This is a genomic window from Streptomyces longispororuber (genome assembly GCF_014656095.1).
Taxonomy (GTDB): Bacteria; Actinomycetota; Actinomycetes; order Streptomycetales; family Streptomycetaceae; genus Streptomyces; species Streptomyces longispororuber.
Window position 1 is genome coordinate 1 of sequence record NZ_BNBT01000032.1, and the last position, 55037, is coordinate 55037.

Sequence of the window (55037 nt, forward strand, 5' to 3'; positions counted from 1 at the left end):
CGCCTCCCTCCGCTGCGCTCCAGGAGGCAGTGGAGCCGGCCGCTGCGCGCCCGGCGAGCCGCGCGATGCGCGGCCGTGGCTGGCGGGGTGTCAGGTGCGGCTAGTGGGGTCTCCAATAAGGGAGTTGAGGAGTGCTCCGCACTCCTGGGGCGGGTCCGCTGCGCTCCCCCGCCTGACGGTCCTTCCGGCTGCGCCTCCAGAACCGTCGGGGCCCGCTGGCGCGGGCCTGGCTGGCTATGGGGGGTGGGGGTCGCTCGTTCGTGTGGGTTCCAGTGTAGCGGGTGCATCAGATTGATGCAGCATGTACCTTTGGCGGAAACACGAGACACCCCCCAACCACCCGGGAACCTCCCCGGAATTCCGATAGGAACGACCGCAGATGAACGGTCACCACGAATCTACGGGATCCGATCCCGCGCTGAGCAGCGATTCTGTGCGCCGGGTGGCGCAGTACCAGACGGCGGGCGTGAACGCCCGGCTGAGGCTGTTCGCGCTCCTGGAGGCGCAGGGCATGCCCGCGAGCGAGGCGGACGACCTGGTGGCCGCGCTGGAGGCTGGGGCGGTCGCCGGGGCGCAGTGCCAGGTGGTGGGGCTGGACGGGATGGCGCCGGCCTCTCGGGGCTCGCTGTTCGCGGACGGCTGGGATGACGGCGTGACGGCTGCGAGCGAGGCCCTGGTGGGCATCGCGGACCGGGAGTGGTCCCGGCGCGGCAGCCGGTCGGCCGGGACCGCTGAACTGGCCGTACGCATCGCGGACGTGAGGCAGCGTGAGCGGGCTGACCTGGTGTGCCTGGAGGCGTACGTCCAGGAGACCGTGCTGCCGAGCACCCATCCGTACACCACGGCGCGGCGTCGGGTGCTGGAGGCGCTCGGTGAGGCCGGCGGTCTGTGCACCGCGCGCACGAGGAACAGCGACGGGGATGTCATCGTCTGCACGCGTGAGGCCGGGCACTACGTCCCGGACGACAAGCCGTCTTTCAAGGACGGGAAGCCGGGTGGCTGGCACAAGGCGGATGCGTCGATCTGGAACGACCTTGGTGCGGCCTGCATTCTGCACGAGGCGATCTGAAAGACCACGGGAATTCAGGCTCAGGAGAGGTAAGGAAATGTCGGCGATTCAGCTCAAGGAACACCAGGTAGATCAGCGCTCCGCGTTTCGTAGGTGGGTGGGATTTCCTGCAAGGTCATCTGTGCCCCCGCAGGGGGCACGGGGCACGATCGTGTCAGCGACCGGCTCGGGTAAGACGATCATGGCCGCCGCGTGCGCGCTGGAGAGCTTCGCGGACGGCCGGATCCTCGTCACCGTGCCGACCCTGGACCTGCTCGTGCAGACCGCCCAGGCATGGCGCCTGGTCGGTCACCGGGCCCCGATGGTCGGGGTGTGCTCCCTGGAGAACGACCCGGTCCTCAAGGAGCTGGGGGTGCGCACCACCACGAACCCGATCCAGCTCGCTCTGTGGGCCGGGACCGGACCGGTGGTCGTGTTCGCCACCTACGCCTCCCTGGTGCAGCGGCCCGATCCTGACCAGCATGGCGCGTCAGCCATCCCCCAGCAGCACGCGTCGGAAGAATTCCTGCGTCGGCTTGAGGCACTGTCGCCCGCACAACTTGAGGAGTACGAGCGTCAAGCCGCCCAATGGCTACCCCAGGACGTCACGCTCAACGACGTCAAGGAGCTGGCCGCGGCGCCCCGCAGGGTGCCCGGCCCGCTGGAAGCTGCCCTGGCGGGCGGAGAGCGGCTGTACGGGCAACAACTGACGGGCTTCGACCTGGCGATCGTGGATGAGGCCCACGGAACCGCCGGTGACCTCGGCCGTCCGTGGGCCGCGATCCACGACAACCAGCGGATCCCCGCCGACTTCCGGTTGTATCTGACCGCCACCCCGCGCATCCTCGCCGCTCCCCGGCCGCAGAAGGGCTCCGGCGGCCAGGAGGCGGAGATCGCGACCATGGCCGACGACCCGAACGGCACCTACGGCGCGTGGATCGCCGAGCTCGGCCTCTCGGAGGCGATCGAGCGCCAGATCCTCGCCGGGTTCGAGATCGACGTCCTGGAGATCCGCGACCCCTCGCCGGTCCTCGGGCAGTCGGAGGAGGCCCGGCGGGGGCGGCGCCTGGCGCTGCTGCAGACCGCCCTGCTGGAGCACGCCGCCGCGTGGAACCTGCGCACCGTCATGACGTTCCACCAGAAGGTCGAGGAAGCCGCCGCCTTCGCCGAGAAGCTCCCCGAGACCGCGGCCGAGCTCTACAGGAACGACTCCTCGGACGAGGACCTGTCCAAGGCGGAGCAGCTGCCCGCGTCATCGATCGACGCGGAGTTCTACGAGCTGGAGGCCGGCCGCCACGTCCCGCCGGACCGGGTGTGGTCGGCGTGGCTGTGCGGCGACCACCTCGTCAGCGAGCGGCGCGAGGTCCTGCGGCAGTTCGCCAACGGCATCGACGCGGCCGGGCGTCGAGTGCACCGCGCGTTCCTCGCCTCGGTTCGCGTGCTCGGGGAGGGCGTGGACATCACCGGCGAGCGGGGTGTCGACTCGATCTGCTTCGCCGACACCCGCGGCTCGCAGGTGGAGATCGTGCAGAACATCGGCCGGGCGCTCCGACTCAACAAGGACGGCTCCACCAAGGTGGCCAGGATCATCGTGCCGGTGTTCCTGGAGCCCGGCGAGGACCCGCAGGACATGGTCGCCTCCGCCAGCTTCAAGCCGCTCGTGGCCGTGCTCCAAGGCCTGCGCGCGCACGACGAGCGCCTGGTCGAGCAGCTCGCCTCCCGGGCGCTCACGAGCGGCAAGCGCAAGGTACACCTGCGGCGCGACGAAGACGGGCGGATCGTCGGGGCCGACGGCGCGGGCGGCGGCGAGGACCAGGAGAACGACGACACCCAGGCCGCCGCCGAAGCGGCCCTGCTCCACTTCTCCTCGCCCCGGGACGCGGCCACGATCGCGGCCTTCCTGCGCACCCGGGTCTACCGGCCGGAGTCCTTGGTGTGGCTGGAGGGCTACCAAGCCCTGCTGCGATGGCGTAGGGAGAACGGGGTCACCGGCCTGTACGCCGTCCCGTACGACGTCGAGGTCGAGGTCGGCGTCACCAAGGACTTCCCGCTGGGGCGGTGGGTGCACCAGCAGAGGAAGGCGCTGCGGGCCGGGGAGCTGGAGGAGCGGCGCAAGGTCCTCCTGGACGCTCCGGAGGCCGGGATGGTCTGGGAGCCCGGCGAGGAAGCGTGGGAGAACAAGCTCGCCGCGCTCCGGTCGTACCGGCGGGCGACCGGGCACCTCGCGCCGCGTCAGGACGCGGTGTGGGGCGAGGGTGACGCGATGATGCCCGTCGGGCAGCACATGGCCAATCTCCGGCGCAAGGGCGCGAAGAATGGCCTGGGCAAGGACCCGGAGCGGGCCGCCGTACGCGCGGCGCAGCTCACCGCGATCGACCCGGACTGGGACTGCCCGTGGCCGCTGAACTGGCAGCGCCACTACCGCGTCCTGGCGGACCTGGTCGACGCCGACGGCCAGCTGCCCGACATCGCACCCGGCGTCCTCATGGACGGCGACGACATCGGACGGTGGCTCCAGCAGCAGAAGCAACCGAGCACCTGGGCGCGGCTCCTGCCCGAGCAGCGGGAGCGGCTGACCGCGCTGGGCGTCAAGCCGCTTGAGGAGCCGTCTCCCGCCCCGGCGGCCGAGCGCGCGGCGAAGGGCCCGAGCAAGGCACAGCAGGCGTTCCAGCGGGGCCTGGCGGCCCTCGCGCAGTGGGTCCAGCGGGAAGGCCACCGGCCTGTACCGCGCGGCCACGCTGAGGAGATCGCAGTCGACGGCGAGACGGACCCGGTGGTCGTGAAACTGGGCGTGTGGACATCGAACGTTCGGGCGAGACGGGACAAGCTCACTCAGGAGCAGCTGGAGGCGTTGCGGGAGCTGGGCGTGGAGTGGGCGTAGACAGCGGAGGTCCTCTGCTGGCACCTCTGACGAGGGTCCCGATGTCAGAGGTGCCAGGGACACTGGTCGCAAGCCTCAGTGCCGCCTGAGGCGTCGGCTTCCTGGACTCGGAGGATTGGCACATGCTCACTGAAGCTCTCATGGCCGTGGCCGGGGCCGGCGGTACCGCCGTCGTCCAAGCCGCTGGCACCGACGCATGGACCGGTCTGCGGCAACGCGTAGCCCGTCTCCTGGGGCGTGGCGACGCTCAGCGCGAGAGCGCGGAGCTGGAGCGCCTGGACCGCACTGCGCAGGCTCTGGAGGAGGCCGACGCCACCGGCGAGACGGAGCGGACGCGCCTGCGCCAGGAGGCATCGTGGCAGACCCGCTTCGAGTCGCTTCTGGAGAACCTGGAGGACTCCGAGCAGCAGCAGGTCGCGACCGAGCTTCAGGCACTGGTGGCCGAGCAGCAGGAATTCGCGGCCCGCCAAGGCGTGGTCGGCAACACCCTCAATGGCCCCGCCGCTCTGCAGATCGGAAACCACAACCAGCAGGAGAACCGCTTCAACATCGCGAGCTACCTGCCCGCTCCCGTAGGCCCCCGGGTCGTCCTCCAGGTCTCCAATTCCATCCCTGTGTACGACCTGCCCGACGGGAGCCAGGACCTGGGCGATCATTTCGTCAGCGTGGAGGCGGTCAACACCGGTGACCAGCCGATCGCCATCACCAGCTGGGGTATCGAGCTCCCCGGTGATCGGCGCATGTTCGTCACGCGAGGCGAGAACTGGGCAACTCCGCTCCCCCACGTGCTCGCTCCCGGCGCCCCTCCCGCACGGTTCCTGATCCGAGCCGATGAGCTGCGGCGGGTAGAGCGAGAGCAGCGCATTCCGTACACGCAGATGCTGCCCTACGTGGGGCTGGCCGACGGGACGGTCGTGCGCGCCGATCGCAGTGTGCCGTTGGCCTGACAGGCGGAAGTCGATGAGGGGCGGGCTGCCGGTGCTGGCAGCCCGCCCCTTCGTCCTGACCGGCAGGTGGTCGGCGGCTACCGCTGGCGCGGGATGGTGACCCGGGCCTCCGCCAGGACGATGCCGGTCGCCGGGTCGCGGTGCACGGGAACGTACAGGCCCCATTCGGCGTCACCGGCCGTGAGCCAGCCTCCGGCCCATGGGGCGTCGGTGGTCGTGAGCACGCGACCGGCGAGCGGGCCACCCAGGAGTCGGACGATCACAGCGGTACCTCCATCCGGCGGGACTCTCCCGCCTCACCCCTTGGCGGGGCTCGGCACCGGAAGAACAGCGCCGGGGTGCCGGCGACTTCCGTCCCGGCTCTGCCGCCGGGCTGACGGCGGCGAGGCGCGGCGGCCCCGGCCGACTCGCAACCGGCTGAGCGCGCCCCGATCCCCGGCCGCGGCCGCGCCGCCCGTCCCGCCCGCCCCTTCCTCCTTCACTCCAGCCAAGGGACATGGGCAGAGCAGCCGCAACGGGGATGTCAGCGATCCGACCACGGCAAAACGGCGCGGTGACCTGCGCGGACACGGAGACGGTCCTGCGGGCCGCGCAACACCTAGCGCAACCCTTGGCGCAACATCCAGCGCAACAGATAGGCGCAACCCCCAGCGCAACCTCGTGCTCCTGGTCGACCGGGGCGGCCGGTCACGCGGCCCGGATAGCTCCGTGGGCGCGGGCGAGGTGACGCAGCTCGGACCGTGCCGCCGGCACCGAGGGGACGGTCTCCCAGTAGGGGTGCCACCACAGCCGTACGGACAGGAGCAGCAGGCGGCGGCGCAGGGCGGTGGTGTCGCGGGGGCGAGGTGCGGCCAGTGCTTGGTAGGTGGCGTTCCAGGCGGCTTGCGTCTGCACCAGGTCGTCGGGGAAGTCGGTCACGTCCATAGCGGCATTAGATCGCTTGTTCGAATTGCGTGTCACTTCGGACACGCCCTGTCCGGTGCCGTGGTCGGGTCCGCGCCGGGCGCGGTCGGCCTCATGGTCGGGGTCGCAACCAGCGTGGTCGGCCTCGTGATCGGGTCTGTGGTCGGCCCCACCACGGCGGTCCGGCCCGGTCTGGAGCGGCACCCGGCCGGGTGATCTTTCTTCGCGTACGCGGGCGCAGTCCTAGCTGCATGCGTCCAACTTGCTCATTTCCAGGGTGCATTGACAGCTTTTCGCATATTCTGTCATGTTCTGTCCGCCGCTTCCGGCGAACGAGCGAGAGGTGATCTCATGCGACGAACCGAGTACGACGCGAGCCAGGCCGCCAAGCGCCTGAAGGTGCCCGCAGCCGCCTTCCGATGGGCCCGCCACACCGGCCTCATCCCCGACCCGGACGCGTCGTCCTGCCAGTGGTCCCGGGCCGCTGTGGAGGCACTGGACGCCGACGCCATCCGGGCCGCGATGCCCTCCCCGCCGATCGGCGGCGGCGCGGCGGCGGACCGGATCGCCGACGCGCTCGGCACCCCGAACGTGATCGGCGAGAAGGCGAACGTCACGGCCTTCGTGGTGCGGCGATTCGTCGACCGCGGCCTGCTGGTCGACCTGAGCGCGAACCCAGACGGAACGCTGCACCACCCCGACCAGGTCGACCAGGTCTGCCGCCGCGAGGACCTGGCGGACCTGGTCGCCGCCGATACCCCGCTCGGACCCGAGCAAGCCGCCGCCCGGCTCCGGGTACGGCGTGCCGACTTCGACCACATGGTCCGGCTCGGCTGGGTCCGCTCACCGCAGTCGATCGAGGTCCGCTTCGGCACGAGCCGGGCCGGAGCCGTCGACGTCGCGCTCTACACCACGGCGTCCGTCGACGCGGTCGTCCCCGCCCACCCCGAGGTCGACTGGGAGCAGCTGCGCGCGGTGGAGAAAGGCCAGCGCTCGCCTCTCGCCTCCCTGCGCCCGGCACCGGCGCCCGCGTAGGCCTGCTGCGACCGTCCCGCACGGGGTGAGAGCCGGTCAAGGGGACCGTGAACCTCGGAGGGCCGACCCGTGCGGGTCGCGGAGCGGGCCGACCCTCCCTGGTCAGTTCCTGTTGGCGGGGCGGGCGTCCAGTGCCACGTGCAGGCGCTCTGCGACGGGTCGGTACTGCTGGACGAAGCTGGGGTCCTTCATCTGGTCGGGCGCGGGCAGCTGCTTGTACGAGTAAGACCGGCGTCGGGCGAGCGACCAGCCCAAGGGCCGCAACCCGACGCGGTTCATGTCCCGGTCCACGCCCGCCAGGTAGGCCGCGTCGACGGGCAGGTCCCAGTTTGACTGCCAGATCACCCCGTCCAAGGTGATGGGGAGGCGAAGGGGTCCGAAGAGGAAGCCCAGGCAGCGCTCGCGCAGAACTGCCGCGCTCTGTTCGGGGCTCAGCGGAGAGCCCTCCTCTTCACCTCCAGGGCCGGGGAGCACGGTCCTGCAGTCGCTGTCCGGGAAGACGTCGATCTCGCCGAGAACGACGTGCGCCGTGGCGATCTCACGGTCCGGGTAGGACCAGCGCCTCGGCAGAAGGACGATCACGTCGTGGCTGTCGACGGCATCGGCCACCGCCGCCGCGAGCGGGCTGCGGTCGGCGCGCGGAAGGCCGCGGTTGTTCTCCCGCACCGGCTGGCGGGCCTCCCACATGCAGGTGTGGCGCGTCAGGAGGCCAGGGCCGTCCGGCGCGGCCCACAGCGTGCTGGTGGTCGGCTCCGGCGGGGCAGCCGGCTCGGTCTCCTTCTTGCTGCGGCTCCGGCTGCGCCTGGCGCCGCTCATAGTCCAGCGCCAGAAGTCCTCAGCTTCCTCGAGGAGCAGGACCCGCTGACCACCGTGCGCCCAGACCGCCGCGATCCCGCCGACCAGGTGATAGAGGTTCCCCGAGCGCTCCGCCAGGAACCGCAAGACATGCGGTGTGCGCGGCGCTTCGCTGGCCTTCTCGCGGCGCAGGGCCTCGGTGTACTTGCCCCCGCTCCGGCTCGCCCGGCGGGCGTTCTGCGCGGCGGTGGACTGGTTCTTCGGCATGACGTACTCCTCTGCCCGGACCGGGCCACGCCCCCGGCACCGGCTCGTACGACTGCCGTGGATACGACGGAACGCAGAACGGTTGGAGCGGGCCCCGCAGGACCTTGACCCCCCGCGTCCGGTGGCGTGGGTCCGGAAGCAGGCGGTGATCGGCAGTACGCCACTAGCCGGTCAGGATGCTAACCGGCACGGCCACACCGGCCGAAGCCACGTGCCGCCGACTCCCTCAATCGGGCGAGGTACCCGGCGGCGGTGCGTGCCCGGGTCGTTGTGGAGCGAGAGCAGCGCATCCCGTACACACAGATGCGGCCATACGCGGGACTGGCCGACTGACCTGGGGCGGCGTGGTGCGCGCACCGGTGCAGTCCTTGCTGCAGTTTCTGCGCGGCGCCTGCCGTAACCAGTAGCGCAACACGCTGGTGCTCGCCGGTCCACGCCGGGGATACTCGCCGCCATGGGTCAGGTCAGGGGGCGCCCAACGCCGTGGTGGTACAAGGTCCCGCCGGTCGCGGTCAGCCTGATCACGCTGTCCGCGGTCGCCATCGCGCTCCACCTCACCGTCGGGGTGCTGGTCGTGTCGCTCGGGGTTGGCTTGGCCGCCGGCCTGCTCGCCGCCCTCGCCCACGGAGTGGCGCAGCAGGCGCACGACGCGCGGCACCGCCCGCGCCGTTAGAGCCAGGGCTCGCCGTCGCTGATCGCGAACAGCAGGGTGCCGAATGCTCCGAGGTACCGCACCGCCTCCTGCTGCTCGGTCTCGGCGAGGGCCTGCGGCAGCAGGGCGAGCAGCTTGGCGAGGCGGGCGTCGATCGCGGGTACCGCTCGCGCGGCCGCGCACGCGTCGGGGGCCGCCTCCAGGCGCTGCCGCACCCGCCGCGGGTCGGGGCGCTCCGCCTGGAGGAGGTCCTCGTACGGCGTCCACAGCCGCTCCAGGACGACGTCGGCCGCCTCCATGTCCGCGCGGCCGATGGGCCAGGCGCCGGACTGCACCGCGCGGGCGGCGTCCCGCGCGGCGTCCTTGAACCTCTCGGGCGTGGTCGGCGTGCTCATGCCGTGACCCTAGCCGGGCGCCGAACGTCTGGGCAGGCGTGCCCGGCATCGATCGCGGCAGCGGGCTGCTTCAGTCGCTCGTGCACGGCGGATAGGACGTCTGGCTACGTAGGGGTTCTCGGGAGGCGTTTGTCGACGGTCACGGGAGGCACATTGAGGGTGCTTCCGGTGATCAACATCGACGAAATCGGGAGTCACTGCGGCCTTCCTCGCGGGCCGAGTGTGGCCGTCGCTCACCGCTCCTCCAGGTCGTTCGCCCTCGCTCCGCTCGGGGCGCTCCACCTGGACCAGCGGCTTCGCCGACAGCAAGGGCCCGCAGCTACCGAGGAAGGGCCCAGAGTGCCGCACGCCAGCGGCCCCGGTGCGGGTGCCTCCCGATTTCGGGCTCTGGCTCTCTTCTGTGGAGGGTGACGTTGTGTAGGCGCGGAGGCTGTCCCGAACTCTCCAACTGGGCCTTGTCACATGGCCTTGTCCTGGCATGATCCCGGCATGACCATGCCCATATCTGAGTCCTGGACCCGTATCGAGTCGTGGCTCGACGTGCACGCTCCGCGAACGTTCGCCGCTCTCGAACCCCCAGCGGAGCGGTCGGCAATCGCGGCAGCGGAACAGGCCATTGGCCAGCCATTTCCCGAGCCCTTGACGGAATCCCTACTGAGGCACGACGGCACGGGTGACTACGACTTGCTGCCGCCGTTTTGGCAGCTACTCAGCGTGCGGCACATCGTTAAGGCCTGGCAGTTGCGCATGAAAATCTACGGCGCTGAGCTGGCTGGCGCGGAGGAGGGCGATCTGGACGGGGATTACGGCCCGTGGTGGCACGCCCTATGGGTTCCCTTCGCTGCTGACGGCGGAGGGGACTACCTCATCATCGACCAGCGTCCGTATCGCCGCCGGGGGCGGGTCGGCGACGCTGATCACGAAACGGGGTGTTCGTTCGGCTCGCACCCCATGTGGTCATCGCTTCCGGCTCTCTTGGACGCAACCGCTACCGCCCTGGAAACCGGCGAGGCTGTGGGCGGGTACCTCCCTGTTGCAGTCGATGAGACTGAATTGGATTGGGAGATCATGTAAGCGTTCAGGCTGGCTGTTCAGGCGAGGAGCACTCGGCGGCGGAGCAAGGCGAAACTGGCCCGGCCGAACATCTGGCGTTTCAGCGTCTTGATGCGGTTGACGTGACCTTCACCGACGCCGGAGTCCCAGGGCAGGGTGAGCCCGGCCATGGCAGCGTCGAGGTCGCGTCCGAGGTGGGATGCGAAACTGTCTGCGAGCTCGCACCCGACAAGCGGTTGGACGTCAACTTTGGCCTTCACCCGCGGGCGGAGTGGGCCGCCCGTGTCGTGGAATGCGTACGGGCAGGGCTGGGCGACGACGGGTTCTCACGGCTGATCGAGGGCATCAGCGACATCCTGGACGACCTAGCCGACGAAGCCGAACCGGCCAGTATGCAGTGACTCCAGCACTCCCCGCTGCGGCGCTTGGCCTGACTCCTACGCCCGCCGGATGCTCACTGCCGCGGCGAAGCGCGCGCTGTAGCCAGCCAGGAAGTGCCGTTACCAGCCGCCTGCGTCGCCGCCGTACAGGGCCCACAGCTCACGTGCGTGGCCAGCGACGGCGCGCGCGGCGCCGCGCTGTTCGGGGATCGCTCGCTCGTTGGCGGTCAGAGCGTCCAGGAGGTCGCACAGCGACGCGGACAGCGTGACCATCGCGTCGTCGATCACGGTGTCACCGGCCTGAGCGTGGAAGGCGAGATGAAGTTCGGCGAGCTGGGCGAGGTAGCCGGCTTCGCCGCGGCCGAGGTCGGCCCGGTAGGCGGTGATCAGTTCCGGTCCGACAGCGGAGTCGAGTACGGCGCAGGCCGCGTCGGTGAGGCGAACGCCCAGGGCGTGGGCGTCGCGTGCTGGAAGTGCGTGTTCGGCCAGGGCGAGGCTGACAAGGCCGGCGATGGCGAACGCGCGGCGGGCCCGGGCCAGCAGCACGACCGGCGGAGCTGGACGGTCGGCGGCCGGGGCGGTCAGGGCCCTGGCCTCGTGGGCGAGAACTTCCCGAAGGCGTCGGCCAGGCGGTTCGCTCACGGTCATCCTGCGACGGTAGCCGCAGCGGTGCTCGGCGGGCAGTCCGCTCCCCAGCCGAAAAGGGCCCGCGCAGCAAGGCTCGGGCAGCCGCCCGCCGTGCACGCGGTGCCCCAAGCAGGCCAAGGAAAGATCAGGGGACAATCGTGCGCTACGCCAGCGCCCGTCCCGCGCTGCGCCTCGATCGGATGCGATTCCCGTTCCCGGCCAACTGCCGACGCACGGCGTTGCGTAACAGCGGGCATGAGATCGAGCAGCCAGCACAGCGGCGCGGCCGGGTCTGGTCGGCGGCAGCCGCCCTGGATGACGCGATCGCGTTCGCCGTCCAGGAGCTTCTCGCCGTGCGGCGTGCGCTCGCTCCGAGGACCGCACCGTCCCGGAGTCCGGCGATCCCGGGGCGCGGCTGCGGCTTTCCTCGGCCTCTGCTGCGGCAACGACCAGGACGAGGCCACGAGGCCGTCGGCGCCGGCAACCGGGGGGCACCGTGTTGGCGGACACCGGCCCGGCCCGCCCCGGGGAAGGCCTGCACCGTGACGCCGTGGACCTTGCCTGAGCCGATACTCACCACAGCCGTGGACAGCCCCGAGCTGCCTCCCGGACACGCGGCGGAGATCAAGTGGGACGGCTTCCGCGCAGGGCTGTCCCTCGACGCCCGCCAGGTGGTCCTGCGATCCAGGAACGGGACCCAGATGGCACCCGCGTTCCCCGAGATCGTCGCCGCGGCCGCGCAGCTTCCCGACGCCTCAGCCCTGGACGGTGAGCTGATCGTATGGGAGTCCGGCCGGCTCGCCTTCGAACGGCTGCAGGACCGGCTCAGGCGGCGCGGCGCGGCCGCGGCCCGGGCGGCTGAACAGTGGCCGGCCCACTTCGTCGCGTTCGATCTGCTGCGCCTGTCCGGCACCAGCACGACGGGGTGGTCCTACCGGCGGCGCCGCGCCGCTTTGGAGCAGGTGTTCGCCGACCGGGGCCTGGGTGCGCCGTGGGCGCTGTGCCCGTCGACCACCGACCCGGCGATGGTGCGCGAATGGCTCACCTGGACCACGGCGACCGGCCTTGAGGGTGTGCTGTTCAAGCCGCTGGACAGCCTCTACCGCCCCGGCGTGCGGGGGGTGTGGAAGAAGTACAAGCCGCGCGAGACGACCGAGGCCCTCGTCGGCGCGGTCACGGGTTCGGCGGCGGCGCCCCGGACGCTGCTGCTGGGCTGCTACGACAAGGACGGCTGCCTGCACTACACCGGCCGCACCACCACCCTCTCGCACGCCGCCGGGCAGAGCGTCGCCGCCTACCTCACCCCCGCCTCGGACCGGGACGGGCATCCCTGGGCTGGCTGGTCGTTCTCGGCAGGGTGGGGCAGCACCCGACAGCTCGAGGCCGTCCTGGTCGAGCCTGAGCTGGCCGTCGAAGTCTCCGTCGACGTCGCCCGCGACGCCTCCGGCCGGTGGCGCCACCCCGCACGCTGGCATCGCGCGCGGCCAGACCTCTCCCCCGCCGACGTTCCCCGCTGGACATCACCGCGCTGACGACAGCACGGCGCGGCGGCAGGAACAGCCCGGCGCGCGCCAGCAGGGCCGGGGGAAGGTCGGGCCGAAGGCGGGGGCTGGAGGACGCATCCGGGTGCGAGTCCGCCTTCTCACAGCGGACCGAAACGGACTGCCCTCTGCGAAGGGGGGGTTCACCAGAGGCATCCGAGCGCAGTCATGAGTTCGTCTCGGCTCTGGTCGCGTGTTTTGCGGAAGACTGCCTTCAGGTGGTCATCTACCCGTGTACGGGGAGAGGCCAAGAGCAGTGGCCACTTATCGGCTGGTGCGTGCGTTCTTGAAGTGTCCGATGATGCGGCGCTCGCGAGGAGTGAATCCGTACCAGGCGGGCAAGCACTGCGGCCTCGTCGTCTGGCGGTCGGGGGACTGCCCTGCCTCGATGCTGAGGTAGGGCCACCCGGTCGCCGGTGGAGCAGTTACGGGGCAGCTGTCACGGTACGCCCAGAAGCCTTCGGAAGAAGTCGGTGAGCACGGGGCGGGCGCGCTCGCGGTCGCGCAATTCGTCGTGGCCGAACCGGAACACCTCGTATCCGCGGAGCTTCAGGTCGCGGTCACCGGCCATGGTGGCGGAGTACTTTGCGCTGTCGGGTACGGCTCCTCCGTCGCGCGTGTAGTGCTGCATGCCGTCGACTTCCAGCACCACGCGGCGGTTCCCGGGCAGCAGCATGAGGAAGTCCATGCGGAGGTTCTGCATGGCACGCTCCCCGCGCTCGCGGACGGTCTTGGGGTCCCAGTGCACCCATATCTCTGGCAGGAGCGCGGGTACGTCGGACAGTTGGCCCTTGTAGAGGTTGTGGTAGAGCCAGAACAGGTTCCTCTGGCCTGCGGATTCGCGCGGCAGGGAGAGCTGCATGCGGTCATAAAGGGTGTGGCGGGCCGTCTCCGGGTCCGCGATGCCGCGGGTTTCCTGCCACCAGGACAGCAGGTCGCTCCAGAGGAGCCCGTTCTTGCCTACCGGGTGGTTGTAGACCAGGATCTTGTCGGCTCGCTCGGCGATCTCAATGTCGTTGTCGAGGGCGCTGGTGAAGCGGATGTCGGGCTTTCCCTGGGTGGCGAAGATGAGGTTGCGCGGCCGGCGGGCGGTGCCGCGACCGAGCTGGCGCAGGTGGAACTGGGGGTATCCGTCCGTCTCCCCTTCTTGACGAAGCTGTGCGCCGACCGGCTGCAGATGGCCGTTGGCCAGTTCGACGAAGCGGCGCTGTGCCTGCTCATCAGGAAGGACTTCGGGGGCGGCCAGGCCCTCGAGGAAGCGGCCGAAGCGGGGATGCGGAGCTTCGAAGGCTTTGAGCTGCTCGAAGAGATCCTCGGTCGACCAGTCGTTTCGAAACCTGATCACGTGGCGCTGGATGTCGGAGCGCAGGGTGCCAAGGTGGGGCCCCCACACATTGAACTCGTCCTCCCCGAGGTCCCAGAGGCTGCCCAGCAGGGTCAGAAAGCGGTCCGGATACTTGAGGTGGTCGGAGAGATCGAGTTCCCTGGCCAATTCTCGCCGCGTACGGCCGGGTATCTCCACGTAGTCGCGACCAAGCCACACAACGTCCTGCAGTTCCATCTGCTGAGGAGCTATAAGCGGCTCGCTGTCGAGAACTGCCTGAGCTACATGAGGCAGTCGGTTGTCCGGACAGGCTCCCAGACTCGCGGTCAAGCGCTGGTGCTTGGTCGCTTGGTCCTTGGGCGGGGGCGAGGGCAGGCCGAGTCGCTCACACAGCGCTGGTAGATCCTCATGTCGGTATCGCTGGTACAGCGTGATGCACACGTCTTCGATCAGGCTCCGCAACCGCTGGAGGTCCATCTGCTCAGCCATCCCATGATGATGAGCCAGGTCGCGCTTCGGATTCCAGACGTGGCCGCGCTGGGTCGTCCGCGACTTCTCCTTCGAGGCGAAGACGGAGGGGGTGTAGAAGGCAACGCCGCAGGGTGGACGTCCTCTGTCAGTGCTGCCTGGTATCTGCTGTGCTGTCAGGTACGCCATAAGCATGCCGGATCGCTGGGAGATGCGATTCATGCCTTTCACCGCGCTGCACCCCGAACTCGGCCTCCTCGACTCGACCCTTCATGGTCTCGGACACAACCTGGAGTGGGGCCAGATCCATAAGGTCCGTCCCCGTGTCCTCCTCACCTGCCCAGACTGCTCCTGGGGCCTGCACCCGAAGGTCTCCCGCTACGGAGTCCGGTTCTTCTGCCACGACCGCGACCGGCCGGAGTCGTGTGAGCTGCTGAACGAGTCGTGGGAGCACCACATGCTCAAGCTGGAGATGGCGGGCGCGATCCGCACGGCCGGATGGTTCGCGGCACTGGAGGTGCCGGCCGAAGACGGATCGTGGCGGGCGGACGTCATGGCCTCGTCCGCGGACGGGAGCCGTCGTATGGCCTGGGAGGCGCAGTTGTCGCCGATCACGGTGGAGGACATCGCTGCCCGCACCGACCGGTACGCGGCGGAGGAGGTCCGGGTGTGCTGGGTGTACCCAGGCGCGCGGCCGCCGCAGTGGATCAGCGCGGTGCCGGCCGTCCGGGTCAGGGCTCCGCAGGAGCGGGATCACCCGTGGGTGGTGGACGACGGGCTCGCCGGGTTCGTGTACCGGAGCGGGCGGTGGGAGTTTCAGGAAGAGCCGCTGGAGCGGTTCGTGCGGTGGGCGCTGGAAGGGCAGCTTGTTCCCGCCGAGGTGCTGCCCCGGTATCGGCGGGTGTACCGGGTGGTCGACGGTGAGCAGCGGCGGTTCCGCCGGGATCGGTGGTGGACGTCGCGGAAGTCGATCGCTGACCAGGGCAGGCACGAGGTGATGCGGCAGCGGCAGGATGCCGCGCGGGCGGAGCGGGAGGCCCGGCAGAAGGAGCAGGAGGAGGCCGCGGAGCGGCGTCGCAAGGAGTTGGAGGAGCAGGAGCGGGCGCGGAAGGCCGAGGAGGCTGAGCGTCGACGGCTGGAGCGAGAAGAGGAGGCGCGTCTGCGCCTGGAGGAGGCACGGCGGCGGTGGGCGGAGGAGGATGCTCGCCGGGAGCGGGAGCGGGTGGAGCACGAGGCGCGTCTGGCCCGGGAGCAGGCCGAGCGTGAGGAGCGGGAGCGCCAGGACCTGGAGAAGGCGCGGGCGTGGTGGGGCCGACTGTCGCCGCAGCAGCAGACCGAGCTGTTCGCCGCCGTCGCCGCGTACGCCTGGCGGGAGTCGAGTGTTCGGGTGGAGGTTCCGGAGAAGCCGATGATGTGGGCGCAGTACGCCCGCGGCGTACCGGTCCACGTGGCTGACAAGCAGCGGACACTGTATGGGATCGTGCGGCCCTGCCCCGACCTGGTCGCCGCCTGCCCCACGCTCACGGAGGAACTGGTCTTAGCCCGCAGCGCCCACGAGGCGCGCGAACTCGCCGCCGTCCTGCCCCACGGCCGGATCGTCCACCTCGACCTGCCCGAGCACGAGCAGCTCGCCATGTGCTGAAGCGGCGGGCTGTCAGTACTTCAACGGGAACAGCATCGCGACCACGTAGTGCTGCCTCTCTTTCCTCGGCACTGGGGTGGGCCCGGCCGGGCCCACCCGGCAAGGCTCTCAGGTCAGGGCTGCATGGCCGGCGTCGGTGGCCTCCATCAGGTCTGGCCGCTCTCCGTTCGCCGGGTGGGCGATCCGGATGAGACCGCCGTCATGCAGGTCGATCATCGCCTTGTAGAGCCCGAACTGCTTCTCCCGCCAGGCCACGCGTCGAGGGTCTTCCGCGGCGGCGCTTCGCTCGAAGTTCGCCGGGTGGATGGTGTGAAAGAAGTCAGAGGCGGCTACAGGCTCTGGTGACTGGGCGATCAGGCGAAGGAGCTCATACTCGTCGGCGTTCAGCGTCATGACGGCAGCGTAGAGGTCAACCTGGGCAGGGATGACGAATTCTGGCTTCGCTCGCGGTGTTGCATCCGGCACCGTCACCCGCCTGAGCCTGCGGGCGTTCGCGGAACGCTACGCCGGTGTTCCCCCGCCCGCGGTGCCCCAGCCGGCCAGGAAGGCGGCCAGCGCGCGGCGTTGGTCTTCCTCGCGCGCGACCTGCCGGGCGAGGATGTCGCGGTCGACGTACAGGTCGACGGCGGCGAGGACCAGACGCCGGAGTTCGGCCGGCTCCAGCGCTTCGACCTCCCACTGCACCGGGCGGCGGAGGTCGAAGCCGTAGCGGCGGGCGAAGGCCGGCCACCTCGGATCACCGTGCTTGCCCTCGGTCGCGGGCAGCTCGTAGGCGCGCACCTGCTCGTAGGTCAGCAGCACCCGCTCGGTGTGGCTCCAGCAGCCCGTGCGCGCCACCCAGTCCCGCTCGATGTCCTCGCCGGAGCAGTCGAAGTCGCCGACCACCAGGAGCACGGCGTCGCGCGGGTCGGTGGTGACGCGGTCGTGGACGACGTCGGCGTACGACTGGGAGCCGAAGCCGCGGACCACCAGGACCGGGATACCTGCGCCGGCGAGCCAGCCGGTCAGCTGCTGGCGCAGGGTGTCCTTCTCCGCGGCGACGTACAGGGCGTGCTCCTGGCCCTCGGCGCTGACCGCAGGTGTCACGCCGAGGTGCCACACGGTCAACTGCCGCATTGACGCGACGCCGTACTGCTGCTGTGCGCTCTCCTGTGATTCCTCTCCGCTCTCACGGTGCTGTCAGTGCTCGCCTCTATCCTGCCGCGATGGGAACAGAAGAATGGTCGCTTGCCGTCGCCGCGCTCTCGCTGCTCGTCTCTGGACTGACCACGGCCTGGACCGTCAAGTACGCCCGTGCACAGCTCCGCCATGCTCACCAGGTACAGAAGGAAGCCAGTGAGCCCTACGTTGTCGTCGACATTGAGCCCAGCGATCCCGGCTCTTTGGCCATGGTCCTCAGCGTGCAGAACACCGGCCCCACCATGGCCCGCAACGTACGCATCACTGCCACCCCGGAGCTGACCTCCTCCGAGGGCGATGACATCACCAAGATGCTGCAGCGTGTCCTCGCCCGCCCGATCCCAATGCTCCCGCCGGGGCGGCGTCTGAAGTACTTCTTCGACACCAACCAGCGCTTCCAGTCCGATCTGCCCATGACCTTCTACTTCACCGTCAACGCCCAGGGTCCGGGCGGCGACGTGGAGCCGCTCCACTACAACGTCGACCTCAGCGTGTACGGCGAGGCCCTGGTAGGACAGCGACCTACGAAGTTCCTCGAAGAGCGCCTGAAAAAACTGGAGAAGCCCCTGGTGAAGCTGGTGAAGTACTACGGCGCCGTGAACCAGCCGGCCATCCGCGCCGAGGCGGAGCGGCGGATGGCTGCCTGGCACCGCCATCAGGAGGAGTTGTGGCCCGGCAGCACCGGCGGGGCCGACTCCGGCTCATCCTGACCCGCTGCCCGCCACGAACCGGTGCCGGCATTCGTAGCGGAAGCGGGACAAAGTCTTAGTGCTTTGTGGAGCCTTCCTCGGCGTACCGCTGAAGGAAGGCACGAGCGACCTCGTCGATCTTTTTGGCAGGGTCGGGACAGCCTTGGAAATCGAACCATTCGCTGTGGGTACGCACGCTGTTGAAGTGCTCATGCAAGTAGCGCTCGAGAGGGAAACCGCCGCGAGCACTCCAGCGAAGTTTCAGTGTGGTCGCAGAGCCTATCTGCAGCGACTTCATCCGCTGGGCGATGTCCTTCGCAACACCGATCTTGATTGAGTTGGGGATGCTGTCGGTCGATATGGCATACACCCAGCGGTCATCGAAGCGAATCTCCTCGTGCACCGCACGAGACCCGAATTGCTCCATCGCCTCGATCATCTCCTCGTAATTGCGATCCATCCGTTCGTTGATAGCGGTCGCCAGACGGTTCAACTTGTCTCGGGCCTGCTCGGCAGTGAGCGCTCCAGCAGCGACCAGGTCAAGGAGCTCAACTACAGCCGGAACCTCGATGTCGGTGCCCCGGCTGGAAGCGTCTCTGCGTGCGTCGGCACTCCGCCCGAGCCCCCAGTGCAAGGTGACGTCCTCTATGCGGTGACTGCCGAAGTCCAATTGCACGGTGAAGGATTGAGCCACGGTGAATCCTTTCAGGCCGAAGGGGCGGTGTGGCGCCAAGGGCCATCGTTACTGATGCGACTGACATTGGTGATTGGCGACTTGCACCCATCGGATCACCGCTGACGACGCGGGCTCGTCCAGGGTGACCTTGGGCTTGCCCGCGTCCGCCGGATGCTTGCCCGGCTCAGCGGCGCAGACGTGAGAACCAGCCGGTGGCCTTCTGCTCGGGCACGGCCTGCCGCTGCTCCTGCTCCTGCTCCTGGTGCCGCTTGTACTTGACGCCCGGCCAGGCCTCCTCCAAGTCGGTCTCGTGCTGCTGGTCGCAGTCCCCGCACAGCGTCGGCCGGGGCTCTGGGGCCGTGTTGCCCCAGCCGACGCGCTCGGTCGCTTGCCAGCGTGCGTCGGTGAAGTCGGCACCGCACTCGGTGCAGACGGGGCGCCGGGTGTTTAGCCGGAAGTCGTGGGGCCCCGCCTCCGCGCGGTCCGGCTCCTGGTGCTCGGGCGTGCGGGCCGCCGGGGCGAGGGCGGCCGCGGCGGCCCTCTGCTTGCAGCCGTCGCACAGGTGCGGGTGGGAGTCCTTCTCGGCTCCCCAGTCCTTCGGCTGTGCGGCCTCCCACCGTTCGTCGGTGAACTTCGCCCCGCAGCTGGTGCAGACGGGGCGGCGGGCTTCGCGCTCGGCGGCCTGCTGCGCCGCCTGCTCCTGGGCCGCCCGCCGCACCTGTGCCTGGTACTCCGCCTGCCGCACCTTGGCCTCTTCCCGGGCGCGGGCATCGGCCGCCTCACGACGGGGATTGCCGATCGCCTCCCGCAGGGGCTGCATACGGTCGCGGCCGAAGCGCAGGAACACCGGTCCCTGCGGGCCGAGCTCGCGCAGGTTCTTCAGCCCCGTCGCGATGATCGGAATCTTCCCGTCGTAGAGGTGAAAGCCCGTGTGCCGCTGCCCCTGCCACAGGTGACGGGTCAGCTCCTGCAGCCGCGGGACGGTGCGGTTGGGGTTGCGCTCGCCGATGCGGTTGAACACCAGCAGGACCGGCGGGTGCGCCCGGTCGCCGGAGCAGGTGTCCGGCGCGCTCCAGCGGGTGCGCCACATCGGGCGCTCACGACCGTCGGTGTCCTTCACCTTCCGCCGGAAGAACCGGGCGTACTTCTCCAGCTTGTCGGCGAGTTCCTCCGCGGTCTCGTGGCAGTTGTCGACCTCGATGAACAGCAGCGGCACCCCGTCCTGCGGGGCGGTCAGGACGATGTCGGCCTGGGCGCCGCCCTTGCCGGGCGCGCTCCACGTACCGGTGGCGGGCAGCGCAACCTCGGTCCAGTACGAGGCGATGGTGCCAATGCCCTCCGGTCCGTCGACAGATGCCTGGGCGGCGGCCTGGACGTGCGGCGGGTTGCCGGTGAGCTTGGCCATGTTCGGCTTCGGGCGCAGCATCGCGATCACCGTTTCGTTGACGGCCATCGGGTGGGAGGCGCCGCTGGAGCCCGCGCCGCGCGCGGTGGAGCCCATCTCCCCCGCCGGGCGCCGCAGCTCGTAGGAGGCGGCTTCCAGGCCCTTGAGGGTCAGGTTCCGCAGGGCGTCGCCGGTCTCGGTGGAGCCGCCGTTCTCGGACAGGCCATGCCTGCGCATGTCGGAGAGGGCGGCGGTGTGCGCGGCGGTGCGGGCCTGCTTTTGCTTCGAGGGAGTCGGCTTGTCGGCGTGCCGGAAGGTCAGGTGCGGGGCGCTGATCCGCTGGATCTGATCAGCCGTGGCCACCTTCAGCACCCCGAGCACGCGCAGCACGTCACCGCGGTAGCTGTTCGTCGACCCCGCCGGGTTGGTCTTCCGCTTACTCGCCATCAGCTCTGCTCCCTCGTCGCCCGCGACCGGCCGCCGGCCGACCGCCGCTGTTGGCCGCGCCCGGCCAGGGGGCGTCCGGGCCCCCGGAACCCGATGATCTCCTCCACTACGGACAACAAGAGGAGAGAAGAGGGTTGTGACGGCGCAGTCTTCGCGCTGATTGCGGCCCTGACAAGGGGCTTTTCTTCGGTGCGCAGTGCCGGGCACCAAAGGGGGTCCTCAAGGGGGCTTCGCAGGGGGCACCCAGGGAGTCTCCTTGGGCCTGCTCGCCGCGGGCCGGCCTTTCGGTGTGATCGGCCTGCGCGGTGCCGCTGCCCGGCCCCAGGGTGAGTGCTCGTCATCGTCTCGTCTCCTTCGCTGCCCCGGCCGGGGCGGCCGGGGTGAAGGAGCAGCGTGCAGACGACCCCCTTGTCCGCGGTCTGACCGGGGCCGGTAGCGGACCCTGTCTAGGGGAAACGTGGCCGTGGTCGGGCCGGTAGCGGAGGTGGACAAGGAGGTGAAGCGGAGCCGGACAAGGGGGCCGGGCGCGCCCGGCCGTACCCGGACAAGGGGTCGGCCGACGGCGGGTGCACCGGTGCGGTGCGGCGCATCGGGTGCGGCGCACCGGCCCGCGAGGGTGCCAGACGTCGTCGAGGTGGTGCGGTGACGGACGCGGTGGCGCACCATCGCGGTGCGCACCACGGTGGAGTCCATCGTCGTCCGGCACACCAGAGTGGACTCCACCGAGTGGAAGCCACCGAGTGGAGCCCACCCGATGTTCTGCATCCGGTGGCGAGGCGCGGCATCGGGTGGACTCCACTCAGTGGACGGTGCAGGGCACCGTCACCACAGCCAGGCGTTGGAGTGCCGCACCCGGGACAGGGCGCGGGCGTCACGGCGCGCGGCGGCGTTGCCAATCCGGTTCTGCCGGGGGCGAGGCCGGCGCGAGTTCCTCACGGCGAGGCGGCGCTTGGCGGCTTCCTGGAGTCGCTTGCGCTGCTTGCGCAGCTCCGCCTTCTTCACCGCCTTCGACTTTGGCTTTCGGGGGCGCTTCCAGATTGGCTGCCATCCCAGGGGCTCGTCGACGTCGGGCTCCTGGTCCTCGGTGAGCGCGGCGGCCATCTGCGCGCGGGCGGCACGGGCGCGGGCGAGCGCGTCGTCGGGGATGGGGCGTTCTTCCGGGGGGCTCACGTGACTCCTCCTGTGGTTCGGCCCGGCGTGTGCTGGGTGCCGGGTTGCTGGGTGTGCGGCGGCGGGGGCGTCGCCGGGGCGGGCTGCGGACGCAGGCCGTGGGCGGCTTCGCGTGCCCGCCGGCTGTCCTGGAGCGTGGCGGCCACCTGTGCGGCGGCGGCTCCGAGGGTCTGGCGGGTCTGCTCCACTGTGTCGATGCCGGTCTCCGGCTCCGGGAGGTGGTCGTCCTTCCGGCCGTCGCGGAAGGGCCTCGGGTGCGGCCTCGAGGTGGCGGGCACGGCGACGGCGTACGGCCGGGTGCGGGAGCCCAGGCGCGCCGCTCGCCGCGCTGCGCGGACCCGGGCGGCCAGGGCGCTGGCGGCGAGGCGGGCCCGCTCGTACGGGGGCGCCGTGCGGCTGCGGGTCAGCGGGCGCAGCACGGCCTGGTCCTCGGTGTCGCGCGGGTACAGGGCGCGCAGGTCGGCGGTCATCCTCCGGCCGCGCCCGACAGGGCGGGTGTAGTCGTCGACGACCGCCTGCACGATCGTCTCGTCCACGCCCGGCCGGTGGGGCCGGCCGCGCAGGACGTAGGCGAGGTGGCGGCGGGCTTCGGCGAGCAGGTGATGGCGCGCGAAGGCGCCGCGCATCACGTACACCACGGCGACGACATCGACGGCCGCCAGCACAACGTCGACCACCGGCCGCACCCGCGCCCACACCGCCGCGGCCGCCGCCCGCGCCCGCTCTGCGAGCCGGTAGACGGTGCAGGCCCCGAACGCCCGGGTCGCCGAGGCACGCCAGCGCTCGCGCAGCTCGGTCAGCGACAGCAGCTCGGTGCGCTTCGGTGAGCGGGTCTGGTCGGCGGCCTGGCAGGCCAGCGCGTAGGCGGCCCGCTCCCCCGGCGCATGCCCCTGCCGTTCCTCGTACCTGGCCGTCAGGACGGGCAGCGCGTCCTCGATCTGCTGGCGACGGGTCGACTGCCAGCCGATCAGCCGCCGGTCGATCCCGGCGATGTCCATGACGGGCCGGCGGCCGGGCGTCACCTCGCGGGGCTCCCACGCCCACCCGAGCCGGGCGGACACCTCCTGCATGAAGGACAGCGTGTAGAGGGTGTCGGCCGCCACGATGTGGGTCATCAGCGAGTCCGCCGACAGGTTGCCCCACTTCCCGTCGTGCGGCCGCCGGGCCCGGATCGACACGACCGCGTGCGTGTGAAGAAGTGGCCTCGATTCCCTGGCCCTGGACTCGTAGTGCCGGAACACCGCGACGACCAGACCGTCCTTGACCCGGGCGCGCTCCTTGCCGCTGGCCTTCCAGCGGATCTCCGCGACCGACTCCTCCAGCCACGCCAGCGTCTTGTCGCGGGCGATGTCGTCGCACAGCTCCAGCACCCGGCGGTGATCGTCGTCCATCAGGGCCCACGCGATGTGTGCTGTCGACGGGGCCCGGAACACCAGGTCCATGGCCAGCCACGGCGTGCGCTCCTTCGCCTTCTCCGTCTTCGGCGAGGCGTTGTGTTCGATGGGTCTGCCCAGCACGGTCGCGCGCCGCGCCTGCGCCGGGCTCTTGCCCTGCGCCAGGAGCTCGCGCTCGATCCGGTCGGCGTCCGGGTGCCGGCCCTCCCCCAGGAGGAGTTCGGCCTGCCGCTCGGTCACCACGTCCCCGGCCGTCAGGCCGAGCGCGGCCAGGCCCCGGCCCTTCCACACGCCGGGCGGGACACCGGCTTCGTCCTGGGCGGCACGCAGCGGCGCGCCCGCCCGGCGGTGGCCGTCGCCGACCATCACGCCACGGGTGAGGTAGCGCCACCCATGCCCCGGGCGGATTGGCGACATGCTGATCATCGACCCATGGAACCCCAGCGTTGACCTGCGCAAAAGCGCGTTCCTAGGTACGTCCCGCCGGGCGGGAGGCCATCACCAGATCGTTACCGCAGCGCCCGCCAGGCGGGCCGCCAGACCAGCCCGAGACAGTAAGCCGCCGGTGTGTGCACTCTCCGCGCATGGAAATCACCAGAGACGGAATCCCCTGCGCCCTCTGCCACACGGTCACCACGGAGTTGGTGTACCTGGTCCTCAGCGCCCAGTCCTCCTTCCCTCAGCGAGAGGTCATCAAGGACCGCTGGTGCCCGGCCGGCTGCCACCAGCTTCAGCCCGCCCGGTGGAAGGAGGCGATGCCGCTGCTGTCTGGGGACGACGCCTGACGACGCCGTGCGAATACTGCGCCCGGTCGTGCAGCCGCGGATTGGAATTCGATCTCACCGTTGGGCTCACGTGGCGGTGGGGCCTTCCACATAGGGCAGGCCGACCGCCGCGAGTTTCGTTTGCAGGTTGATGTCGCTGGTCGCGACGTACAGCTTGGATCCGGGGTGGGCGGACTGGAGGAGCAACGTGGACGCGATGAAGCGGTCGTCGGGGACGTGCAGATCCAGCCAGGTGGGGAGTCCGTCGGCGCGGGGCTCGATGTGCTCGAAGACTGCGTAGATGTCACCGGCAACTCGAGCCCCGCGGAGGACATCTCCGTTATCGCGCATCGCCTTGAGCCTTCGGTCGGCCTTCTTTGCGGCTTCCCTGCGCTCGGGCCGGCTGTGGCTGCGCTTGAGGTCGTCGATCTCCCGCAGCACGACGGGCAGGAGATGGACCATGTAGCGCGTGCTGCCGAGGGTCTCCTGGTAGACCGTGACGTCGGGATCGTCCATCAAGGTGTTGGTGTCCACAACGACGCGCACGCGCCAGTCGTCCGTCGGTAGCAGCGCCACAAGGCCACGGAGGGCTGCAGCGGCCTCCTCAAGGCGCGTCACCGCTCCGGTGATGTCACGGGGTGCGCGGTGCTTCACCCGTCCGTCCCGGACCAGCCAGTCCTCCAGGAGCCCTATGGCGTCGTCCATGCTGCGCTGGACGGTTGGCGTGGGATGCGGAAAGAGGAGCCGGAACCTGGGTGCCCAGTCGCGTACCTGCCGCAGCAGCTTCATCCTGCGGGTTTCGATGTCCGGGGTGCTCGATTCCCAGGCCCAGGGGTGCCCCAGGACTGTGATGCCTCCACTGCTCATCTGCCGTGCTCGAACTGCAGAGCTTTCCAGTACGGCGGCGTAGTACGTCTCGATGTCTGCCAGTTCGGACAGCAGGTGGTCAACGTAGGTGGGTGGCTGGGGCTTTTTGGGCATCCCTCGATGATCCTCCGCCGTGCGAGCGCCGTGGAACCACTTCGAGAAATCCGTCGGTTCACCCGGCACGAGCCCTACGGAGAACCTTGGGATGCAGCATCAGGGACGACTGACCTAGTAATGTTTGGCCACATGAGTATCCCCAGCCCTCGAGGGGAGCGAGAGAAGCTAATTACAGCCCTCACTCCTCAGTTGCGCAGGCACCTAAAAATCCGCGCCTTTGAGCACGGAATGGACATTCAAGACGCCACCGAGCACGCCATCAAGGCCTGGTACGAGGCCGACGGCCTCCCCGAGGTGAAGACCGACGGCGCCAAGACATGGGGGACGTTCCTACCCGCCGGCGAGCCGGACAACTTCAAGGCTGTGTGCGCCGAGCGGGGCGTCACCTACGTGCAGGGCCTGGCACAGGCCCTGTCCCTGTGGCTCGACAACCACCCCTCCCCCACCGCACCACTCGTGTCCCAGCCGGTTGTCCGCGTCATAGTGGCCAATCAGAAGGGCGGCGTCGGCAAGACCTTCATCAGCAGCGGCATCGCGCAAGCCCTCGCAGAGGCCGGCCACCGTGTGCTGATCGTGGACTACGACCCTCAGGGGCACCTCACCGCCGAGCTCGGCTTCGAGGACCTGATGTACGAGGACGACGTCGAGACCCTCCTGATGCACATGGAAGGTTCCGCCAAGGGGGACATCCATGACCTCCTGGTCGCGCTGGACCAGGACCGTTTCGGCGAGCGTCTGCACCTGCTTCCGGCCTCGGACGACGCGTTCCTGCGCGATGTGTCGCTGTCCAAGGTCAGCTTCAGCGAGGCCGCCCTGGAGCGCGCGCTGGAGCCGCTCGAGGCCGACTACGACGTCATCATCATCGACGGGCCCCCCAGTCTCGGGCTGAACATGGACACGGCCCTGTACTACGTGCGCCGCCGCGAGGGCGAGCTCGCCGACCGCTCGGGCGTCATCACGCCGGTGTGGGCCAACAAGGCCTCGCACCGCGCGTTCCGGCTGCTGCGGAAGCAGATGGACGACCTGTGCAGCAAGGGCCGGATCCAGGTCGACTACCTCGGCCTGGTCATCAACGCCTACGACAGTCGGCGCGGCAAGCTCGTCAAGGAGAACAAGGACCAGTGGGAGAAGAGCTCTTCTCCCGGCGTTCTGGCCGTGATCGGCGACCTGAAGGAAGGGCGTGAGGCTTCAGACGGCGAGATCCCGCTGCTGGAGTACGCCCCGGAAAGTGAACACGCGCAGGCCATGCGCGACCTGGCGAAGGAGCTTGCCGTATGACTCCCCCTCAGCAGCGGGTCACCCGCGGCTTCAGCATCGATGAGGAGGAGTCGGGTCCGCCGCGCCCGGTACGACGGGTCCGCACCCGTGAGCAGATCCTGAAGGGTGAGGGGAAGCGTCCCCCGGCCTCGGTGGAACTGAAGCTGCTGGCGCACAACCCGTTCAACCCGCGCGACGAGCTCACCGACGTCGAGGAGACCGCCGAATCGCTCCGGGCCAAGGGGCAGATCCAGCCCGTCACCGTGGCTCGGCGCGCTGCCTTCCTGGCCGCGCACCCGGGGCAGGAGGAACAGCTCGGGGCCGCTGAGTACGTCGTCATCGACGGCAATCGGCGCCTGGCTGCCGCAGCTGTCGCCGGTCTCACGGAACTGCGCATCGACGTCAACGACGACCTCGCCGCGAGCGCCGCGGACATCCTGGAATCCGCACTGATCGCCAACATCCACCGTGTGGACGTGCCGCCGATGAACCAGGCGAGGGCAATCCAGGACCTGGTGAAGGTGCACGGCTCCCAGGGCAAGGTCGCCAAGCGGCTGGGGAAGACTGCCGCATGGGTCTCTCAGCGGCTGGCGCTCCTGGAGCTCACTCCGGCCCTGCAGGAGAAGGTAGAGACGGGTGAGCTGAAGGTTGAGCCCGCCCGCCGGATCGGCCGGCTTCCCGAGCACCAGCAGGAGGCCGAGGCCGAGAAGGCTATTAACGACGTTAAGCCCCCGCGGCAGCGGCGACGCAAGGCGCCCCAGGAAGAGCCGACTGCCGCCGCCACCGTTAACGCCGTTAATACCACGGCGTCGGCGCCTCGCGGCGATGAGGACGTGGCTGCGCCCGCCGCCACCGTTAACGCCGTTAACACCCCGGCATCGGCGTCTGACGGCAATGCCGACGTGGCGCCCGCTGAAACCGTTAACGCCGTTAATACCCCCGCCGACGGCACAGCCCCGGCATCTGCTGCCGCGCAGCGGCCAGCTCGCGGCAGCAGCGGGCAGATCAGCGGCAAGGACGCAGCTTCACCGCAGTGGGACGATCCGCTGTGGGTGGACCGGCAAGTCCGCAAGCACATGTCCCAGGAGAACCGTGACCGGCTGATCTGGCTACTCCAGGCCTCGGAGGATGACAAGGGCTAGCTGTCCTGCTGCCTCATCGGGTTCCAAGGGCCCGGCCCCCGCGACTGAACGCAGGGGCCGGGCCCTTCGTCTGTGTCCCGAGCGGTACACGGGTCGTACTACATGCAAAAAGCCCCGCCTCCCGGCACGCGGCCGGAAAGCGGGGCTTCATGGCGGAGCAGGTGTCAGGGTGCCCAGGTCGCTGGTGCTCCCGTGTCGGGGCTGGGGAGGCTGGCGGCGGTTACCGCGGCGGCCGGGTGCCGCAGGGCAGTGACCGGGACGGCGCCGGGCTCGGTGCCGGGTGCCCAGACCATGCGCCAGGCCTCATCCCACCCGCACCCGCAGGCGTGGTCCGGGTGCGGGTGCCGTAAGAAGACGCCGTGGGTGTGGACGGCGCGTGGGATGCGGGGGATGAGCACCGAGGGATCGTCGCCAGGGTAGAGGTAAATGTTGCGCCAGCTGTGGACCTGGGACATGTACGCGGCGGCGGCCTCGATAATGTCGGCCCACCGCTGGTGACCGAGGACGAGGAAACCAGTCGGGAAGAGGTGGTCCTCGGTCGGGTCGTCGATCCCGGTGACGTACAGGCCGCGGTGGGCGACGAAGCCGCTGTCCTCCGCGTCTTGTCCGTACGGCGTCCAGAGCTGCTCGACGGGGCACATGATGCCATCGCGGCCGCTGCCGGTCTCGTACAGGGCCGGGGCGGTCACGCGCTTACCTCCGCGAGGGCGTGGGCCAGGAGCGCGGTGACGTCGGTGCCGTGCGGGTCGGTGTAGTTGTCGTAGTCGCTGACGTGGAACACGGCGTCCTTCGCGGTGACGGTGAATCCGGGGAGGACGAGCGCGGCGCGGCCTTCCAGCTCGGTGTTGAGGCAGTCGGCGTCGCGGGAAGCCAGCCAGGTCTGCGGGTAGGGCCCCAGGCGCAGCAGCGTGTAGCCGGTGTTGTCGCTGCGGCGGGCTTCAACGTGGACGCCGTAGTGGGCGGGTTCCATGCCGATGTCGTGGGGGAGGGGCAGGCCGGCGGCGGCGTGGGTGAGCATCGTGTAGCCGGGCTGCCAGGTGCCGAGGATCGCGGTGGTGGGGCAGCGCAGCCAGCCGCGTTCGGTGTAGCCGAGCTGGCGGCCGTGGAGGTAGGCGTTGGCGTGCGGGGTGTCGGGGTGGGCCAGGGCGACGGCAATCATGTCGGGGCCGTGGTCGTCGCCGGGCCGGGGATGGGCGCGTTCGATGAACGGGCCGACCCGCACGGCAACGTCCAGGGCGAGGCCGGGCGACCAGGGCGCTGGGTTGCGTACGGCGGTGAGCATCGCGCGGAACTGGTCGACGACGCTCTGGTCCTCGGGGGAGAGCATGTCGGCGGGGGAGTGGCTGCAGCGGCGGAGGAAGGGGCGCTTCATCGGGTCGGCTCCTCGGGGGTGGGATGCGGGGTGGCCGTCGGCATGGCCGGGTTCAGGTAGCGGGCGGCGGTGTCCACGAAGTCGTCGTGGGCGACCTTCGCGGCCTCGCGGGCCTCGGTGAGCCGCTGCTTGGCTGCATTGGGGTCGGCGCCGATGGGGGCGGTGGGGATTGCCTGCCGGATCGCGTAGGTCAGCGTGATCATGCGGTCGGCGGTGGTACGCACGGCCGGGTCCTGGATGAGCACACGCAGCGCGGTCAGCGGGTGGGTGACCGCGTTGCGGGTCACGTGGCTCTCCCCGCGCAGGGCCTCGATCCGCTCAGGGTCGGCGTTCTTGAGGACGGCGTCGCCGCGCCTCCACAGCATCGTGCGGTGGTCGCTGGCGGCGCAGGCGAGTTCGGTGATGGCCTTCAGGCGGTCGCGGCGAATCGTCTCGGTATGGGTAACGCGCACCTGCCGTTCGGCGGCGCGTTCCTGGGCACGGCCGGACAGGATCGCGCCGAGCAGGGTGGCGACGATGGTGAGGGCAGCGGTGGCCAGGGTCGGTAACACGAAGGGAGCCTCCTGTACTGAGGGGACCGTCGAAGCGCCGCGCGCCGGCCTTCCGGTCGGAGCGCAGCGCTTCGGTGTCGCGTGGCGGTGCCTCGTCAGGAGGCTGCGGCCGCACTGAGGATGTCGGCGTGGTCGAACGCCAGGCGCTCCGGCAAGGCGTCCAGGGGCCACCAGCGGGCGGTGCGGGCGTCGTCCCCGGCGGTGGCCGGGGTGCCAGCGGGGACGAGGACCGTGTACGCGACGGTGACGTACCGGCCGCGCGGATCGCGCGCGGGGGAGTCCCACACGCCGAGCTGGCGCAGCTCGTCGACGGCTACCCGGATGCCGGTCTCCTCCTTCAGTTCCCGGGCGGCCGCGGCGCGGCTGGTCTCGCCCGGGTCGACGTGCCCGCCGGGCAGGGCCCAGGCGCCCTCGTACGGCGGCCAGCCGCGCTCGATCAGCAGCACGCTGCCGTCGGGTGTGAGGGCCACCACGTCAGCGGTGTAGCGGATGGTCTCGACGGTCTCGGTGTCGGTCATGTGTGCCTCTCAGTCGGTTGAGTGAGTGGATCGGGCGCCGGTGGCTTGGGGTGCTGGCGCGGCGTAGCTCGTACCTGCAGGCGGGGTGGCGGTTACGGGTCGGTGTCCTCGGGGGAGGGGGAGGGGATGTCGCCGAACATGTCGTCCAACGCGCGGATAGCGGCGGTCCGGTGCTCGGGCTGGGTCGCTTTGAGGACCGTGCCGGTGAGGTCGATCAGATCGATGGCCTCGAACAGAGCGGTCAGCTCGGCGACGGTTTCCGGATCGAGGGCGCTGCCGGGGCGTTGGCTGTCCGGGCTGCAGCTCATGGCGTCGATGTAGTCGGCGAGCCGGTGGGCCAGCGCCGCAGGGACGTCGACGCTGTGGCAGTGCTCCAGGCCTGGACCGGGGGAGGGGATCGGGGTGATGTGGATGCGGATGCCCTGCCCCGGGCTGGAGGCGGCGTCCGGCGTCAGGCCGGTGAGGGCTTCGGCGAGCGCGGCGATCGCGCGGTCCCGTTCCGCACCCGCACCCGCACCCGCAGACGTCGCGGCCGCGGTTCCTGCCTCTCCTGTGTCCGTGTCTAGCAGCGGTGCTTCCCAGAGCACTTCGAGGGTGTCGGCGTGCAGCCGCAGGACTCCGCCCGCGCGGTCGGGGAGCGTGAGTTGTCCGGTGACGCGGAGCAGGTCGCCGGGCTGCCGCTCGCTCAGCAGAGCGTGCACGATCTCCGGCTCCATGGTCGTGCAGGGGATGACCGCTTCATCGACCAGGTACTCGCTGCCCCCGCTGCACGTCAGCCGCCACACCGCGGTGCCGTCACGGTCTCCGGGCTCGGGGGTGTCGGTCAGGTAGCCGTCCAGGGTGAGAGGGATGGCCTGCATCAGCTCGCCTCCGCCAGGTCCCTGGTGCGGTGGGCGGCGTCGTAGGCGTCCAGGACGGCCTTGGCCGGGGTGCCCCGGTCGGCGACCTGGTGACCGCGGGCACGCGCCCACGCCCGGATCGCGGCCAGCTCGGCCTTGCTGCGCCTGCCGGCCCGAGGCGCCGGGGCGGCCTCCGGGGCGTCCTGTGCCGCCGCGGCGGCGTGGCCGCCGGTCTTCACCGCGCGCAGCTGCGCCTGCGCGGCCTCCAGTTCGGCCTTGGCCTTGGCGACGCGCTCTTCCGCCTCCCGCTGAGTGGCGTCGGCGGTGCGGCGCTCGGTCAGCTCGGTGAGGACGCTGCGCACGCGGGCGGCCTTGTGGCGGATGCTGGCGGCCGGGTGGTTCCCCGCCCACGCGAGCAGGTCCTCGATCCCGTCGGAGCCCACCGTGTCCTCGGCTGCCTGGGCCGCCGTCTCCGGGGTGTTGGTGGTGTCGTCTGTGTCCGGGGCCGGGACGGTGGTGGGCAGGTCGGCGTGCCGCGTGGCTTCGGTTAGCTCGGCCTCGGACAGTCCGAGCGTGGTGCGCACGTGCTCGGGGCTGTCGCCGTTCTTGAGCATGGAGGCGGCGGTGGCGGTGAAGGCGGTGACGGTCATGGAATCTCCGACGGAGGTGGTGAGGTTCGGAAGCAGCCGCACCAAGTCGTTTTCGGCGCAGGGCAGTCCGAGCGCGCCGAGCAGGTCGGCGAGGTCGTCCTTGTCGCGGGCGTGACGGGCAGCCACCAGGGCGGCAGCGGCGCTCTGGTCGCTGCCGGGCGGGGTGAGGTCGAGGTCCTCTGCGGCGAGGGCCTGCTTCATGTCGGTGAACATGCGGCCCTCCTACGCGGCCCGGGGGCGGGGCTTGCGCTGCGCGAGGACCGCAACCTCGCAGTTGCGCTTCTGTTGGGCCGGGGTGAGCGGCCGCACCGTTGGGGCGTGGTGGTGCCACAGCGGGGAGGCGGGCGGCTCGGGGTAGGCGAGGGTGGGGTCGACGTCGCGGTTGGTGCTGCTCATGGAGGTCCTCCAGGCGCAGGTCAAAAGTGGTCGCCTTGGCCCGTGGACTTGGGCTTCGGGGCGAGGTCGGAGGCGAACCGCCCCAGGCGGGCCTCGACGGGGTTGGCGGTGATCCAGGTCTCCGCGCATGCCTTGTGCACGGGCTCCTCGGCGTGGGAGCGCATGGGCGTGGGCTGGCCGCACAGCGTGCAGGGCAGGTCCTGCCAGCGGTCGAAGTGCCGGCTGTCGCGCCAGACGAGAAGCTGGCCGGGGGCCGGGATCAGGCCCGGCTCGAACGGCGGCTTCGTCGTGCGTGCGCTGCCGGTCACGGCCGGACGGCGGGCCGCTGCTGGAACACCCGCTCCAGCAGATGCGGATCGGTCGTGAGCCCGTCCTCGAGGACGCCGCGGGTGTGCAGCACGCGGACCGGCCGCGCGAGGCGCTGCTCCCGGCGGGCGGCGGGCGGCTTGTACAGCGTCATCACGTGGACCGCCCAGCCGGTCAGCAGCACGGCGGCGGCCGCCAGTAGGAGGGTGCGCTGGCCGATCCGGCCTCGAGCGCGCAGGAAGGACGACATACTTGGGTTCTCCGTCTCGTCTCATGCGGGATGGATGGGCCCGGGGCAGCCGTCAAGCCGCCAAGCACAGCGGCTGTCCCGGGGCAGATCTACAGCTCGACGTCGCCGCCTCCGGCGCGGGTCCAGCTGTAGGGGTCGTTCCAGCGGCCGGCGGTGGCGGCCTTCCAGTCGGGCTCCCACCCGGGCCGGTAGCCGCGGGCACCCCAGCCGCCCGGCCGGTCGTGAGGAATCTCCAGTCCGGCCTCCGCCGCGGCGCGCGCTGCGGTGTATGCCGCGTGCGCGGCCTTCACGGCGGCGCGGCGGGTGCTGGCGCGGCCGGTGAAGACGTGCACACCGCGCGAGCCGGGCTGATCGGTGCGGTGTATGGGGACATCCACCTCGAAGTAGGGCAGGAACATGGCGTCCATCTCCTTTCGCTGTCCGTGGTTGAGGGGCCACTGCGACCGTCCCGGTCCGGCGGGCGCGGGGCCGGGGCGGCGCAGAGTGCGCTCAACTCGGTGCGAAGGTCAGCTGGCCGTCACAGCGCGAGGCTGGCGGCGGCCAGCGTGAGCAGAGCCAGAGCGGTGAGGCTGCAGTCGACCGCTCGGCGCAGGTACTGGAACTTGCGGACCGCGAGCACGGACAGGATGCGGATGCGGGCGGCACGGGGGTCGCCCTGCATGCAGTCGCGGATCGCGGTCTCCTCCAGCTGCGCCCAGTACGGGAAGGAGGCGCGGTCGGCGCCGCTGAGGCGGGGACGCACGACCAGGAGCAGCAGCACGGCGGCTGCGCCCAGGGCGAGGACGGCCGCCGCGCCGAACATCTTGGTGGGCGGGGGCAGGTCCTTGTCGGCGAGGGACGCCAGGCCCGCCAGGACGGCGCCGTTGAAGGCGAGCAGGAGCGAGGCCTTGTTGTCGGTGCGGCTGAGCTCGTTGGTGACCGAGGCACAGGCGGCGTCCAGGTTCTTGTCGATGCCGGAAGCGGAGGTGGTCAAGGTCATGAGCGGGCGCATCTCCTTGATCAGGCGGCGAGCCGGTGGGGGAGCGGCGGGGCTGTGGAGGTGAAGTAGGTGCCGGGGCTGGGTTCGTAGCCCCTGGCGCAGGGGTCGCAGCAGCCCTGGGTGCGCAGCGGGAGGCAGAAGTAGTAGCGCCGGCGGCACAAAGGGCACGTGGACCTCGCGGCCATCGCCCGGTCCAGCGCCTTTTCCTGCGCGAGCGTGGGCACCCGCTTCGGGCGGGCGAGCTCCACGCTGTAGAGCCAGGCCCGGGTGGGATGGATGCACGCCTGGTCTGGCCGGTAGGCGCACGCCTTGCAGCGCAGCACCGCGACGGGGCCGTGTCCGCCTGGGCTCAGTCCGCGCTCGCGTAGCTGCCGCCGGGTGACTAGGTGCTCGGGACAAGCGCGCCGGTCGTATTCCGGCAGCGTCGCGTCGCTGCGCGGCGCCTTCTTGAGCGCGCGGCGGCGCTTCTTCCCCGGGCGGGGCATCACTGGTTCCAGGCGCCGGGCAGCCGGTGGGGGCGGTGCGGGTAGCGAGGGCCGGGACGCTGCGGGCGGGGCCGGCCGATGCGGCGGCGCGGTCGGGGGATGAGCACGGGCTGTTCCTCCAGCGGGTCGGTGGCAGGGACGGCGGCGCCCCACCGGCGAGGGGCTTTCCGGTGGGGCGCGTGGTGCTGTACAGGACGGGCGCTACGGCGTGCCGGTGCTGGCGGTGGTCGGCGGGGTGGTGGCCGCGGGGGTCTGGGGCGGGGTGGTGCTCGGGCCGTCCTCGTTGGTGTGGGAGCCGAGCACAATCGCGAGGCCAACCGCGGCGCCCAGCACCAGGCGCAGCAGGAGCGGCATCTTCTTCTTGGCCGGGGCGGCGGGCTGGGCGGGTATGAACCAGCCGTGCACCGGCTGCTGGGTCTGGAAGTTCTGCGGCATTGCGGATCTCCTTGCGGATCGTCGGGAGGACACAAGTGGTGGTGCGTGGCCGGACGGCCTGTCCGGTCCTCGCTCACCGAGCCGCGCCTGGGCGGCGCGGTGAGCGAGGGCCAGGCGGATCGTCCGGAGGTCAGTCGCGGAAGGGGCAGTTGCTGTACGAGGGCTGGTCGACGGACACGGCCGAGGCGGGCACGTAGACGTGGACGTGGGTCTCAGGCCGGACGGAGACCTTGGCCGGGCGCCCGGTGACATGGCGGCGGCGCAGGGTCAGGCCGCGCATCGCGAACGCGGAGAGGAACGTCCAGGCGAGGATGGTGAGTCCGGCCGCGACGGGGCGGCTGGTGTCCGGGGTAGTCGTCCAGACCATCCAGACCGTTGCCGCGCCGTGTGCCGCCCACAGTGCACGTACACCGTTGTTCCGGGAGAGGTAGCCGAGGACCAGGCCGACGATGCCGGTGAGCAGCCACAGCGTGTAGACGGTGGAGGCCGCGACCGGGAGGCCGGCGGCGTGCTGCGCGATGTACGTGCGCACCGGCTGGTCGACGACGGCGGCCACGCCGTTGGATGTGTCGACGCCGACCTGCACCTTGGGCACGGCGGTGAGCAGCTGGTGCAGCGCCTCGAGGACGACTTCGCCGGCGGCCTGCGCCATCAGCACGACGAAGGAGACCCCGGCCACCATCAGGACGGCGCGGATCCAGGGGGCCATGTGCCGGAAACCGGCGCCGTGGGCGCTGAGCACGTCCTCCCACATGTTGTGCAGGACGCCGTCCTCTTCCCACACGGTGTCCCACCAGGCGCGCAGCGCGGCGAACCGCGGCTCCTTGGGCGGTGCCTTCGGGAAGGGCACAGGGAGGTAGGTGAGCTCCTGGCGGTTCTGGCCGTGGATGTGGTCGTTGGACTGCACGGGGCAACTCCCAAGGGTGTCGGTGGGTGGACACGGAGAAGTGCGAGTGGGCCACGCGGTGAGCGGCGGGCCTGGAGGCAACGGCCGCGGGTCGGCGGGCAGCCCCGGGGCCCGGGTCGATGACCACGGCCGCGACGGAATCGGCTGCGACTAACCGCAAAGGCCGGAGAGCCTGTCCCGCACCCGAAGCCCGGCTTGTGTGGCGGGTGTCGGACGCGAGGCAGAGCGTCCGGAGTTCAGCGGACGTCGTTGCGGGTGCGGGAGAACATCCCGCGCTGGTTGCTGATGTTGTTGATCTGCGTGTTCTGGGTGACCGGGGCCTCGTACACGTGCGTGGTGACCGCGCTGCGCGCTTTGTTGATCGCGCCGCCAATCGCGGTGGCGACCATCGCGACGCCCGCGAAGGGGAGGGTCACCATGAGGACGCCGTTGAGCGTGACGGAGGCCAGGCCCTTCAGGACCAGCCAGGCCCCGCAGCCGATGCCGGTGATGCCGGCGCCCACGCCGATGCTCGCGACGGCGATCCCGGCCGCCCAGGCGGGCACGATCCGTTTGTCGTTCTGAGGGACGGGCGGGGTGTCGCCGTACGCGGGCAGTGGGCTGTCGTCGCGGAACGACGTCGGGATGTGCCGCACGACGGGCACCTCGGGGCGGAAGTTCTCTTCGATAATCCGCTGGGCTTCGGCCTTGGCTTCGGCGTCGGTCATCGGGCGGGTGATGTGCTCGGAGTTCACGGTGTTCTCCATCCGGGCAGATGCGGGGCGCCCTCCCGGCCGTGGCGGCGGGGAGGGCGCAGGGGGGCTGGGGGCGCCCGGGGTCGGTCTCGGGGCGCCGGTAGATCACATGGCGAGGCTGATCAGGCCGGATGCGTCCCTCGGGGCGATCTTTTCCTCACCTCGCAGGGTGCTGATCGTGGTGCGCACGGAGCCGAGCTTGGCTTCCTTCCCGCCGTCCGTATCGAGGGCCGCGCGCAGGTCCGCTTCGGACAGGGGGCCGGACTCCAGTGCCGAGATGATCCGCTCCTTGAGCGTCCTGGGCATCGGCGGCAGCGGCTCGGACTCGGCTTCGTCGCCCTCGCCGTACTCCAGGTCGTCGCCGTCACCGGCCGGCGCCTGGCCCCCCTTGCCGTCCTTGGGCGGCGGGAAGATCAGCTTCAGGGGCGCGCCCGGAGGCGGCGCGGAGCCGTAGAGCTGCCGGATCACCGGGTCGTACCCCTCGTGCGGGGAGAGCGAGCCGACCAGGAAGAAGCGCGCCATAGACGTCGGCCGGGCCGACGTCAGGTGGTAGCACATGCCCTGGCTGTTCGCCTTCTCCTTGCTGCGATCGACGGGCGTTCCCCATCGCTGGATGCGACGGGTGCGCCCGATGATCTTCGGAATGGGCTGGAGGTTCTCGCCGGTCGGCAGCAGGCCGTCGCCCACGAGCGACGCCATCATCTGCGAGCTCCACCGAAGGAGAATGACTTCGCCTTCCTTGAGCATGGCCCGCAGGGTGTCGCTGCCACCGAGCTCGTCAAGGTGGCCGGCCTGAGCCGCGAGCACGATGCCGATGCCGACACTGCGCCCGGTCCGGCCGATCTCCTTGATCAGCTTGGCCGCTTCCGCCCGGAAGGGGCTGCCCTTTTCCAGCAGGCGGTTGGCTTCGTCGATGACGACGTATTCGAGCGGGTCCGGGCTGTTGATCAGGAAGCCCGAGCGCCCCATGTCGGCGTACCGGTTGAACCGCTCCTCGGCCTTCGCGACGGCGGCCCGCAGCAGGCCCATCGCCTCTTTCAGCGTCCGCACGTGCGTGGCAACGTTGCCCTTCGCCTCGGGCACGGACTGCCCGCCCTTGAGGTCGGCGAGGTGGACGACGATCCCGTTGCGCTTGCACGCAGCGAGGAACGCCTGCAGGGCACGGCTCTTACCGGCGCCGGTCGTGCCGAAGATGATGATGCGCTGGGCGTTGCCGGTCTCAGGGTCGTGCACCCGCATCCGCAGCGGCTCGCCGTCGTAGTACGAGCCGATATGGATGCAGCCGTCCTCATCCATCTGAAGGTCTTCGAGGGTGATCGCCCGCATCTTCGCGAGCGGGTTCACGGGGAAGACCCGGACGACGGCCTCGCGGCCGCTGCCCTGCTCGAAGATCACGCGTGAGGGGTCGTCGACGTCCAGGAGGTCGCACAGGGCTTTGTGGTCGGCGCCCTTCACGCCGCCCGGCCGGGTGCGCAGCATGTACTCGCGCATCACCTTCTTCTCGTCGACGTGCTTCTTCGCGAGGGCGGCCGGGGTCACGGGCTCAGCTCCTTCGACATGTCGTATTCGTTGATCTCGGTGAGGGTCACACCGGGCAGCGCGGACCGGCCGATCTCCGCCCAGACGTCCTCGTCGGCGGCCGGGGCCGCCTCAGGCTTGGGGCCGATCAGCAGCATCGCGACTCCGGCGCCGTGCCCGGGGATCGGTTCGATCTCGAGCAGCTGCTCGGGCACGTTCATCAGGGCCGACAGGCGCTTCATCTTGATGTCGGGTACGGGCTCGCCCTTCTCGATCGCGGCGAGCGCGACGGCGACGCGGCGGCGGTCCTCGATCGCCCGCACGGCGATCACGCGCGTGCCCTCAGCGACTCCGTCCTTCTTCGCGGCGTTCAGGGCCCACCACCGGCCCGCCGGGTCGTCGGGCAGTTCGACGGCGACCTCGACCTCAGCGCCGGTGGCGTCCTGGTCGCCCTCGGTGTCGTCGGTCTCAACGACGGGCTCGGGCCACTTCGCGACCCGCTTGGCGAGCTGCCCGGGGCGCAGCCACCACACTCCGGCCGTCCACAGCACGGCGACGCCGCCCTGGACCAGGCGGCCCTCGGTCGCGTCCCACGCCAGCTCGGTGACGAGGTTGGAGACGAGCAGGGTGTGCGGTGCCAGGTAGATCGTGAAGACGACCGGCTTCTTCAGCGGGTGGGCGAGCTGGAGGCAGGGCGACAGGAAGGCCCCGCCCAGCCCGGCCGCGATCGTGGTGAGGATCGCGGGCAGGGTGCCGGCGTCGGTGAACAGCCCCGCCGCCATGGCACTGCCGCCCGCGAGGGTCGCGAGCCGGCCGACGCCGCTGACGACGGCCATCCCGGCGCGGCGGGTGGTCTGGATGTACGTGCGCAGCGCCATCGCCGGCACTCCTTTCAGGTACGAGGAAGGCGCCGGCTCCCTCGCAGGGGCCGGCGCCTTCAGGGCGGGTGGGGTCAGCGGTTGCTGTACCACTCGCGTTCGGCGACGTCGTACGGGCCGGCCTGCATGGCCTCGTTCACGTCGCCGTAGTCGCTCTCGTGGTCGCGGGCCGCGTTGTCGAACTCGGTCGCCATCTCCGCCGCCTCCTCGGCGAGCGCGTCGGCGAACGCGAGGGACTCACGCATCGTGGCGGCCGCGTCATGGTGGGAAGAGGTGACCGAGTCGTCGACGGCCAGCGACGCGGCGACGTCGGCGAGCCCGTCGACGGTTTTCGCGCAGTCCTCGACGTACGAGTACGCGCCCTTAACTGCCTGCGAGAGATGCCGCATCGCCACCGCCGCAGTTGCCAGCCGGACGATGACGAGCGTGAACGTCATCGCGTCGGCGATGACGTCGACGATGCGGCCGCTGCGCTCGGCCGGCAGATCGGCCGGAGTGTCCATCCCGTCGCCGAGGGCCGGCAGGTCGGACGCACCGGAGGCGGTGACCTCCGCGCTGCTCTGGACATTCGTCGGCTCGATCGCGCCGCCGCTTTCGGATCCGGTGCTCATGGTCAGGCTCCGCTTCGGTCGTGGTACTCGCGCTCAGCCGGAGCGACGTGTCCGGCTTCCTTGACCCGGTCGGCGCGCAGCTTGTCGGCCTCGATGGCGGTGTCACGCGCCGTCAGGATCGCCTCGGAGGCGCGCGGCAGGGAGTCGCGCAGCGCCTCGGCCTTGTCCTGCACGCTCCCGGCCCGCTCCATGAGGCGGATGCACCACTTCACCAGGACGCCGGGCACCTTCTTCTCGATGCACATCGCGTAGAGGTTCTCGAGCCCGGACTTCAGGCCCTCACACTTCGCGGCAACGAGGTTCATGTGGTCGACGCCCTGAAGGATCTGCTCACCCATCTCTTCGTCGGACTCGATCAGGTCGTACACGGTCAGTTCGGCGTCGACGAACTGGGTGTTGCCGACCTCGCCGACAGAAACGGCGGTACCCATGACGATCGGGCTCTCTTTCGGTACGGAGCGGGTGGGCGTGACCTGACCGGATGACCCGGCGGGCAGCCCTCTGCGACCTGTGGTGATGCCAGCGGGCTGACGTCGCCGCGGCTCGGGCCGGATGACCTCGAGGTCGACCTTGTAGGTGACGTCCCATCCGGGCGGAGGGCGCAGCCACTCGCCGTCACCGCCGGGCATCGATCCGGGGCCGCTGGTGCTGCGGTCCTTCCTGCGCCGCCCGCGCGTCTTCGGTCCCGTCGTGCTCCCCTTTGGCTTCCGCCGCCTGCTGCGCGGCTTCTTCTTCCGGGGCGCCTTCGGCGTCTTCTTCGCCCCGCCCTTCGAGCTACCTGCCTTGGGCTTCTTGGTCAGGTCGACCTTCTCGGTGTCGTCCTTCTTCGCCTCCGTGCCGTCACCGGCCTTGGGCTTCTTCGTGAGGTCGACCTTCTCGTCGGGCTTGCCCTTGCCGGTCTCCTTCGGGTCCTTCGGGCCGGTGACGCCGGCCTTCTCACGCCCGCGCTTCGCCTTCCGCTTCTCAGCCCTGCGCTTGCGCCGGTCGGCGGCCTCGGCTGCTGCTTCCTTCCGGGCCGCCGCGCGGTCGGCCAGATCGGCCTTGCGGTGATCGGCCGCGGCCTGGCGCTGAGCCTTCGCTTCGTCGTTCTTGCGCTGCTGCCGCCCGGTCGCGAGCTTCCCGAGCGTGCCCGGGGACTTCTTCGCCCCGCTCGGTGAGCCCTTGCTGGATACCGAGCCGGACGACCTGGTGCCGCCTCCGGCCGCGCCCTTGGAGCCCTTGCCCGATGAGCCCGGCCCGGAGGTGCGCGGCCCCGGCCCCGACCCCGAGGTGCGTGAGCCGCTGCCGGCGGCCCCGTTCTTCGATCCCTTCGGCCCCGTTCCCGAGCCCGTGCCGCGGCCGCCGGCCCCGGTGGAGCCGTTGGCCGTGCTGCCCCGGCCGCCACTCTTCGGTGAGGGCTTCTGCTGCTGCCCGAAGGTGCCGCGCCCGGAGCCGCCGCTGGTGCCGGACCCGCCCGAGCGACCGCCGCTGCCCTTACCGGTCGCGCCGCGTCCGAACTCGGGCCCGGACTGCACGCCCTTCTTCGCGCCGGCCGCCGCGTTGGCGACCTTCTGCTTGTCGGCCGCCTCGCGCGCCTTGTCGGCGACCGCCTGGTGGTGCTCTCGCCGTGCCTTCAGGTAGTTCGCCATCGACCAGGTGCCGCGCAGGGCTGCAACGGCGATGGCCGCCATCGTGACCATGGCCATGGAGGCCGTCGCACGGGCCGGTGTTCCGGTTCCGCTTGAGGCGTTGGCGACCATCTGCGGGGCGACGTCGTCCGGGTCGACGGTGCTCGAATCGTCGTCGTCTGCGGGGGGCAGGTACGGCAGGAAGAAGTCGGGCGGCGGGGCCAGGTCACCGGCCTCCGGCGGGGGCGGAACCCCGTCGTCGGGAGCACCGCTGGCGGTGGCGCCGGGGGGTGCCAGATTGAGCATGGGGAGCGTGATGACGTCCGCGCCCCGACCGTCGTCGGTCATCTTTTCGTCCTCACTTGACGTAACAGCCTGCCTCGCGTACGCGCGCGCGTGACGCGCGCGTGTGGCGACAGCCGGAGCGGCCGGATTCCTTGATTTGAACGTTGATTTTGAACGCGGAGAGTTACGAGCCGAAGCCCTTCTCCTTCAGGTACTTGCCGAGCTGGTCGGCCAGCGCCGCCCACATCGGATCGTCTTCCGAAAGGTGCGCCCGAGCCGCGTCGACGAGGACAACGACCCGGTTTCGAGGGGTGGCCGCCCCGTTGATCCGGGGCGACCACAGCTCGTAGGTGAGGCGCTTCGACCGCGCGGGATCCTTGCCCGGCATCACGCGCCCTTGTTGAGGTGCGCGAAGAACGGGTTCGTGTCCGCAGCGGGTTCCGCTTTCGGCTCGGGCGCGTCGATCTGCCGCTGCCCGCCACCGGCCTTCAGCTCCTTCAGGCGCTGCCGCTCGGCCTCCTTCTCGGCCCGCTTCTCGGGCAGTTCCTCGTAGCTGCGCCGGTACCGCGCGCTGTACGCGGTGAGCTGGACGATCACGTCCTCGAGGTCCGCGACGACCTTCGCGAGCGGCCGGACCGTGTGCTTTGCCCGCAGCTTCGCCTGGAACGGCAGGTCACCGGGCAGCTTGTCGGCCTCCATCAGGTCGGCCTCGATCTCTGCGAGCAGGGCCTTCGACTCCGCCAGCAGGGGGGCGAGGTACTGCCTGCGCTGCTCGATGAACACCCTTCGCTTCTCCGGGCCTTCCGCGAGCAAGTCGGGCGTCCACACTCCCCTGCGCGGCTGCTTGTCGTCGCTCATCAGGGCTTCTCCTCTGTCGGGTTGGGCATTCGGGGTCGGCACCGATTCGGGCCTGGGGGGGCGTTCCCGCTCGGGGGTGGGAACGGACGATCGGCCTGCCGGCCGTGGCCGTCACCGGTCCGCGCTCGGGGTGCGAGCCGGACCGGTGACGACCATGAGCGGCAGGTGGATCAGGACAGGTACTTCTCCGCGTCCGACGGACGCAGCAGGCCAGCTTCCTTGAGCAGGCGCACCGCCCGGTCCTGGTTGACCCGGAGCTGGGTGCGCACGCGCGAGACGTTGACGAAGCCGTCGTCCTCGCGCGGGAGCTCTCGTACGGCGGGCAGCAGTTCGGCGTCCGTACGAGCCGGGGTGGCCGTACCGGTACGCCCGGCGCTGTCCGTGCCGCCGGTACGCGGGCGGCCGTTGGCCGTACTGGTACGGACGGCGGAAGCACCGTTCGCCGGGGCCGTACGAGCGGTGACCGTACTGGTACGCGTCCCGCCGTCGTACACCGCCGCACTGGTACGGCCGGAGTGCTCCGTACTAGTACGGCCCGCCCCCGAAGGGGCGGCCTGTACGTCGCTTGTACGGCCGCTGTACGCGCTGGTCACGCCCGCATTCACCCCTGCCGGGACGCGAGCGGGCGCGCCGTTGCGTACAGGCTCCGTACGAGCCGCGCCGGGGACCGTACCAGCGGGCGGCGTACTAGCCGCCGCGCCGTACGAGCCCGTACCGGCCGGAGTGGTACGCGCGTGCTGCGTACCTGTCGCGCCGTCCGTACGAGCGGCCGTACTGGTACGTCCGTCCGTACCGGACGCGGTGTCCGTACCACCGTGGCCGTCCGTACCGGCGTCGTGCATCAGGGAGTGGACGCGCCAGATGACGGCCACGAAGATCAGCACGACGAAGGTGGTCAGCGGCCACGGCGCCGCCTCGCCCGGCTTGACGAGGTGCGCCTGCTCGGACAGGTGGTAGATCACGTTCGCCGATGCCATCAGCGTCAGCGCCGCCGGGATGTCCCGCCTGGCGCGGAACGCCGTCACGCAGTACACGTCCAGCGATACCGGCAGCAGCGGGGCAACGTACGCGTTGATCCCGACCATGCGGGCCAGCTCGTACTCGCCGGAGGCGGCCAGCCCGACGCCGGCGGCCAGCGCGATCCACGGCGCGGTCCTCCACGCCTTGCGCCCGAGCCGCTGACGCCAGCCCCGAAACTTGGAGGTGGCCTTCTTGGCCTCCCGGGCCTCTTCCAGCATCCGGCGGGCGCTGGCCTCAGCAGCCTTCGCCCGCTCGATGGTGCCCTTGGCCTTCTTCTCCGCCTCGCTGGTGATGCGGTCGGCCTCCTTCTGCGCCGTCTCCCGCAGTTGGGCGGCGAAGGTCGTCGCCTCACGGCGGAGCCGCTCGCGCTGTTCCTCGCACGCCTTGCGCAGGCTGGCGAGGTCGGCGTCCAGGGCGGCGCGCTTCTCGGCTGCCTCCTTGTCGAACGCCTCGCCCATCACGCGCAGCTCCTCGCGCAGTTCGGCGCGGGCCTTCTCCGCCTCGCCATGAGCATCGGCGACGGCCTGGTCCGCCTCGCGCCGACGGGAGTCGGCGGCGGCAACGGCGTCGGTGTAGAGCTTCTCGCCCTCCGCCCGGCGGGCGTCGTAGGCGGCGGCCGCCGTCGTGGCCAGGCTGGTGATGCGCTCGTGGGCCTGGTCCACTTCGCTCTGGGCGGCGGCCCGCAGCTGGTCGGCCTGCTCCTGGGCGCGGGCGAGGATCGCCGCGGCCTCCGCGCGGCGGGCGGTGACCAGCTCGCCGATCTCCGCCAGGTCGGCCTCCACCAGGCGGCGCATCTCGGTGACCTGCGTGCGGGACAACTCCTGGTCGGCAGCCGCCTGTTCGGTCAGATCGGCAACCTGGACGCGCGCCTCCTTCAGGAGGGAGTCGGCGCGGTCGCGGGCCTCGGCCAGGAGCCGGTCGGCCTCGCCGCGCGCGGCCTCCACCGTCTCCTTGGCCTCCGTGCGCTGGGCGGTGGCCTCCTGGTCGGCCGTCTCGGTGATGCCCTCGGCACGCGTGCGAGCCTCGGACAGCATCTGCGCGACCTGCTTGTGCGCGGCGGCGACGGTGCGCGCGGCCTGGCCTTCGGCCTCCGTCTGGAGGGCGGCGGCTTCCTCACGGGCGAGGTCGACGATGTCGGCGGCCCGGTCCCGCAGGTCTGCAGTGCGGTCGACAGCGTCGACCATGTGGGGTTCGGGCTCGGGGAGCACCGCAGTGTCGGTGGCCTCGGGCTCGGTGGAAACGGCCGCCGACCTCGCCGCCTTGGCGCGCGCGCCGCGGGGCTTCGGGGCCGCGGTCTGGCCCCGGCGGCGTTTGGTCTTGGTAGCCACGGGGGTGTCCTCTCTTTCGGGCGCCTCCGTGCAGAAGGGGCACCGTGGATCGGTGGCGGTCGGTAGGGTCGTGACCAGGCCCTTCGAGGCCCCGGCAGCGCTAATGCCGGGGCCTCGGAGGGCCGTCTGCGTGGAGCAGGCGGTCAGCGCTGGGCGGGCAGCGCGGCGGTGTCCTGCGCGAGGTGCTGGCGCAGCCAGGCGACGGCGGCCGGGGTCAACGCCCCGGTGTCCGGCTCGCTCAGCGGTGCGGTGTCGATGTCGTGCATCGCGTCGGCCGGCGGGAGCAGCCGCATGTAGTCGGGGTCGATCCCGGCGCGGGTCCGGTTGCCGCTCAGCTCGGTCAGGTCGTAGAGGACCTTGCGGGTGTCGGCGTGCGGCCAGGACCGCTCCACCCGGCCGACGAAGGTGTGGCCGTTCTTGCCGAGCCAGAACCGTTCGGCGTCGCGGACCAGGACGATGTCGCCCTGGGTGTAGGTGACCGTGGGGCGGGTGGCCTGCGTCTGGGGCTGGGTCACGTGCTCTCCTCACATCGCGTGCACCGGCGCGAGGGCCGGCGGGTCCGGACTGCCCGGCTCCCCGTCACCGCCCGTCCCGGCCGCCGTGGTCGGCGGGCGGTGCGGGCGGATCAGGCAGCCGTCAGGCCAGCGCGACGATGGGCCGGTGCGGGGCGACGACCCGGCCGTCGGGGAGCAGCTCGCCGGTGTCCTCGAAGAGGACGACGGCGTTGCAGAGCAGGCTCCAGCCCTGCTCCGGGTACGCGGCCACGACGTGCGCGGCCTCCCGGTCCGGGCTGTCGGCCGTCGGGCACTTCGGGGTGTGCGTGCACAGCGAGCCCGGCTGCCGGGTGGTGGCGCCGGTGGTCGTCGCGGTGTCGAACTGGGTGCTGCTACGCATGGGCTCTCCTGCGGGGGAGGAAGCGGTCCCGGGATTGTTCCGGGCTGGAGACGCGCGAGTGGACCGGCTGCCCGTCGTACGGACAGCTGGTCCCTGGGGGTGTTGCGGAGCGGGCCGGAACTTGCCCGCGGGTCCCGCGCGGCGGGAGTCAGGCGGTGCGCTTGCGGGCGGTGCGGCGCCTCATCCGGCGCCGCTCGTCCTCGCTGAGTCCGCCCCACACGCCGTCGTTCTGCCCGGACTCCAGCGCCCACTGCAGGCACTGCTCAATCACAGGGCAGCGGCGGCAGACCGCCTTGGCCTCCTCGATCTGCAGGAGCGCCGGCCCGGTGTTGCCGATCGGGAAGAACAGCTCGGGGTCCTCCTCCCGGCATACCGCGTTGTGCCGCCAGTCCACACCGGACCGGTAACCGGCGGCATGGGCCGAGGAGATCGGGATGATGTACTGCATGCAGTCCTCCAAGTTCGAAAGAAGGAGGGGCCCGGGCCGGGTCGCTGAAGGGCGCGCGGTGCGCGCCTGCCTGCCCGGGGCCCCGGTGTCACGCCGCTGAGAGGGTCAGCGCCGCTGCTTCGACTGCCGCGCAAGGTAGGCGTCCTGGAGCCGCTCGAACGACTCGCCCAAACGCCGAGCCTTCTCGCAGAGCGCGTCCGCCGAGCAGCCGGTGCAGGTCTCGCCGTGCTCGCGCAGGGCCGCGTGGGCCGCCATGTACCGGGCGTACAAGTCGTCCGGCGTCGACGCGGTCATCGGCGGGGGTCGTCCTGCGACCGCCGGTTCGCCTCCCTGACCCGCCGCGACAGCTCCTCACGCTCCTGATCCGTCAGCAAGAACCGGTCCACGCCTGTCACCTCCCGCCGGAGGCCACGCAGGCCTCGCGGACCAGACGGTCCGACGTGGTCCACACCGAACCCACCGCGAACGGCTCAGCCCCCGGCCGCAGCACGTCACGGACGATCACCGCCCACCGCGCCGACCGACGCCGCAGCAACACCCGGGCCTGCTCCGGCTCACGGACCACAGACAGGACCTCGAACGCACCGTCCACGTTCTGGTAGATCGCACCCGGGGCCCGCGGCCCGATCTGCTCCTCCACCACCCGGCGCAGCGCCTCGTCGACGACCGGGTCCGGCACAGCCGTGTGCGGCTGCTGCGGATGCGGCCGGACGTGCTCGGGGGCGGGCTCATCGCGGCCATCGCGCTCGTGCGGCGGGGGCCGCCTCCGCAACGGCGGCCGCTCATCGACGGACGACGGCAGAAATGTCATGCTGGCGTGCATCAGGTCCTCCAGTCAGGTCCTGGACAGCCCCACGGGCCGCAATCCCAAGGGCTGTCGCGATCACTCCCCACTTGGGGAGCTGACTGCTTGTACGAGCAGCCACGGCCCCGGCCACCCCTCTGCGGGGTGGCCGGGGCCGTGGTCGTTCGTCGCGGGGTCAGGCGGCCGACGTAGCCGGAGCCTTCCGAGCGGCGTACTGCTTGCCCAGTTCGGCCTGCCGCCGGTCGTGCGCTTGCACGTTCTGCGGTGCCAGCGGGAGCTGCGGGCCGCGGAACTCGGAGACCGTTCCCGGCGCGCGCTGCGCACAGCGGTTGTTCGCGGCTTCGACCGCCTTGCCGCCGTGCCGGGCCCACTGCGCCTTGCGGACCGCCGGCGCCGACTGTTTCCGCTCGGTGCGTCGCGCCTGGCGGTCCTGCTCCGCGCGGGCTGCGCGGCGGGCGGGTTCCTGGTTGAGCGCGAGGACGTAGCGGCGGGCCAGGACGCCGCCGTCCGTGCAGTGCTGACCGCCGACGCACCGCGTGCAGCCCCTGCGGTGGGCGAGATAGGACTGGCGGGCCGTTTCCAGCGTGACCTCCGCCGTGATCCGGGAGACCGGAGCGGCCGGGGCCGGGAGCGGCTTGTAGAACTGCTGGGCGGCGCGGCGGTTCTCCTGCGGCATCGCGTCGCGCAGCAGCCGGTTCTGCCGGGCCTGCCAGCGCTGGACGTCGATGTCGATGACCACGAGCTGGTCGCTGCCGGGGCAGGTGACGTGCTTCTTGCCCTCTGCGACCTTGTCGGAGATGCAGTGCTCGCGGATCTTGAGGACCTTGTCGCCCATGATCCGGCGCCAGGTGCGGCAGTCGGGGCAGGCGATCGACTTCGCCTCACCCGGCCTGACGTTGTAGTCCTCCGGGGCCATGCTGCTGAGCTTGAGCGCCTCACGGCGGTTCGTGTTCTTGGTCCGGACGCGGCCGGGACGCTTGCGGGGCATCGGATCCTCCTGACCTGGGGTCGGGTTCGGGTGCGGGTGCTGCCTTCTCTGCCGCGCCAGGCCGGCCTTTCAGCAGGTGGGTCCTGGCGGACAGACAGCGCAGCAGCGCCGTTCGAGGTGGATCAGGTGGAGCTATGAAGTACAGGTCGGCCGGGGGAGCTCGGCTCACCCCACTGCCGCCGCCCCCGAAGAGGCGTTCTCCTGCTGTTTTGCGATCAAGCGGTCAGGATCTGCCCGCTTCGACCGCCGCCACCGAAGTGGCGACGATGGGAGCCGTCAGAGCCAGAAGGACTTGGTCAGGCCGCGAGCGGCAGGGGCGCCGCGGTGGCCGGCGGCGTGATGCGCAGCTGCGCGGCGTAGGGGAGGAGCACGTCGACCAGTCGCTCGCGCACCAGCTCGGCGGCGGTGGAGTCGGTGGTGACGATGTCGCGGGCGGCGAGCATTCGGTTCTCGCGGGCCTCGATCGCGGCGATGGCGGCGGTAATGTCCAGGCCGTCCGGCCGCTCGTGGGAGAGGGGACCGTCCTCGTACATCTCCAGCGGCGTACCGAAGGCGACGTCCAGGTCCAGGCCTGCGAAGTCGGGGAGCGGCACCTCCACCGCCTCCAGGAGAGCGAGCGTCTCAGCGTCGAAGTTCTCGGTAACGAGGCCGACGGTGGAGCGGCTGGTGGCGTTCATGGGCTGGAGCTCCCTTCGGTAGGCGCCCACGCAGAGGCGGGGCAGGTGCATCCGCAGGCCAAATAAGCGCCTTCTGGCGGTTCATCCCTCGCGAGGCGGAACGCCTTGGACGGTAGTAGCACTGAGAGTGCGAGTCAACACTTTGAATGCTACCTAGCACTTCTACTTTAGATGTGAGAATGTGTGCATGCTTACGCGACGTGGAGAGGGAGACTTCGTGGCCGGCGGATACGCACTGGTGGTGCGCTTCACCCTGCGAGACAGCTCGGCAGCCTTGCAGTTCGACGACCTGGTCGCCCAGACCATCGAGGGCATCCGCACCGAGGCCGGCACGCTCGTCTACGCGGTGCACACGCCGGTGGACGAGCCCCTGGTCCGGGTCTTCTACGAGCTGTACGCCGACCGTGACGCGTTCGAGGTGCACGAGGACCAAGTCCACACGCAGCGCTTCCTCGCAGCCCGCGAGGTGCTCCTGAGCAACGTCGAAGTGACGTTCCTCAACGAGCTGGAGGACCTGAGCAAGCGCCCCGGAACGGAGCAGTCGTGAAGCCGACCGGTAAGGACGTCGATCCGCAGGATCGTGCTTTCGGGCAGCGCGTCCAGAGATTCCGGAAGGAACGAGGGCGCACGCAAGCTGAGTTGGCTGCAGCGCTCGGGAAGACCAGCAGTTGGCTTTCCCAGGTTGAACGGGGTGTTCAGCCCGTCCAGCGCATGGACCTGCTCCAGCAGATCGCGGACGAGCTGGGTGTGTCCGTCCAGCAGTTGCGTCCCAGCGCTCCCGCAGACGGGCCATCACAGGCACCCACCGCTCAGTCGCTTTCCAACGATCTGGACGAGACCCGGCGACTGCTTTCCGGCCACCCGGCGCTCCACACTCTGCTGGCCGTCGGCCGTGACGACCCCGGAACGATGCGCACCGTCGAATCCCTGCGGAGCGACGTCGATGACCTCTGGGACCTGACCCACGCAGGTCAGCTCGCGCAGGTCAGCGCCCTCGCGGTACAGCTGCTTCCCGAGCTGGAGCGGACAGTTCGGACGGCTCCCATCAAGCACCAGGCGGAGCTGTACCTGCTGCTGTCCCGGGCCTACCAGGCCCTGTCCGCAGCGTTCGTACGACAGGATGAGGCGGATGCCGCCTGGGTAGCCGCCGACCGCGCGGTCTTCGCAGCCGAGCGATCCGGCGACCCTCTGCACGTCTGCGCCAGCGTGTTCCGCATGGTGCAGGCGTTCGTACGACTTCGCAGCCTTGGACAGGCCGAACATGCTGCCCAAACCGCGATCGGCGCACTGGGCGAGCAGACCAGCCAATCGTCGGAGTCCCTGTCCGTCCTCGGTTCCCTGCATCTGGCTATGGCTCTCGTCCGAGCCCGCGCCAGTGCGCGAACAGAGGCCAAGGAGGAGATCGCCAAGGCTCGCGCCATCGCCGCGCAGCTTGGAGAAAACCGCAACGACTTCAATCTGGAGTTCGGGCCGGTCAACGTCGAGATTCAGGCGGTCAGCACCGCCGTGGACCTGGGAGACGCTGGCGAGGCGCTGGACATCGGCCTCACCATCGACGCCGCCGAACTCTCGCCCGAGCGTCAGGGCCGACTCCTGATGGACCTGGGTCGCGCCCACGCGCAGAGGCGCCACGGCGGCGAAGCTCTCGACTGCCTGCTGCGCGCTGAGGCCATCGCCCCCGAGATCATCCAGACCCATCAGGCCGCCCGCGCAGCCATCCGCGAGCTCGTCCTGGTGGCGGGGCCAAACGCGTCGCGCGAGCTGCTGGAACTCGCCGAAAGAGCTGATGCCCTGGACTAGTTCGGATCCCTCCTGGCCGTCGCCGTGGTGGTCGATAATCACTGGTCTGCACCCCCTACCAACCCTGTCGTTGTGTAGGGGCAATCACACCGGCGGCGGCGAGGGTGGAACATCACAGAGGCTTGTCGAAGTCTGTACACAGCTTCATTCACGGGTTTTCAACATCCACGTACACATGGGATTTGGAGCCCGAGCCCTAGGCTCGCGGCCATGACGATGACGGAGGGGCACGGGGTGGGGAAGCAGCGAGCAGGGTGGCGGCCAGACCGGCTGCGCGAGCAGCGGGAGGCTCACGGCCTGACCCTGGAGAAGGCCGGAGAGCGGCTACGAGAGGTCGCTGAACAGGCCAATCTGAAGGGGATCCCGGCCGCGAATCCGCAGACTCTTTGGCAGCATGAGCAGGGCGAGGTCTATCCCGGGCCCCACTACCGCCGTGCTTACTGCCTCCTGTACCGGGCCACCGAGCCCGACCTCGGCTTCCGAGCCGCCCTGCCCGGCGAGGAAACGTCCTTCAAGCTCACGCCGATGGACGACCGCCTCAACGGCTCGCACGTCTTGGCGGTTGAGCGAGCCATTCACCGCATAGCGCCGGGCTCCGACGAAGCCGACCACTTCGACTTGCAGCAACGGATCATCGACGCGTGGAAGCGCCGGCACACGGGCGGCGACCCCCACCGTCCCGTACTCATCCTGGTCGGTGGCTTCGCCGGCAGCGGCAAGACCGAGCTCGCCCGCTTCTTCGTTCAGCTCACTGGCTGGCCGCTGCTCGACAAGGATCCGCTGACCCGCCCGCTCGTGGAGCGTCTCCTGGTCGCGCTGGGCGGCGATGCGAACGACCGGCACACCGAGCTCTACCGCGAAAAGGTCCGGCCCGTGGAGTACGACTGCCTGATGCAGTCGGCTATGGCCAACATCCGGTGCGGCATCTCCACCGTGCTGACCGCCCCGTTCATCTCCGAGATGACGGACCCGGCCTGGATGCAGCGCCTGTCCAACCGCGCGGGTGCGATGGGTGTCGACGTCTTCCCGGTGTGGGTGCTCTGCGACGAAGAGTCGATGCGCGAGTACATCGGATTCCGCTCAGCTGCCCGGGACGCCTGGAAGCTCCAGCGATGGGACGAGTACATGGCCACGATCGACCTCGAGCTGCGCCCGGCGGTGCCGCACCTGGTCGTCGACAACCGGCTGGGAACCGCAGTCACACTCGCGGACCAGGCCCGGCAGGCGATGGGAGCGATGTACGCATGATCCCGAAGCAGGGCGTGCTGCTGTATGGTCCACCAGCCGCCGGGAAGGACACCATCACCGCGGCCCTCACCGAGTTGAGCCCGCGGTACGCGCAGTTCGCGCGGCTCAAGGTGGGAACAGGCAAGTCGGCCGGCTATCGGATGGGCACGGCGGAGCAGCTGCGCAAGCTGAAGGCCGCAGGCGGCGTCGTCTACGCGAACCACCGGTATGGCAACACGTACGTGATCGACGCGCCCGGCCTGGACGCGGCGTTTGAGTCCGGGGTACCGGTGGTGCACCTCGGGCAGGTCGAGGGCATCCGGGCCCTGGTCGGCGGCTACCCGGCGGAGTGGTCGGTGGTGCAGCTGTGGTGCCCGCGCGATGTGACCGAGCAGCGCTCGGCGGGGCGCGGCGACCGCGACACCGCGGCGCGCCTGGCGGCGTGGGATGCAACACGCGAGGACCTGGACAGGCACCAAGGCATGGTCTGGGACCTGACGGTAGACACCACGGCGGTGTCGCCGCAGGACGCGGCGCAGCTCATTGACCAGCTGCTGGCGCAGCGGGCGGGAGCGGCGACGGCGTGAGCGCGGGCTACGGCTGGGCGAGTCGGTCCAGGGCGTCGGTGAGCGTAAGTTCACTGGCGTCCTTGACGTCGTCCCACCGTGCCAGCGTGGACGCGGCCGCGCGCAGCATCTCCGGCGGCAGGCCGGCAGCCGCGAGGGCGTCGGCAGCTTCCTCCAGCTCCGGGCCCCAGCGCCAGGCGCGCTCCGCAGTCTTGGTTACGTACTGCGGCTCGGCGAGATACGAGTCGGTGCGTCGGGAGGCAACCTCGATGAGCTCTTGGTCGACTCCGTGCTCCCGTGCCATGCCGACCGCGAGCGCCACCAGCACCCGGCTGGTCTTCTGGAACGACGCGTACGCCAGCTTCAGTGCGGACGCCTTCCCGACCTGCGTGCCCAGCGCCGCGGTTTGGACGGCGGTGCCCGCGAACAGTGCCTCGATCCGCTCGGTCGCGGAGGCCGCGCCGGACAGGTACAGGGTCGGCGTCTTGCCGCCGACCGGCGGGGAGCCGACGACGCCGCCGTCCACGACGTCCGCGTCCGGCTCGAGCAGCGCGGCGATCCGCTGCGCCCGCTCGGGATTGATGGCGTTCGCCTCCACGTACACGCCATCGAATGGGTGCCCGGCGACGTCGCGAGCCAGGTCCTCGGCAGCGGCTGGCGGGCAAAGGCTGATGACGATGTCACTGCGGTCCAGCAGCTCGGCCAGCGTGGCCACGGACGTCAGCCCGAACTGGGCGGCGCGCTCCACGGACGCAGGGCTGCGCCCGGCCTCACACCACAGGACCGCGGCCGCGTTGGTCGCGGCGCAGGCGGCAACGGCGGCGCCCATGCGGCCAGGGTGGAGAATGCCGACGGTCGGCTGGTCCACGGTGTCACTCCGAGGTCTCGGTGAGCAGGATGGTGATGGCGTCGGTGACGTCGTCGACAGCATGGTGCGCGGCGCGGAGTCCGTCGGGCCAGGGCCGACCGCGCAGCCAGATGGTGCGCAGACCGGCCTGGTGACCGCCGCCGATGTCTCCGGCCGGGTTGTCACCGACCATCCAGCCACTGTCCTCGAGGCTGACCCCGCACCGGACGGCTGCGAGTTCAAAGAGACGCCGGTCCGGCTTGCGGATCTCCAGGTCACCCGAGACGGCAACGCCGTCGACCAGGGAGGCGAGGCCGGTCGCGGCCAGTTTCGTGCGCTGAATGTCACCGGCCCCGTTGGTGATAACACCGATCGTCCACGCCGCCGCGCGCAGACGGGCCAGGCCCTCGAGGACCTCGGGGCGGCAGGTGACGGCGGCCGCCATGAGGTCGACGTACTCCTGCCACAACTGCTCGGCTGGCACCGCCAGTTCGCAGGCTCTCTTCAGCCGGACGAAGTCGCGCGGGTTCGCGCGGTCGGCCAGGTCGGCGCGCAGTCGCTGTTCAACGTCCTTGTCGAAGTCGTGCGCGCGGCACAGCTCGGTGATGGCATCACTCAGGGCGGTCTGCCGGTCGACAAGCGTGCCGTCCAGGTCGAAGAGCACGAATCGGGCCACGGGCCAGAACCGTACCGGGTGCCGCGCGACCGCGGCGCACCGCGTCGCCGCCCGGGGGCCCATAGCCGAGGCCATGCTCGCGCGCTACGAGCAGGTGCTGGGGGAGGCTGCGGCGGAGAACGGGTGTGCCAGATGGACGGGGGCGTCGTGCCGCGGCCTGCTCGGGGTGTCGGTGGTGCGCTGTTGTGGCGTGGTGCCGGCGTGTCTGGGTGTGAGGGCGGCGAGTGCGGCCTGGAGGGTGGGCTCGGCGGGGCTCCAGCCTGGCGGGATGGTGAGGCGGAGGCGTTGGTGCGGCTCGGCGCCGACGCGGCGGGGTTTGCAGTCGAGGACGGGTACAAGGCCTCGCGTCGGGCTGTGCAGCAGGACGGGCTTGCCCGCGCTGACGGTGTGGATGAGCTCCTGCCGAGCAATGGGGCCGAGGGTCTGCTCGCGGGGGTCGCGGCGGCGGTCTCGGTGGAGGCCGATGACGACGAGGCTGTCGAAGGTGTCGGCCGTGGCTGCCCACTGCTCGAAGTAGTCGACCGCCGGGTCGAAGACGTCCCGGTACTGGACGAGCTCGATTCCGTCGGGGAGTTCGTCGCGGATGCGGTCGACGCGGTGCGGCCAGGTGGGGCGGTCCTGGACGGCGGGTGGGGCGCTGAGGTAGATGCGGACGGGCTGGCCGGCGGGGCGTGCGGCGGCGAGCTGGCGCATGCCGGTGACGTACGCGCGGCGGCGGGAGGGCTGGGCGTAGCTCGTGGCCAGCTGGTCGGGCGTTTGCATGGTGATCATCATGCCGTGGGTGGGTGTCGGGTGGCGTGGTGGCCCGGTCGTGTGGTGGAGCTGTCGGTGTGTCAACTGTGCCCGACGGGGCGGCGACACGGTATGGGGCGGCGTGCGCCTGGCGGGCGCTGCGGGGGTAAGGTGATCTCGCATATCCCCCATACAGATCTATGCCCCGTGACCTTAGGCAAGCCACGGGGCAATCGCGCGACCTATAAGGACAAGGAAGGTCACGTCATGGGTCAGGGTACCCGTACTCTCCGACAGGCATTCGCCGAGGCACCCCCGGCCGTGGCAGCGATGACGTGTGCGTCGCTCCGGCTGGCGGGTGCCTGTGCTGTTTCTCGACTTCCGTGCCGGTCCGGGCGCGGGTATGCCTCGGCCCCCGAGGGGGTCGAGATGAGGTAGTGGATGCGGGGCGGCCTATCTGCCGCCCGGGCCCGGCCCCTCGGTGATGCCAGTCACCTGGGCTCGGCGCCCTTCAAGTCTCCGGTTCCGGCCTGCCAGGGCCCCCCGGAGGAGTCGTCCGCCCCGGTGCCACCGGCTGCGGACGGTTCAACTTTTTCGTTCGGTTCCGGTCGAACGCGAAGCCCGCGCGGGGCTTCGTCGTGCTATCGAGGCTCCGCCGCGACAACAGGAGCCAGTTTGCCGTACCGCCAGGCCTTTTTCCAGCCCACTTGTGCCCGTTTGGCCCATATTTGGGTGTGTGTAGCGGGTCACTCTGCCCTCGGTGCGCGGGCAACTCGTCGCGTTGGGGCGCCTTGTTGCCCTGCCGCGGTCGTGTCGCGGACGCGGGCGGAAGGCGGGGAGAGCCCACGGCGCAGACCCGGTCCGCAGGCTGTTCCAGTCTCGGACCCAGGCGCTGCCCCTCCTGCGCCCGGCGGCGGGGAGCCGGGGGCTGCTGTCGGCTCCGCCGCCGGTCTCCCCGGTTCTGCCGCCGGCCGGCGGGTGCTGCCCGGCTCATACACGAGGCGGCGCGACGTGGACGAAGCCGGCGGCTGTCGGGTTGTGCGCGCCATCCCGCCAGCCGGGACGGGTTCGGGATTCGTATCGCACCGTGCGGGAGCCTCGGGGGTGATCGCGGCTGAGCGATCTCTGTCCACAGGCCGTCCGGTGCAGGGTCGGCAGATGGATGACGAGACGCGGGCCCTGGCCGCTCCCCACGGGGGTGTCCGTTTTGGCGTGTACACCGGCCCGATGGCGACACAGACGTTGCTGAGATGTTCGGCCCTTGCGGTGTCTACCGCTCCTGCCAAGGTGGTGGGCCGGTGAGTGCTGTCGTGGGCTCGATGGTCGCGCCGGCGGGTGTGGTTCGTCGGCAGCGGGTGCGGGTGCCGATGCGTCTGGTCTGGTCGCCGTACTACCAGGACGTGGCGCTGTCGGTGTACGTGAAGGTGAAGGCGCTGGCGTCGCGGCCGGAGGGCTGCCAGGCACGCACGGAGACGATCGGCTCGTATCTGGGGCTGTCGGTGGCGTCGGTGGAGCGCGGGATGACGCAGCTGCGTCGTCCGGGCCCGGACGGTGTGGTGGAGCTGCACTCGGAGCGCCGCACGCTGCCGGGCGGGACGGGGCAGTCGGCGGTACGCACGGTGCGGCCGATGTTGCGGGAGGAGGCGTTCGTGTGGCTGCCGGTGGCGGCCGCGGAGGACCTCACGCCCCGGCAGCTTCGGGTGTACGCGCTGGTGGCGTATGCGCAGGCGCAGGGGATTGCGTTGACGGAGGCGGAGCTCGCCTCGTGTCTGCGGCACCACTCGGGCAAGAAGGCCGGCGAGGCGC

Annotated in this window: 63 protein-coding genes (1 of these 63 running past the window's edge); 18 read left to right on the forward strand and 45 right to left on the reverse strand. The window is 70.7% G+C overall.

Features of this window, described 5'->3' with window-relative positions; genetic code table 11:
* The first annotated feature begins 379 nt into the window (after positions 1-379).
* From IE330_RS13050 to IE330_RS13060, 3 genes are all read left to right on the forward strand, one after another.
* Entirely contained in the window at positions 380-1069 is a 690-nt protein-coding gene (locus IE330_RS13050) for a hypothetical protein (RefSeq protein ID WP_190136125.1), read from the forward strand.
* A gap of 37 nt (positions 1070-1106) precedes the next feature.
* Positions 1107-3929: a DEAD/DEAH box helicase gene (locus IE330_RS13055; protein ID WP_190136126.1), complete on the forward strand. Its 2823-nt coding sequence runs from the start codon at positions 1107-1109 to the stop codon at positions 3927-3929.
* 122 nt (positions 3930-4051) lie between these two features.
* Positions 4052-4876 carry a hypothetical protein gene (locus tag IE330_RS13060; protein ID WP_190136127.1) on the forward strand — a complete coding sequence of 275 codons (825 nt, stop codon included), beginning with the start codon at positions 4052-4054 and terminating at the stop codon, positions 4874-4876.
* A gap of 77 nt (positions 4877-4953) precedes the next feature.
* Here the strand turns inward: IE330_RS13060 and IE330_RS13065 are convergent, their stop codons facing one another.
* Both IE330_RS13065 and IE330_RS13070 read right to left on the reverse strand, forming a co-directional pair.
* A complete protein-coding gene (locus IE330_RS13065) occupies positions 4954-5139 on the reverse strand; it encodes a hypothetical protein (RefSeq protein ID WP_190136128.1) in 186 nt (61 codons plus the stop codon).
* Between the two features lie 424 nt (positions 5140-5563).
* Positions 5564-5800, reverse strand: a complete 237-nt coding sequence (locus IE330_RS13070; RefSeq protein WP_167794874.1) for a DUF8825 domain-containing protein — start codon at positions 5798-5800, stop codon at positions 5564-5566.
* A gap of 330 nt (positions 5801-6130) precedes the next feature.
* On the opposite strand from IE330_RS13070, the gene IE330_RS13075 reads away from it, so the two are divergent.
* Positions 6131-6814 carry a hypothetical protein gene (locus tag IE330_RS13075; RefSeq protein WP_190136129.1) on the forward strand — a complete coding sequence of 228 codons (684 nt, stop codon included), beginning with the start codon at positions 6131-6133 and terminating at the stop codon, positions 6812-6814.
* 102 nt (positions 6815-6916) lie between these two features.
* Here IE330_RS13075 and IE330_RS13080 read toward each other — a convergent pair whose 3' ends face one another.
* Positions 6917-7876 (reverse strand): hypothetical protein, encoded by a 960-nt coding sequence (locus tag IE330_RS13080; RefSeq protein ID WP_229925602.1) that lies wholly within the window; start codon positions 7874-7876, stop codon positions 6917-6919.
* 454 nt (positions 7877-8330) lie between these two features.
* Between IE330_RS13080 and IE330_RS13085 the strand changes: the two genes are divergently transcribed.
* On the forward strand, positions 8331-8549 hold the full coding sequence (locus tag IE330_RS13085; protein ID WP_190136130.1) for a hypothetical protein: 219 nt from the start codon (positions 8331-8333) through the stop codon (positions 8547-8549).
* On the opposite strand, the gene IE330_RS13090 is transcribed toward IE330_RS13085, so the two are convergent.
* Positions 8546-8923: a hypothetical protein gene (locus IE330_RS13090; RefSeq protein ID WP_190136131.1), complete on the reverse strand. Its 378-nt coding sequence runs from the start codon at positions 8921-8923 to the stop codon at positions 8546-8548. The genes IE330_RS13085 and IE330_RS13090 overlap by 4 nt on opposite strands.
* A 489-nt stretch (positions 8924-9412) precedes the next feature.
* Between IE330_RS13090 and IE330_RS13095 the strand changes: the two genes are divergently transcribed.
* Positions 9413-9997, forward strand: a complete 585-nt coding sequence (locus tag IE330_RS13095; RefSeq protein ID WP_229925603.1) for an SMI1/KNR4 family protein — start codon at positions 9413-9415, stop codon at positions 9995-9997.
* 101 nt (positions 9998-10098) lie between these two features.
* On the forward strand, positions 10099-10377 hold the full coding sequence (locus IE330_RS13105; RefSeq protein ID WP_190136194.1) for a hypothetical protein: 279 nt from the start codon (positions 10099-10101) through the stop codon (positions 10375-10377).
* 99 nt (positions 10378-10476) lie between these two features.
* On the opposite strand, the gene IE330_RS13110 is transcribed toward IE330_RS13105, so the two are convergent.
* On the reverse strand, positions 10477-11004 hold the full coding sequence (locus IE330_RS13110) for a hypothetical protein (protein WP_190136132.1): 528 nt from the start codon (positions 11002-11004) through the stop codon (positions 10477-10479).
* A 536-nt stretch (positions 11005-11540) separates the two neighbouring features.
* On the opposite strand from IE330_RS13110, the gene IE330_RS13115 reads away from it, so the two are divergent.
* Positions 11541-12515, forward strand: coding sequence for an ATP-dependent DNA ligase (locus IE330_RS13115; RefSeq protein ID WP_229925604.1), 975 nt, complete (start codon positions 11541-11543; stop codon positions 12513-12515).
* A 448-nt stretch (positions 12516-12963) separates the two neighbouring features.
* Here IE330_RS13115 and IE330_RS13120 read toward each other — a convergent pair whose 3' ends face one another.
* A complete protein-coding gene (locus IE330_RS13120; protein ID WP_190136133.1) occupies positions 12964-14337 on the reverse strand; it encodes an AbiJ-related protein in 1374 nt (457 codons plus the stop codon).
* A 190-nt stretch (positions 14338-14527) separates the two neighbouring features.
* Between IE330_RS13120 and IE330_RS13125 the strand changes: the two genes are divergently transcribed.
* Entirely contained in the window at positions 14528-15958 is a 1431-nt protein-coding gene (locus tag IE330_RS13125; protein WP_229925605.1) for a competence protein CoiA family protein, read from the forward strand.
* Positions 15959-16066: 108 nt separating this feature from the next.
* Here IE330_RS13125 and IE330_RS13130 read toward each other — a convergent pair whose 3' ends face one another.
* Positions 16067-16351 carry a hypothetical protein gene (locus IE330_RS13130; protein ID WP_190136195.1) on the reverse strand — a complete coding sequence of 95 codons (285 nt, stop codon included), beginning with the start codon at positions 16349-16351 and terminating at the stop codon, positions 16067-16069.
* A gap of 108 nt (positions 16352-16459) precedes the next feature.
* Positions 16460-17074 carry a hypothetical protein gene (locus IE330_RS38880; RefSeq protein WP_229925606.1) on the reverse strand — a complete coding sequence of 205 codons (615 nt, stop codon included), beginning with the start codon at positions 17072-17074 and terminating at the stop codon, positions 16460-16462.
* 89 nt (positions 17075-17163) lie between these two features.
* Here IE330_RS38880 and IE330_RS13140 point away from each other — a divergent pair, with 89 nt between their 5' ends.
* Positions 17164-17847 (forward strand): DUF8453 domain-containing protein, encoded by a 684-nt coding sequence (locus tag IE330_RS13140; protein ID WP_190136134.1) that lies wholly within the window; start codon positions 17164-17166, stop codon positions 17845-17847.
* 55 nt (positions 17848-17902) lie between these two features.
* On the opposite strand, the gene IE330_RS13145 is transcribed toward IE330_RS13140, so the two are convergent.
* The 4 genes from IE330_RS13145 to mobF form a co-directional block, all read right to left on the reverse strand.
* Positions 17903-18520: a GIY-YIG nuclease family protein gene (locus tag IE330_RS13145; RefSeq protein ID WP_190136135.1), complete on the reverse strand. Its 618-nt coding sequence runs from the start codon at positions 18518-18520 to the stop codon at positions 17903-17905.
* 166 nt (positions 18521-18686) lie between these two features.
* Positions 18687-20333, reverse strand: a complete 1647-nt coding sequence (locus tag IE330_RS13150; RefSeq protein WP_229925607.1) for a replication-relaxation family protein — start codon at positions 20331-20333, stop codon at positions 18687-18689.
* A gap of 822 nt (positions 20334-21155) precedes the next feature.
* On the reverse strand, positions 21156-21503 hold the full coding sequence (locus IE330_RS13155; RefSeq protein WP_190136136.1) for a hypothetical protein: 348 nt from the start codon (positions 21501-21503) through the stop codon (positions 21156-21158).
* Complete coding sequence (mobF, locus tag IE330_RS13160; protein WP_229925608.1) at positions 21500-23323, reverse strand: MobF family relaxase; 1824 nt, start codon at positions 23321-23323, stop codon at positions 21500-21502. Before mobF ends, IE330_RS13155 begins: the two co-directional genes overlap by 4 nt.
* Before the next feature lie 158 nt (positions 23324-23481).
* Here mobF and IE330_RS13165 point away from each other — a divergent pair, with 158 nt between their 5' ends.
* Entirely contained in the window at positions 23482-23682 is a 201-nt protein-coding gene (locus IE330_RS13165) for a hypothetical protein (protein ID WP_190136137.1), read from the forward strand.
* A gap of 66 nt (positions 23683-23748) precedes the next feature.
* Here IE330_RS13165 and IE330_RS13170 read toward each other — a convergent pair whose 3' ends face one another.
* Complete coding sequence (locus IE330_RS13170; protein WP_190136138.1) at positions 23749-24642, reverse strand: PIN domain-containing protein; 894 nt, start codon at positions 24640-24642, stop codon at positions 23749-23751.
* 231 nt (positions 24643-24873) lie between these two features.
* On the opposite strand from IE330_RS13170, the gene IE330_RS13175 reads away from it, so the two are divergent.
* Entirely contained in the window at positions 24874-25923 is a 1050-nt protein-coding gene (locus IE330_RS13175) for a ParA family protein (protein WP_444546231.1), read from the forward strand.
* Positions 25920-27044, forward strand: coding sequence for a ParB/RepB/Spo0J family partition protein (locus IE330_RS13180; RefSeq protein WP_190136140.1), 1125 nt, complete (start codon positions 25920-25922; stop codon positions 27042-27044). The genes IE330_RS13175 and IE330_RS13180 overlap by 4 nt, the downstream gene beginning before the upstream one ends.
* 164 nt (positions 27045-27208) lie before the next feature.
* On the opposite strand, the gene IE330_RS13185 is transcribed toward IE330_RS13180, so the two are convergent.
* The 29 genes from IE330_RS13185 to IE330_RS13325 all read right to left on the reverse strand — a co-directional run bounded on the left by IE330_RS13185 (position 27209) and on the right by IE330_RS13325 (position 47383).
* On the reverse strand, positions 27209-27733 hold the full coding sequence (locus IE330_RS13185) for a hypothetical protein (protein WP_229925609.1): 525 nt from the start codon (positions 27731-27733) through the stop codon (positions 27209-27211).
* Positions 27730-28416, reverse strand: a complete 687-nt coding sequence (locus tag IE330_RS13190) for a hypothetical protein (protein WP_190136141.1) — start codon at positions 28414-28416, stop codon at positions 27730-27732. Before IE330_RS13190 ends, IE330_RS13185 begins: the two co-directional genes overlap by 4 nt.
* Positions 28413-28967, reverse strand: coding sequence for a plasmid transfer protein KilB (kilB, locus tag IE330_RS13195; protein WP_190136142.1), 555 nt, complete (start codon positions 28965-28967; stop codon positions 28413-28415). Before kilB ends, IE330_RS13190 begins: the two co-directional genes overlap by 4 nt.
* Positions 28968-29062: 95 nt before the next feature.
* Positions 29063-29485 (reverse strand): NUDIX domain-containing protein, encoded by a 423-nt coding sequence (locus IE330_RS13200; protein ID WP_190136143.1) that lies wholly within the window; start codon positions 29483-29485, stop codon positions 29063-29065.
* A gap of 92 nt (positions 29486-29577) precedes the next feature.
* Positions 29578-30345, reverse strand: coding sequence for a hypothetical protein (locus tag IE330_RS13205; RefSeq protein ID WP_190136144.1), 768 nt, complete (start codon positions 30343-30345; stop codon positions 29578-29580).
* On the reverse strand, positions 30345-31187 hold the full coding sequence (locus tag IE330_RS13210) for an Lsr2 family DNA-binding protein (RefSeq protein WP_190136145.1): 843 nt from the start codon (positions 31185-31187) through the stop codon (positions 30345-30347). The genes IE330_RS13205 and IE330_RS13210 overlap by 1 nt, the downstream gene beginning before the upstream one ends.
* Positions 31188-31196: 9 nt before the next feature.
* Complete coding sequence (locus IE330_RS13215; protein ID WP_190136146.1) at positions 31197-31370, reverse strand: hypothetical protein; 174 nt, start codon at positions 31368-31370, stop codon at positions 31197-31199.
* Positions 31371-31390: 20 nt separating this feature from the next.
* Positions 31391-31678: a hypothetical protein gene (locus IE330_RS13220; RefSeq protein ID WP_190136147.1), complete on the reverse strand. Its 288-nt coding sequence runs from the start codon at positions 31676-31678 to the stop codon at positions 31391-31393.
* Positions 31675-31926 (reverse strand): hypothetical protein, encoded by a 252-nt coding sequence (locus IE330_RS13225; RefSeq protein ID WP_190136148.1) that lies wholly within the window; start codon positions 31924-31926, stop codon positions 31675-31677. Before IE330_RS13225 ends, IE330_RS13220 begins: the two co-directional genes overlap by 4 nt.
* A gap of 89 nt (positions 31927-32015) precedes the next feature.
* Positions 32016-32333, reverse strand: a complete 318-nt coding sequence (locus tag IE330_RS13230) for a hypothetical protein (RefSeq protein ID WP_308439001.1) — start codon at positions 32331-32333, stop codon at positions 32016-32018.
* Positions 32334-32443: 110 nt separating this feature from the next.
* Positions 32444-32905, reverse strand: coding sequence for a Pycsar system effector family protein (locus tag IE330_RS13235; protein WP_190136149.1), 462 nt, complete (start codon positions 32903-32905; stop codon positions 32444-32446).
* A 20-nt stretch (positions 32906-32925) separates the two neighbouring features.
* Positions 32926-33390, reverse strand: a complete 465-nt coding sequence (locus IE330_RS13240) for an RRQRL motif-containing zinc-binding protein (protein WP_190136150.1) — start codon at positions 33388-33390, stop codon at positions 32926-32928.
* Between the two features lie 201 nt (positions 33391-33591).
* The gene (locus IE330_RS13245; RefSeq protein WP_190136151.1) at positions 33592-33825 is read right to left on the reverse strand and encodes a hypothetical protein; all 234 of its coding nucleotides are present in this window, start codon (positions 33823-33825) and stop codon (positions 33592-33594) included.
* Between the two features lie 130 nt (positions 33826-33955).
* A complete protein-coding gene (locus tag IE330_RS13250) occupies positions 33956-34732 on the reverse strand; it encodes a hypothetical protein (RefSeq protein ID WP_190136152.1) in 777 nt (258 codons plus the stop codon).
* Positions 34733-34968: 236 nt separating this feature from the next.
* Positions 34969-35478 (reverse strand): hypothetical protein, encoded by a 510-nt coding sequence (locus IE330_RS13255; protein WP_373314634.1) that lies wholly within the window; start codon positions 35476-35478, stop codon positions 34969-34971.
* A gap of 93 nt (positions 35479-35571) precedes the next feature.
* Entirely contained in the window at positions 35572-37005 is a 1434-nt protein-coding gene (locus IE330_RS13260) for a DNA/RNA helicase domain-containing protein (protein WP_229925610.1), read from the reverse strand.
* Positions 37002-37862, reverse strand: coding sequence for a hypothetical protein (locus IE330_RS13265; RefSeq protein WP_190136154.1), 861 nt, complete (start codon positions 37860-37862; stop codon positions 37002-37004). The genes IE330_RS13260 and IE330_RS13265 overlap by 4 nt, the downstream gene beginning before the upstream one ends.
* Before the next feature lie 74 nt (positions 37863-37936).
* On the reverse strand, positions 37937-38473 hold the full coding sequence (locus IE330_RS13270) for a hypothetical protein (RefSeq protein ID WP_229925611.1): 537 nt from the start codon (positions 38471-38473) through the stop codon (positions 37937-37939).
* Between the two features lie 2 nt (positions 38474-38475).
* Positions 38476-40428, reverse strand: coding sequence for a hypothetical protein (locus IE330_RS13275; protein WP_190136155.1), 1953 nt, complete (start codon positions 40426-40428; stop codon positions 38476-38478).
* Between the two features lie 121 nt (positions 40429-40549).
* Positions 40550-40753, reverse strand: a complete 204-nt coding sequence (locus IE330_RS13280) for a hypothetical protein (RefSeq protein ID WP_190136156.1) — start codon at positions 40751-40753, stop codon at positions 40550-40552.
* Positions 40753-41223: a hypothetical protein gene (locus tag IE330_RS13285; protein ID WP_190136157.1), complete on the reverse strand. Its 471-nt coding sequence runs from the start codon at positions 41221-41223 to the stop codon at positions 40753-40755. Before IE330_RS13285 ends, IE330_RS13280 begins: the two co-directional genes overlap by 1 nt.
* A 170-nt stretch (positions 41224-41393) precedes the next feature.
* Positions 41394-43571 (reverse strand): hypothetical protein, encoded by a 2178-nt coding sequence (locus IE330_RS13290; protein WP_190136158.1) that lies wholly within the window; start codon positions 43569-43571, stop codon positions 41394-41396.
* 143 nt (positions 43572-43714) lie between these two features.
* Positions 43715-44086, reverse strand: coding sequence for a hypothetical protein (locus tag IE330_RS13295; RefSeq protein WP_190136159.1), 372 nt, complete (start codon positions 44084-44086; stop codon positions 43715-43717).
* 121 nt (positions 44087-44207) lie between these two features.
* Entirely contained in the window at positions 44208-44399 is a 192-nt protein-coding gene (locus IE330_RS13300; RefSeq protein WP_308439002.1) for a DUF5999 family protein, read from the reverse strand.
* A gap of 214 nt (positions 44400-44613) precedes the next feature.
* Positions 44614-44859 (reverse strand): WhiB family transcriptional regulator, encoded by a 246-nt coding sequence (locus IE330_RS13305; RefSeq protein ID WP_190136189.1) that lies wholly within the window; start codon positions 44857-44859, stop codon positions 44614-44616.
* 159 nt (positions 44860-45018) lie between these two features.
* Positions 45019-45207 (reverse strand): hypothetical protein, encoded by a 189-nt coding sequence (locus tag IE330_RS13310; RefSeq protein ID WP_190136161.1) that lies wholly within the window; start codon positions 45205-45207, stop codon positions 45019-45021.
* Positions 45208-45304: 97 nt separating this feature from the next.
* Complete coding sequence (locus IE330_RS38885) at positions 45305-45736, reverse strand: hypothetical protein (RefSeq protein ID WP_229925612.1); 432 nt, start codon at positions 45734-45736, stop codon at positions 45305-45307.
* Positions 45737-45893: 157 nt separating this feature from the next.
* Complete coding sequence (locus IE330_RS13320) at positions 45894-46706, reverse strand: hypothetical protein (protein WP_190136162.1); 813 nt, start codon at positions 46704-46706, stop codon at positions 45894-45896.
* Positions 46707-47002: 296 nt separating this feature from the next.
* Complete coding sequence (locus IE330_RS13325; protein ID WP_190136163.1) at positions 47003-47383, reverse strand: hypothetical protein; 381 nt, start codon at positions 47381-47383, stop codon at positions 47003-47005.
* A 217-nt stretch (positions 47384-47600) separates the two neighbouring features.
* Here IE330_RS13325 and IE330_RS13330 point away from each other — a divergent pair, with 217 nt between their 5' ends.
* From IE330_RS13330 to IE330_RS13345, 4 genes are all read left to right on the forward strand, one after another.
* A complete protein-coding gene (locus tag IE330_RS13330) occupies positions 47601-47930 on the forward strand; it encodes a putative quinol monooxygenase (protein WP_190136164.1) in 330 nt (109 codons plus the stop codon).
* Positions 47927-49183 carry a helix-turn-helix domain-containing protein gene (locus IE330_RS13335; protein WP_190136165.1) on the forward strand — a complete coding sequence of 419 codons (1257 nt, stop codon included), beginning with the start codon at positions 47927-47929 and terminating at the stop codon, positions 49181-49183. Before IE330_RS13330 ends, IE330_RS13335 begins: the two co-directional genes overlap by 4 nt.
* Before the next feature lie 210 nt (positions 49184-49393).
* A complete protein-coding gene (locus tag IE330_RS13340) occupies positions 49394-50431 on the forward strand; it encodes an AAA family ATPase (RefSeq protein WP_190136166.1) in 1038 nt (345 codons plus the stop codon).
* Complete coding sequence (locus IE330_RS13345) at positions 50428-50997, forward strand: phosphotransferase-like protein (RefSeq protein ID WP_190136167.1); 570 nt, start codon at positions 50428-50430, stop codon at positions 50995-50997. Before IE330_RS13340 ends, IE330_RS13345 begins: the two co-directional genes overlap by 4 nt.
* 7 nt (positions 50998-51004) lie before the next feature.
* On the opposite strand, the gene IE330_RS13350 is transcribed toward IE330_RS13345, so the two are convergent.
* The 3 genes from IE330_RS13350 to IE330_RS13360 form a co-directional block, all read right to left on the reverse strand.
* The gene (locus tag IE330_RS13350; RefSeq protein WP_190136168.1) at positions 51005-51844 is read right to left on the reverse strand and encodes an NAD(P)-dependent oxidoreductase; all 840 of its coding nucleotides are present in this window, start codon (positions 51842-51844) and stop codon (positions 51005-51007) included.
* Between the two features lie 4 nt (positions 51845-51848).
* Positions 51849-52499, reverse strand: coding sequence for an HAD family hydrolase (locus IE330_RS13355; RefSeq protein WP_229925613.1), 651 nt, complete (start codon positions 52497-52499; stop codon positions 51849-51851).
* Positions 52500-52583: 84 nt separating this feature from the next.
* Positions 52584-53261, reverse strand: a complete 678-nt coding sequence (locus IE330_RS13360) for a hypothetical protein (protein WP_190136169.1) — start codon at positions 53259-53261, stop codon at positions 52584-52586.
* A 1268-nt stretch (positions 53262-54529) separates the two neighbouring features.
* On the opposite strand from IE330_RS13360, the gene IE330_RS13365 reads away from it, so the two are divergent.
* On the forward strand, positions 54530-55037 hold the start of the coding sequence (locus IE330_RS13365) for a hypothetical protein (RefSeq protein WP_229925614.1). It continues 1244 nt past the right edge of the window; only the first 508 of its 1752 coding nucleotides appear in the window; it begins with the start codon at positions 54530-54532; the stop codon falls past the right edge of the window.

Coding starts and splice junctions, on each gene's coding strand:
- IE330_RS13255 (WP_373314634.1), bottom strand. CDS start 35,478: ATGGAGAACACCGTGAACTCCGAGCACATCACCCGCCCGATGACCGAC.
- IE330_RS13205 (WP_190136144.1), bottom strand. CDS start 30,345: ATGCAGGCCATCCCTCTCACCCTGGACGGCTACCTGACCGACACCCCC.
- IE330_RS13265 (WP_190136154.1), bottom strand. CDS start 37,862: ATGGCGCTGCGCACGTACATCCAGACCACCCGCCGCGCCGGGATGGCC.
- IE330_RS13050 (WP_190136125.1), top strand. CDS start 380: ATGAACGGTCACCACGAATCTACGGGATCCGATCCCGCGCTGAGCAGC.
- IE330_RS13285 (WP_190136157.1), bottom strand. CDS start 41,223: ATGAGCGACGACAAGCAGCCGCGCAGGGGAGTGTGGACGCCCGACTTG.
- IE330_RS13240 (WP_190136150.1), bottom strand. CDS start 33,390: ATGCCCCGCCCGGGGAAGAAGCGCCGCCGCGCGCTCAAGAAGGCGCCG.
- IE330_RS13270 (WP_229925611.1), bottom strand. CDS start 38,473: ATGAGCACCGGATCCGAAAGCGGCGGCGCGATCGAGCCGACGAATGTC.
- IE330_RS13215 (WP_190136146.1), bottom strand. CDS start 31,370: ATGAGCAGCACCAACCGCGACGTCGACCCCACCCTCGCCTACCCCGAG.
- IE330_RS13170 (WP_190136138.1), bottom strand. CDS start 24,642: ATGCCCAAAAAGCCCCAGCCACCCACCTACGTTGACCACCTGCTGTCC.
- IE330_RS13275 (WP_190136155.1), bottom strand. CDS start 40,428: ATGACCGACGACGGTCGGGGCGCGGACGTCATCACGCTCCCCATGCTC.
- mobF (WP_229925608.1), bottom strand. CDS start 23,323: ATGATCAGCATGTCGCCAATCCGCCCGGGGCATGGGTGGCGCTACCTC.
- IE330_RS13090 (WP_190136131.1), bottom strand. CDS start 8,923: ATGAGCACGCCGACCACGCCCGAGAGGTTCAAGGACGCCGCGCGGGAC.
- IE330_RS13225 (WP_190136148.1), bottom strand. CDS start 31,926: ATGTCGTCCTTCCTGCGCGCTCGAGGCCGGATCGGCCAGCGCACCCTC.
- IE330_RS13070 (WP_167794874.1), bottom strand. CDS start 5,800: ATGGACGTGACCGACTTCCCCGACGACCTGGTGCAGACGCAAGCCGCC.
- IE330_RS13165 (WP_190136137.1), top strand. CDS start 23,482: ATGGAAATCACCAGAGACGGAATCCCCTGCGCCCTCTGCCACACGGTC.
- IE330_RS13080 (WP_229925602.1), bottom strand. CDS start 7,876: ATGCCGAAGAACCAGTCCACCGCCGCGCAGAACGCCCGCCGGGCGAGC.
- IE330_RS13085 (WP_190136130.1), top strand. CDS start 8,331: ATGGGTCAGGTCAGGGGGCGCCCAACGCCGTGGTGGTACAAGGTCCCG.
- IE330_RS13130 (WP_190136195.1), bottom strand. CDS start 16,351: ATGACGCTGAACGCCGACGAGTATGAGCTCCTTCGCCTGATCGCCCAG.
- IE330_RS13180 (WP_190136140.1), top strand. CDS start 25,920: ATGACTCCCCCTCAGCAGCGGGTCACCCGCGGCTTCAGCATCGATGAG.
- IE330_RS13175 (WP_444546231.1), top strand. CDS start 24,874: ATGGACATTCAAGACGCCACCGAGCACGCCATCAAGGCCTGGTACGAG.
- IE330_RS13235 (WP_190136149.1), bottom strand. CDS start 32,905: ATGACCTTGACCACCTCCGCTTCCGGCATCGACAAGAACCTGGACGCC.
- IE330_RS13360 (WP_190136169.1), bottom strand. CDS start 53,261: ATGCAAACGCCCGACCAGCTGGCCACGAGCTACGCCCAGCCCTCCCGC.
- IE330_RS13345 (WP_190136167.1), top strand. CDS start 50,428: ATGATCCCGAAGCAGGGCGTGCTGCTGTATGGTCCACCAGCCGCCGGG.
- IE330_RS13320 (WP_190136162.1), bottom strand. CDS start 46,706: ATGCCCCGCAAGCGTCCCGGCCGCGTCCGGACCAAGAACACGAACCGC.
- IE330_RS13280 (WP_190136156.1), bottom strand. CDS start 40,753: ATGCCGGGCAAGGATCCCGCGCGGTCGAAGCGCCTCACCTACGAGCTG.
- IE330_RS13095 (WP_229925603.1), top strand. CDS start 9,413: ATGACCATGCCCATATCTGAGTCCTGGACCCGTATCGAGTCGTGGCTC.
- IE330_RS13150 (WP_229925607.1), bottom strand. CDS start 20,333: ATGGCGAGTAAGCGGAAGACCAACCCGGCGGGGTCGACGAACAGCTAC.
- IE330_RS13120 (WP_190136133.1), bottom strand. CDS start 14,337: ATGGCTGAGCAGATGGACCTCCAGCGGTTGCGGAGCCTGATCGAAGAC.
- IE330_RS13060 (WP_190136127.1), top strand. CDS start 4,052: ATGCTCACTGAAGCTCTCATGGCCGTGGCCGGGGCCGGCGGTACCGCC.
- IE330_RS13125 (WP_229925605.1), top strand. CDS start 14,528: ATGCGATTCATGCCTTTCACCGCGCTGCACCCCGAACTCGGCCTCCTC.
- IE330_RS38880 (WP_229925606.1), bottom strand. CDS start 17,074: ATGCGGCAGTTGACCGTGTGGCACCTCGGCGTGACACCTGCGGTCAGC.
- IE330_RS13200 (WP_190136143.1), bottom strand. CDS start 29,485: ATGACCGACACCGAGACCGTCGAGACCATCCGCTACACCGCTGACGTG.
- IE330_RS38885 (WP_229925612.1), bottom strand. CDS start 45,736: ATGCACGCCAGCATGACATTTCTGCCGTCGTCCGTCGATGAGCGGCCG.
- IE330_RS13110 (WP_190136132.1), bottom strand. CDS start 11,004: ATGACCGTGAGCGAACCGCCTGGCCGACGCCTTCGGGAAGTTCTCGCC.
- IE330_RS13230 (WP_308439001.1), bottom strand. CDS start 32,333: ATGGACGCCATGTTCCTGCCCTACTTCGAGGTGGATGTCCCCATACAC.
- IE330_RS13210 (WP_190136145.1), bottom strand. CDS start 31,187: ATGTTCACCGACATGAAGCAGGCCCTCGCCGCAGAGGACCTCGACCTC.
- IE330_RS13140 (WP_190136134.1), top strand. CDS start 17,164: ATGGGAACAGAAGAATGGTCGCTTGCCGTCGCCGCGCTCTCGCTGCTC.
- IE330_RS13245 (WP_190136151.1), bottom strand. CDS start 33,825: ATGCCGCAGAACTTCCAGACCCAGCAGCCGGTGCACGGCTGGTTCATA.
- IE330_RS13310 (WP_190136161.1), bottom strand. CDS start 45,207: ATGACCGCGTCGACGCCGGACGACTTGTACGCCCGGTACATGGCGGCC.
- IE330_RS13055 (WP_190136126.1), top strand. CDS start 1,107: ATGTCGGCGATTCAGCTCAAGGAACACCAGGTAGATCAGCGCTCCGCG.
- IE330_RS13325 (WP_190136163.1), bottom strand. CDS start 47,383: ATGAACGCCACCAGCCGCTCCACCGTCGGCCTCGTTACCGAGAACTTC.
- IE330_RS13340 (WP_190136166.1), top strand. CDS start 49,394: ATGACGATGACGGAGGGGCACGGGGTGGGGAAGCAGCGAGCAGGGTGG.
- IE330_RS13190 (WP_190136141.1), bottom strand. CDS start 28,416: ATGAAGCGCCCCTTCCTCCGCCGCTGCAGCCACTCCCCCGCCGACATG.
- IE330_RS13075 (WP_190136129.1), top strand. CDS start 6,131: ATGCGACGAACCGAGTACGACGCGAGCCAGGCCGCCAAGCGCCTGAAG.